Here is a 55,708-nt window from a genome sequence, read left to right as displayed (position 1 = left end):
GTGATCATCACCAGCAGGTAGTTTTCCGAGAGCGCCGCCAAGGTCTCCTGCACATGCGGCAGGGTCTCGACGGGGTGAGAAAGCAGGTCGCGGCCGGTGTCGAGGATATTGGCAATGACGCTGGCGGGCACCTTGCCCTCGGTGACCTCGATCGCCGTCTCGATCATGGACAGCGTAAATCCCTTGATGCCGAAACCGTACTGCCGGAGATTGCGCTTCTCTGCCTCCAGCAAGCGCTCGGAAATTCTTGGACCATTTGCAAAATCGGCCAGCAATTCCGTGAAATGCGCCTCGGTAAGCCGATAGTATTGCTCGTTCTGCCAGAGCGTGTCGTCGGCATCGAAACCGATGGTCGTCAGCATGCGCGTCGTCATCGCCCATCTCCGAGTAATCTGATTTGAATCTATTGAAAGATGGCCGCGAAACAAGAGCATCGCAAAGCCGTGAGGCGAGTACACGGCATGTTGAAATGCCGCCGCCTCGCCTTACATCGATAGTGCCTTCCACGCGGCCGCATTCCGGCTGCTCCTGTCATGTGCAGGCCAACAACCAAAAAATGAACTCATCTGTCCGTAGGCAAGCCTGCGGTCGTCACAAGGAAATTTTCGACCATGCGTTACAATCAACTTGGAAATACGGGACTATTCGTCTCGGAAATCTGCCTCGGTACGATGACATTCGGCGCCGCCGGCGAAAACAACCTTTGGGGCTCGATCGCCGACGTCGACCAGAAAGCCGCCGATGAAATCGTTGCGAAGTCGCTGGCATCGGGCGTCAACTTCATCGACACGGCCGACGTCTATTCCTTCGGCGAATCCGAAAAGCTGCTCGGCCAGGCCCTGAAGAACCTCAGCGTTCCCCGTAAGGACGTGGTCATCGCCACGAAAGTCTATAGCACCATGGGCGACAAGCCGAACGACCGCGGCGCCTCGCGTGGCCACATCATGGATTCGGTCGAGGCCAGTCTGAAGCGGTTGCAGACCGATCATATCGATCTTTACCAGATCCATGCCACCGATCCGGTCACGCCGATCGACGAGACGCTGCGAGCCCTGGACGATCTCGTATCCCGCGGTCTCGTGCGCTATGTGGGTGTCTCCAACTGGCAGGCGTGGCGCATCGCCAAAGCGCTCGGCATCTCGGAACGTCGCGGTCTTGCCCGGTTCGAGACGGTACAGGCGTACTATTCGATCGCCGGCCGCGATCTCGAGCGTGACATCGTGCCGATGATGCAGGAGGAAAAGCTTGGTCTAATGGTCTGGTCGCCGCTGGCGGGCGGTCTTCTCTCCGGCAAGTACGGGCCGGGAGCGCCGGGCAACGGGGAAGGACGCCGCGCCTCGTTCGACTTCCCGCCGGTCGACAAGGATCGCGCCTGGGCCTGCGTTGCCGTGATGCGCGAGATCGCCGCGAAACACGGCACAAGCGTCGCGACCGTCGCGCTTGCCTACATCCTGGCGAAACCTTTCGTGACGACTGTCATCATCGGCGCAAAACGCGTCGAGCAGCTCGACCAGAACCTGGCGGCCGTCAACCTGAAGCTCGATGCGGACGACCTGAAGAAGCTGGACGAGGTCAGCGAACTCGCGCCCGAATATCCGGGCTGGATGCTGGCCCGGCAGGGGGCAGCCCGACGGCCGGAACCTTTCGAACCGAAGGGCTGATCAAGGCCTTGTGAAGGCGGACGCCGGGGCTTCGTGCTCCGGCGTCCTTTGCGATTACTTGCCGTGAGCCTTCAGCCAGGCCTGCATATCGGCGATCTCAGCCTCCTGGGCCTTGATGACGGCTTCCGCGAGCTTGCGAATTTCCGGATCCTTGCCGTACTCCAGCTCGATTTTCGCCATGTCGATCGCACCTTGATGGTGCGGGATCATGCCGCGGACGAAGTCGACATCGGCGTCGCCGCTATACTTCATCGTCATGTCCTTGTGCATTTTAGCGTTCGCCTGCGCAAAGGCGTGGCTCGATGCGCCGTGGTCGCCCATTGGCTTGCTCATGTCCATTTTCATCTCCTCTGCGAAGACGGGTGCGGACGAGAGTGCGAGGGTGGCCGCTATGGCGAGAACTTTCAGAGACATGGGATTTCCTTCCTCGGTCTGATACTGGAATTCAATGCGCGGCCGAAGCCGCAGCGTTCATGAAGACCGTCAGACAAGCCGGGGAGGCGGCGCCAGCGGTGCTGGGCGGGCATCCTGCATGGCGTGAGCCGGTCCGGGTGCAGGATAGGAAAACATCTGCTTGCCGGTCGCGGCGATGACGCTCAATGGCGGAATGACCAGGCAGGCCGAACAGAAGGGCATGTGCACCATACCGGCGGCCGAACAAGGATCCTGCTGCGCCGGCGACGACTTGGCCTTCTCGCCCATATCCATGCCGGTCATATGCTGATGCTCGGTGCTGGGCGTCGCAGCGACCGGCTGCATGGACAGGCATGTCGGACAGCCGGCCCATGCGGACATGGTGCCGAAGGCAAACCAGCCGAAAACCATCGCTATGATTGCAAGAAACCGCATATCGTCAAAATAGGTGCAGCGCGCGAAGAAGCCAAGCCCGCTTTATACACGTTGGCGAGAGAAGCGTCGGCCGACGTGCGGAGGCTGGCGCTAGTACGCGGCAACGACCTGATGGACGATCTGATAGCCATTGCTCTCTTCGCCGAGTGGCGCCACGGGCCACTGCCAGTTGGCCCGAACCGATGACAGCGCCACGCCGTGCAGCAGATCAGTCTCGTCATGAACCTTCCCCTGTCGGTCTATCACGGCATAGGAAACATCGGTAACCAGGCATGTCTTGCAGGGCGCTGCCTCAAGCGCCGACCGGTGCGCCTCGATCAGTTGTGCGACGGTATCGGCGGGCATGGCGCCGGCCTGTTCCGCCTCGTAGCGGCGTTGTGCGCCGCGACCGATCTGGGAGAGGAGATTGGCCGAGACGACGAAGTCGAGATACGGAACGCTTCTCAGGAACGCCAGCGGCTCTGGTTGTTTGCCCGCGGCAAGCTCGTCGTAGCCGGAGAGATCGCGCTCGATCAGCCGAACATTGCTGTAGCGCTTGAGCCGCAGCCAGAGGCGCACCGAGGCAAGATGCACGAGATCGACGAGGACGACAGTGTCAAAGGTCCTGGCTAATTCCTCAATCGGCACGTCGCGGAGCAGGCCCGAGCCCAAAACGACCGCCGTCCTCCTCTGCCGCAACTCCGCAATGGCACTTCTCACAGCGTTCCGGCTTCGCTCCTCGTGCTCCGCCCATTGCCGGCTGCAACGGCCGGCGCGGGACCAGAGATTGACGGAGTATCGGATGAACCGGCGATGCGCCTTCAATGTCATCGGAACGGTGGCAGCATAGAGAAGCGCCTCGGCAATCATCGTGTAGCTCCCGCCATTCGATCCATTCTCTCTCGTTCAATCGATTCTGTGTTCCTGATCAAGGGCCTTCGCCCTTGCCGCACCCGGCCCTTTCCGCTAGGTAACCGCCACTGTCACAGCGAGCGGAATACCTTGGAAATGAACGACAAGCAGAAGAAACCACAAAAGCTCAAGGCCAGACTTCCCCGCGGCTTCGTCGATCGTTCGGCAGCCGACATTCGCGCCGTCAACGAAATGACCGCGAAGATCCGGGAAGTCTACGAGCATTATGGTTTCGATCCTGTCGAAACGCCGCTCTTCGAATACACCGACGCGCTCGGCAAGTTCCTGCCGGATGCCGACCGGCCGAACGAGGGCGTCTTCTCGCTGCAGGACGACGACGAGCAGTGGATGTCCTTGCGCTACGACCTGACGGCGCCGCTCGCCCGTCATGTTGCCGAGAATTTCAACGAGATCCAGCTGCCGTACCGCACCTATCGCGCCGGCTATGTCTTCCGCAATGAGAAGCCGGGCCCCGGTCGCTTCCGCCAGTTCATGCAGTTCGACGCCGATACGGTCGGTGCGCCGGGCGTGCAGGCCGATGCGGAAATGTGCATGATGATGGCCGATACGCTGGAAGCCCTCGGCATCAAGCGCGGCGACTACGTGATCCGCGTCAACAACCGCAAAGTTCTCGACGGTGTTCTCGAAGCAATCGGTCTCGGCGGCGATGACAAGGCCGGCCAGCGCCTCAACGTGCTACGCGCCATCGACAAGCTCGACAAGTTCGGTCTCGAGGGCGTTGCTCTCCTGCTTGGTCCCGGCCGCAAGGACGAGTCTGGCGACTTCACCAAGGGTGCTGGTCTCGACCAGGGACAGATCGACAAGGTTCTCTTCTTCGTCGGGATCAAGGACTATACCGAAAGCGCTGGGCAGCTTGCCGAGCTGGTTGCCGGAACGTCCAAGGGTGCGGAAGGCGTGGAGGAGCTGAACTTCATCGGCGCATTGGTGCGAAGCGCCGGCTATCAGTCGGATCGCGTCAAGATCGACCCCTCGGTTGTTCGCGGCCTCGAATATTACACCGGCCCGGTTTACGAAGCCGAGCTCCTCTTCGACGTGACTAACGAGAAGGGCGAGAAGGTCGTCTTCGGTTCCGTCGGTGGCGGCGGTCGCTACGACGGTCTCGTGTCCCGCTTCATGGGCCAGCCCGTGCCGGCCACTGGCTTCTCGATTGGCGTCTCTCGCCTGATGACGGCGCTGAAGAACCTCGGCAAGCTCGGCCAGGCCGAGGTCATCGAGCCGGTTCTGGTCACTGTCATGGACGGCGATGTCGAGTCGATGGGCCGCTACCAGCACATGACGCAGGAATTGCGCAAGGCTGGCATCCGCGCCGAGATGTTCCAGGGCAACTGGAAGAAGTTCGGCAATCAGCTGAAATATGCCGACCGCCGCGGCAGCCCCGTCGCCATTATCCAGGGCGGTGACGAGCGGGCGCAGGGCGTCGTGCAGATCAAGGACCTGATCGAAGGCAAGCGCCTGTCCGGCGAGATCGAGGACAACGCCAGCTGGCGCGAAGCGCGCGTCGCACAGGAGACAGTTGCCGAAGGCGACCTCGTCGCCAAGGTGAAGGAAATTCTGGCGGCGCAGGCCGAAGACCGCAACAGGGCGGGCTGAGATGGCCCTGATCAACCTGCCGGACTTCTCCGGCGAGCTCCTCTCAGAGTTTGCGGCGCGAAAGACGGAGCGGGTAGATACGCCCGTCATCCAGCCGGCCGAACCATTTCTTGACATCGCCGGCGAGGATCTTCGCCGGCGCATTTTCATGACCGAAAGCGAGACGGGCGACAGCCTTTGCCTGCGGCCGGAGTTCACGATCCCCGTCTGCCTGCGCCACATCGAGAGCGCGACCGGCACGCCGAAGCGCTATTCCTATCTCGGCGAAGTTTTCCGCCAGCGGCGTGAAGGCGGCAACGAGTTCTATCAAGCCGGGATCGAGGATCTTGGCGACATCAATATTGCCGCTGCCGACGCGCGTGCGATCGGCGATGCGATCGGCGTGCTGGAGCGCGTCGTTCCCGGCAAGCGTCTTGCGGTGACACTCGGCGATCAGGCTGTCTTCGAAGCAGTGGTGCAGGGGCTTGGCCTGCCGCTCGGCTGGCAGAAGCGCCTGATCCATGCCTTCGGCAACATGAGCCAGCTCGAAGCTCTGCTGGCAAGCCTCGTCAGCCCTCAGTTCGTAACTGGATTGAGTGACGAGATGGCACATCTGATTGCCGCCGACGATGAAGCAGCACTTGTTGCACACATAGATGCGACGATGCAGGCGACGGGCTATTCGACGAATGCCAGCCGTTCGCCGCTCGAAATCGCGCGCCGTCTGAAGGAAAAGCTGATCCTCTCCGAAACGCGCCTCGATGATGCGGCCTTCCGCGTGCTGGAAGAATTCCTGTCGCTGAACGTACCGCTGATCAATGCTTCGGCGGCCTTGGCCGGTTTTGCCGATGCCGCGGGCCTCAAGCTCGGCAACGCGCTGGCGCGTTTCGACGGCCGCGTGGCCGCTCTGGCCAATGCCGGCGTCGATTTGGCGCTGATCGATTACCGCGCAGCCTTCGGGCGTCCGCTGGATTACTACACCGGCCTGGTTTTCGAGATCGGCGCCCAGGGCACGTCGGCGGTTCTCGCCGGTGGGGGTCGTTTCGATCGCCTGATGACGTTCCTGGGCGCCAAGGAACGCATTCCCGCCGTCGGCTTCTCGCTCTGGCTGGATCGCATCGAAGCCGAGAGGACCGTATGATGACGATTACCATCGCATTGCCCTCCAAGGGCCGGATGAAGGACGATGCCTCGGCGATCTTCGAACGCGCCGGGATCAGGATCACCGCTGTCGGCAACGATCGCTCCTATCGCGGACGCGTCGAAGGTTGGGACGACGTCGAAGTTGCCTTCCTTTCCGCCTCCGAGATTTCCCGTGAACTCGGCAGCGGCACCGTCGATTTCGGTGTCACCGGCGAAGACCTTGTCCGCGAGGGCCTGGCGGAGGCGGACAAGCGCGTCGAGATCTGCGCGCGTCTCGGCTTCGGCCATGCCGATGTCGTGGTTGCCGTTCCTGAAATCTGGCTCGACGTCGACACTATGGCCGATCTCGGCGATGTTGCTTCCGACTTTCGCGCCCGTCACGGCCGGCGCCTGGCGATTGCCACGAAATACTGGCGGCTGACGCAACAATTCTTCTCCAGCCAGCACGGCATCCAGCTCTACCGGATCGTCGAAAGCCTTGGGGCAACGGAAGGGGCGCCTGCCTCGGGATCGGCCGATATCATCGTCGACATCACCTCGACTGGTTCGACTCTTCGCGCGAACAACCTGAAGATCTTGTCCGACGGCGTCATCCTTCGCTCCCAGGCCTGCTTCGTCAGGGCACGCAAGGAAAGCCACGCGAACGACGCGACCGTTCAGCGGCTGATCGACGCCGTTCGCTCGGCACTCTGACCATCGCCAAATCAACACACGAAAAAACCCGCCGTCTGGTGACGGCGGGTTTTTCCTGCTTGGGAGGATGCTTGATCGCTTAGGCGACTGCGTAGGCGCCGCGGCGTGCGTCGAGCGAGTAGAGGCCCGGGCCGACAATGGCGAGGAAGATGTAAGCGCCGGCCAGCGTGAAGTTCTTCATGACCATGATCTGGTTCAGGGCGTTGATCCAGCCGAGAGCGGCAGCCGGGAAATCCGGAACGTTGACCGTCGGCAGGTGGAAGACGACAGCGGTGAAGATACAAAAGGCGGCGAGCAGCCAGCCGACGATCTTCGTCTGGTAGCCGACGAGAACCGCGAGGCCAGTTACAAATTCAAAGGCGCCTGCGAGATAGGTCAGGGCAGTCGACGCCGGAAGGCCAGCACCGGCGATCATGCCAGCGGTTCCAGCCGGATCGGTCAGCTTGCCGAAGCCGGCAAGGATGAACATGAACGACAAGAGGACGCGAGCGACAAGAATGACAATATTGTTGGTATTCGACATGAACGTTGTCTCCGTTGAATGGCGTTTGAGGTTGTTGTGCCCCGGCACGGTTGCAACCTCGGATGCCACTTTGTCGCCTTTTTTTGCTGTTGTGGAAAGATGGACGGAAAGGGACACTTCGTTCTCTATTATTGAACGACCGATCTTGGCGAAGTCGGCTTGCCATCGATGGTGCGCCTCTTTTATGGTCGGCCGCCCAAGATGGAGACCCCGATGGCAGATCTTTCCGCATTTCCGATCACGACGCGCTGGCCAGCAGCGAACCCGGATATCATCCAGCTTTACTCGTTGCCAACCCCGAACGGCGTGAAGATATCGATTGCGCTTGAAGAGCTTGGCTTGTCCTATGAACCGCATCTGATCTCGTTCAGCACGAACGACCAGAAGTCGCCGGAATTCGTATCGCTCAATCCCAATGGCCGCATCCCGGCAATCATCGATCCCAATGGCCCCGATGGAAAGCCGATCGGCATTTTCGAATCCGGTGCCATCCTGCTCTATTTGGCAGAGAAGACAGGCAAACTCATTCCATCAGATACAGCCGGGCGCTACGAGACGATCCAGTGGGTCTTCTTCCAGATGGCCGGTATCGGACCGATGTTCGGACAGTTCGGGCACTTCTACAAATTCGCGGCCGATAAGGTTGCCAACAACTCGTATCCGATGGAGCGCTACCGCGACGAATCAAAGCGGCTTCTGAGCGTACTGGAAGCACGCCTCCAGGGTCGCCAGTGGATCATGGGCGATCTCTACACGATCGCCGATATCGCCACCTTCCCGTGGCTCCGCGGTGCCGACATCTTCTACGGCGGGCGTGAGGTGTTGGATTATAAGAGCTTCCCGGCCGTGATGGACTGGCTAGAGCGCTGCATCGCCCGGCCGGCCTCGGAAAAGGGGTTGAATATCCCGGCACGGCCTGCGTAAATCTGAGGCAAATATGCAAAAAGCCGGTCCAAAAGGCCGGCTTTTTTCATGTGCGGGAGCGTCTATTGGCGCCTGGCAAACTCGCCGCCGGTATTCGTCTTGAAACGAGGGAAGATGAAAACACCGAGCATGCTGCCGTGATTAGCATCGTCGTGGCCGTTCGACTCGCCCATGCAGAACAACGGCTGACGGAAGCCATTCGACATCATGATGGTGGTCGAGAAACAGAAGGATGAGGAGAGCGTCGCAGCCTGCTCGAAGAGTTCCAGGATGTGATCGCGATCCTTCGGATCGTAGCAGCGTATGAGGCTCAGGAGGCCGCATACCCGCGCCGGGAGTCCGTGCAGCAGGGCGCTCCATTCCTTGAGGCGGATCACGCCGCTGGACAGGTCTCCGACCCAGGTTTCCGAAATGGAAAACTGCGCCAGCATTTCAGGATCATGATTGCTGATATCCAGTGAGCCCGGCATAAGCGGTGCCGCGGCGTTGGTTCTCGCGATTTTGAACAAATTTTTCCCCAGCTTAGGTGCGGCTTCCCCCGCCGCACGTCCGGCAAAAATGAGCAGGTTCATGTTGCACCGCGCATCATGCTCGGGCGACCGGGAAATGGGGTCTGGATTGCCGGTTCTTCTCACGGAACCGCTTCCAATTTCACGGGGGCGTTACTCAACTTCTAATATATTTTTCGGGAAGGGGTTGTCCCGAATCCTACGTCGCATTCTCGTGGTCAGGATCGATGCGCATCGTGACCCATCGGCTGATGACACGCGCCGAATGCGCGGGGATTTATAGGCACTTTCATGCAAACGGCAATCCGCTTTTTGCATAATGCCGATCGCTACTGTGAGTGGAAAAACAACCGTGAAAGTATGGGGGACGCGAAAAAGAGCAAAAAAATGCGCGGCTGCCGAAGTGCAACCGGTTTCAATGCTCTCGTGAGCTCTGAAATGTGCATAAAATTGCAGCGAACGGATAACACAGCTTTTGGAAGAAATAATGCAGGCGCACAAGCTCTGCGAAAGCTTCGCCGAATGCGAGGCGCATTCAGATATCCGGTTAAACGTTTCACCTGACGATTGAAAAAGCTCACCTGGCGAATCATGCGCCGGAACGAAAAAGGGCGGTCCGAAGACCGCCCTTCCTATTCCGGGAAAACCAGGAGATAGATCGGTGAAGCTTTATGGACGCTTCAGCGATAGGCTTTCGCCTATCACATCATGTCCATGCCGCCCATGCCGCCCATGCCGCCCGGCATGCCAGCCGGAGCGTCCTTCTTCGGCAGCTCGGCGATCATGGCTTCGGTGGTGATCAGCAGCGAAGCAACCGAAGCTGCGTCTTGCAGAGCCGTGCGAACAACCTTGACCGGGTCGACGATACCCATGGCGATCATGTCGCCGTATTCGCCGGTCTGGGCGTTGTAACCGAAGTTGTCCTGACCCTTCTCGAGGATCTTGCCAACAACGATCGATGCTTCGTCACCAGCGTTCTCGGCGATCTGACGGGCCGGAGCCTGCAGAGCGCGGCGAACGATGTTGATGCCAGCTTCCTGGTCGTCGTTCTCGCCCTTGACGGAGATCTTGGCGGAGGAACGCAGCAGGGCAACGCCGCCGCCCGGTACGATACCTTCCTGAACAGCAGCGCGCGTCGCGTTGAGCGCGTCGTCGATGCGGTCCTTCTTTTCCTTCACTTCGACTTCCGTCGAACCGCCGACGCGGATGACTGCAACGCCACCAGCGAGCTTAGCAAGACGCTCCTGCAGCTTTTCGCGGTCGTAGTCGGAGGTGGTTTCTTCGATCTGGGCCTTGATCTGGGCAACGCGGCCTTCGATGTCGGACTTGGCGCCCGAACCGTCGACGATCGTCGTGTTTTCCTTGGAGATCGAAACCTTCTTGGCGCGGCCGAGCATGTCGAGGGTAACCGACTCGAGCTTGATGCCGAGGTCTTCGGAGATGACAGTGCCGCCCGTGAGGATCGCGATGTCTTCGAGCATGGCCTTGCGGCGATCGCCGAAGCCAGGAGCCTTGACAGCAGCAATCTTCAGGCCGCCACGCAGCTTGTTGACGACGAGCGTAGCAAGAGCTTCGCCTTCGACGTCTTCAGCGATGATGAGGAGCGGCTTGCCGGTCTGAACGACAGCTTCGAGAACCGGGAGCATGGCCTGGAGGTTCGAGAGCTTCTTCTCGTGCAGGAGGATGAAGGCGTCTTCGAGATCAGCGATCATCTTTTCCGGGTTGGTGACGAAGTACGGGCTGAGGTAACCGCGGTCGAACTGCATGCCTTCGACGACTTCGAGTTCGGTTTCAGCGGTCTTGGCTTCTTCGACGGTGATAACGCCTTCGTTGCCGACCTTCTGCATTGCTTCAGCAATGTCGAGACCGATCTGCTTTTCGCCGTTTGCGGAGATCGTGCCGACCTGGGCAACTTCTTCCGAGGTGTTGATCTTCTTGGCCTTGGCCTGGAGATCCTTCACGACTTCAGCAACAGCGAGGTCAATGCCGCGCTTCAGGTCCATCGGGTTCATGCCGGCTGCAACAGCCTTGGCGCCTTCGCGAACGATCGCCTGAGCGAGAACCGTTGCGGTCGTCGTGCCGTCGCCGGCGATGTCGTTGGTCTTCGAAGCAACTTCGCGGACCATCTGGGCGCCCATGTTTTCGAACTTGTCTTCCAGTTCGATTTCCTTGGCGACCGAAACGCCGTCCTTGGTGATGCGCGGAGCGCCGAAGGACTTGTCGATGATGACGTTACGACCCTTCGGGCCGAGCGTTACCTTCACTGCGTCAGCGAGAATGTCGACGCCACGCAGCATCTTTTCGCGCGCGGTGCGGCCGAACTTGATTTCTTTAGCTGCCATGATTGAAACTCCTGAATTCGAGTTGTCCGGGCTTTGGGCCCGTAGCTAAAATCGGAAAGGGGAAAAACGGCTGATTAGCCGATGATGCCCATGATGTCGGCTTCCTTCATGATCAGAAGGTCTTCGCCGTTGATCTTGACTTCAGTGCCGGACCACTTGCCGAACAGAACGCGATCGCCAGCCTTGACGTCGAGAGCGACGACCTTGCCGGACTCGTCACGAGCGCCGGAACCGACGGCGACGATTTCGCCTTCCTGCGGCTTTTCCTTGGCGGTGTCCGGAATGATGATGCCGCCCTTGGTCTTTTCTTCGGACTCAACGCGACGGACAACGACGCGATCGTGAAGGGGGCGGAAATTGGTGCTTGCCATTGTCTAATCCCTCGATCAAATGACACTAGCAGGCCGAGAGCGGCCCGCACGGATGGGTGTTAGCACTCGTGCTTGGTGAGTGCTAGCGAGGCAGCATTTAGGAGTGGCCCAACGGGGAGTCAAGAACGGCCGCAATTTTTCTTCGCCGTCCTCACAAACAGCCATAACAGCAAATCCTTGTCGGAAGTGCGACAGGCTGCGTTCTCTCCGAGATTTCCGAACGTCCTGAAGCTGGAGAGCTTTTGTAGCCCCGGAACGTTTGCGGCACCCGCGGGGCGAGTGGCGTCAGGATTGCCGCGCATACACGCCGATGGTATCGAGCAGCTTGGGGCAGGGGGCGGCAACCGTGAACAAAACGATCGCGGCGGACGAAATCATAGCGGTACCGACACTTGGGGAGGCGGCGCGTGTATGGGCGCGCATCGGCTGCTTGGGCTTCGGCGGGCCGGCCGGTCAGATCGCCCTGATGCACACGACGATTGTCGATGAGAAGCGCTGGATTTCCGAGGAGCGCTTCCTACACGGATTGAATTTCTGCATGCTGCTGCCTGGCCCGGAGGCTCAGCAACTGGCCACCTATATCGGCTGGCTGATGCACGGCGTGCGCGGCGGCCTCATTGCCGGCTTGTTGTTTGTATTGCCGGGCTTCCTCGTCATCCTGATGCTGTCGAGCCTCTACGCCGTCTTTCAGGAGGCCGCGTGGCTTCCCGCGCTTTTCTTCGGAGTAAAGGCTGCCGTTTTGGCAATCGTCATCGAGGCCTTGCTCCGGGTGGGGCGCCGAGCGCTGAGGGAGCGCTTTCATTATTATGTGGCCGGAGCGTCGTTCCTGGCTCTCTTCTTCCTGAACTTGCCGTTTCCTCTGGTTATCATCCTGGCCGGAGCAGCAGGCTTGTTATGGATGAAGTATTCCAAGCGTCGATTGGCAGCGCCGGTCTTGCCGCAAGCCTCTTCGCGCACGCATTTTCCCGAGGTTACGCATGTGATCGCAAGGCCTCTTGTGGTGCTCGTGTTCTGGATCCTTGTCTGGCAGTCGCCACTCTTTTTCATTCGCGGCCTCGATGTACCGACGGACCTGATCGCCGAAACCCTGAGCGGCGAAACCAATGTTTTCGGCGCGGTCTTCATCTTCTTCTCCAAGATGGCCGTCATCACCTTCGGAGGCGCGTACGCCGTCCTCTCCTATGTCGGCCAGGTCGCCGTCGGCCATTACGCCTGGCTTCAGCCGGCCGAGATACTCGATGGACTGGCACTTGCCGAGACGACGCCCGGGCCACTTGTTCTTGTTCTCTGTTTTGTCGGATTTCTCGCCGGCTATCGCAACCCGCTCGCCATGGCGCCGCTTGCCGGGGGCTTCCTTGGCGCCTTCCTCGCCGCCTGGGCGACCTTCGTGCCGAGCTTCATCTGGATCTTCGCCGGGGCTCCCTACATCGAGAAGCTGCGCAGCAACGAAAACCTCTCGTCGGCCCTTTCGGCGATCACCGCGGCGGTAGTCGGCGTCATCCTCAACCTTGCCCTTTGGTTCGGTCTGCACGTGCTCTTCGCCGAAGTTGGCCGTGCCGCACTCCTGTCCGGGAAAACCGGTCTGCCAATCGTCAGCGTCGCATGGCCGGAGTGGCGGACCCTCGATATCGCGGCGCTTGGGATCTTTGTAATGGCGTGCGTGATGCTCTTCCGATTCGAGAAGGGCCTCCTGACGATACTTGCTGTGTCGACTGCCGCAGGCCTGCTAATCAAAACGGGCGAGGCCCTTCTCTAATCGACGGGCACAGTTTTTTGCCGTTGCTCACTGCAAAATGCCTTGCCATCCCGGCATGCCTTTGCGATGTCACCTTGACTTAACGACAGCGGGAAATCGGAATGGCCAAGCGGATCGAGAACTTTGCAGAAATCACCAGCCACTACGACGCGGTGTTCTGCGATGTCTGGGGCGTCTTGCACAATGGAGTCGATCCCTTTCCCAAGGCGGCTGCGGCGCTGGAAGCAGCGCGCGGCGAGGGGCTAACCGTCGTTCTCATCACCAATTCGCCGCGCATCGCTCCGCAGGTCGTGACGCAGCTTCGCCAGATCGGCATCCAGGATGGCGCCTATGACCGCATCGTCACATCGGGCGACGTCACGCGGGGCCTGATCGCCGAGGGTCCGAAGAAGGTATTTCTGCTTGGACCGGATCGCGACGAGGCGATCATCGAGGGCCTTGGTGTCGAGCGCGTCGAGGCCAAGGATGCGGACTCGGTCGTCTGCACGGGCTTCTTCGACGACGAAACCGAGACCCCGGAAGACTACACCAAGTTGCTGAAGGCATTTCAGGCGCGTGGCGTGCCGATGATCTGTGCCAATCCCGATCTGGTTGTCGAGCGAGGCCACAAGATCATCCCCTGCGCCGGCGCGATGGCGGCGTATTACAATCAGCTCGGTGGCCAAACGCGCATTGCCGGCAAGCCGCACAAGCCGATCTACGAGGCCGTGCTATCTGCCGCCCGCGAAGCCCACGGGGACTTTCCGCTGAACCGTGTGCTTGCGATCGGAGACGGTATGCCGACCGATGTTCGCGGCGCTCTCGATTACGGGCTTGATCTCCTCTATATCAGCGGCGGCATCCACGCGACGGAATATACGCTGAATGGAGTGACCGACGAGGCGATCCTCACCGCCTATCTGGAGCGCGAAAGAGCGACGCCGATGTGGTGGATGCCCCGCCTCGCATAACGAGCCTCGCAAGAGAAAAGCCAGCCGATGACCGTTTTTCACCGCAACGAAACCCGCGAACCCCTGCCGGCCCATCTGCATGGCGGCGTGATTGCCATCGGCAACTTCGACGGTGTGCATCGGGGCCATCAGTCCGTGCTCAACCGGGCCTTGGAGATATCGAGGCAGCGGGGCATTCCGGCACTGGTCCTGACGTTTGAGCCACATCCCCGCACTGTCTTCCGCCCGGAGCAGCCGGTCTTTCGCTTGACGCCGGCGCCGCTCAAGGCGCGCATCCTCGAAGCGATCGGCTTCAATGCCGTCATCGAATATCCCTTCGACCGGGAGTTCTCACAGCGCTCGGCGGACGATTTCATCCATTCGATCCTCAAGGATTGGCTCAGCGCATCCGAGGTCGTGACCGGCTTCAACTTTCATTTCGGCCGCAGCCGGGAAGGCGGCCCGGCCTTCCTGATGGATGCCGGCCAGAAATACGGCTTTGGCGTGACGCTGATCGACGCGTTTCGTGACGAGAATACCGACGTCGTCTCCTCGAGCCACGTTCGCGAATTGCTGAGGGATGGCAATGTCAGCGAGGCGGCGGCGATGCTCGGCTATCACTATACGGTGGAAGCGGAAGTCATCGGCGGCGAGAAGCTTGGCCGTCAGCTCGGCTTTCCGACCGCGAATATGCGGTTGCCCGCCGAAGCAGACATTCAGGCGGGCATCTATGCCGTGCGCTTCCGCCTTGCCGATGGCACGCTCTATGATGGTGTCGCCAGCTACGGTCGCCGACCGACGGTCACCGACAATGGCGCGCCACTGCTCGAGACGTATCTCTTCGATTTCAGCGGCGACCTCTACGGGCAGCTCTGCTCCGTGTCCTTCCTCGGCTATCTGCGCCCGGAACTGAAGTTCGATGGCCTCGACCCCCTCGTGGAGCAGATGAACCGCGACAAGGAGGAGGCGAGTGCGCTGCTGACAGGCGTACAGCCGCTCGGCGAGCTCGACCGCAAGATCTGCTTCGCCTGAAGGTTCAGACGCTTTCGAAAATTGCGGCCCTTTCGGGACGACGGCCGTTGCCGTGTGGGGGCAGGGGTCTATGTCATCTGTTTGATTAGACGCGGATTCGCTGCGCCCCCAAGCACCGAAAGGCAATCATCAAATGGATAAAAGGTTTGGAACAGCAGCCTGCTGGCTGCTCATCATTCCCTATATCGGGCTCCTTTGGGTTCCCTTCTACAACTTTCACGACCCGGTTCTCTTCGGTTTCCCATTCTTCTACTGGTATCAGCTCGCCTGGGTGCCGGTTACCGCTTTCCTGACCTGGATCGCCTACCGGAGCATGCGCAATGACGACTGAACTCAACACCACCGCGCTTGCCGTCTTCGTTTTCTTCTTCGTGCTCGTCACGGTGATGGGGTTTGTCGCCACCCACTGGCGAAGGCCGAAGACGCTTGCCCATATCGACGAGTGGGGCCTTGGTGGCCGCAGCTTCGGCATCTGGATCACCTGGTTTCTGGTCGGCGGCGACTTCTACACTGCCTACACGGTCATCGCTGTTCCGGCGCTGGTCTATACGGTTGGCGCCTACGGTTTCTTCGCGCTGCCCTACACCATTATTGTCTATCCCTTCGTCTTCATGGTCATGCCGCTCCTTTGGCAGCGGGCGAAAGACTTCGGCTACGTGACCGCCGGTGACGTGGTTCACGGCCAATTTGGTTCGCGCGGGCTGGAGCTTGCCGTCGCTGTAACCGGTGTCATCGCCACGATGCCATACATCGCGCTGCAGCTCGTCGGCATGACCGCCGCGCTGAAGGCGCTGGGGCTGCATGGCGAGGTACCGCTGGCGATCGCCTTCATTGTGCTGGCGCTCTACACCTATTCGGCCGGCCTGCGGGCGCCGGCATTGATCGCCTTCGTCAAGGACATCATGATCTACATCGTGGTGATCGCCGCCGTGGCGCTCATTCCCTCGAAGCTTGGCGGCTATGCCAATGTCTTTGCTGCCGCTGATGCCGCGTTCCAGGCAAAGGGCTCCGGCAGCCTGCTTCTTCAGCCCAACCAGTATGTCGCCTATGCGACGCTGGCCCTCGGCTCGGCGCTTGCGGCCTTCATGTATCCGCATACGCTGACTGGCATCTTCGCCTCCAACAGCGGCAACACCATCCGCAAGAATGCTGCGTTGCTGCCGGCCTATACACTGCTGCTCGGCCTTCTGGCACTGCTCGGCTACATGGGACATGCCGCAGGCTTGAAGCTGGACAACGCCAACGATGTCGTGCCGGCGCTCTTCCAGACGCTGTTCCCGAGTTGGTTCGCGGGCTTCGCCTTCGCGGCGATTGCGATCGGCGCGCTGGTACCGGCGGCGGTGATGAGCATCGGCGCGTCCAACCTCTTCACCCGCAATTTCTGGAAGGCCTATGTCAATCCTCAGGTGACGGATGCCGGCGAGGCAAAGGTCGCGAAGGTGACGTCGCTCGTCGTCAAGGTCGGCGCGCTTCTTGTCATCCTTTTCCTGCCGACCCAATTCGCGCTCGACCTTCAGCTTCTCGGCGGCGTCTGGATCCTCCAGACGTTTCCGGCGCTGGTCTTCGGCCTCTACACCAATTGGTTCCGCGCGCCCGGTCTGATCGCGGGCTGGTTCGTCGGCTTCGTCGGTGGCACGCTCTTCGTTTGGATCAACGGCCTGAAACCGCTGCAGCCTGTCACGATCGGAGAGACCTCGTTCACCGTCTATATCGGCCTGCTGGCATTGGCGTTGAACGTCATCGTCGCCGTCATCGTCAACGTGCTGATCCCGGCAAAAGTGACGGCGCGCGCCTGATCGTCCCCCGAAAACAGAAGCCGCGGGCGGGCAAGTTCGCGGCTTTTCCATGCGATGACCTCATGGAATCCCTCTTCCTTTTCCCTGCAAAAGCGCCTATGAACCGGCGCGATGAACAAGTTCCGGCTGGCGATCACGATACGAATTATCGGCCCGGCCTTCCGCGCGCGCTAAGCGGCCGGAAGGTCCGGGTTTTCGGCGCTTGGACGACGAGCGCCTCCGTCACCAATTTTCAAGCCCGTTGCGCCCGCTCCCGTGGCGCCTAGAGACGATTGCTAGACATGACCGATACAGCCGAAAAAGTTGACTATTCGAAGACCCTCTATCTGCCGGAAACAGACTTCCCGATGCGCGCCGGTCTGCCGCAGAAGGAGCCGGAAACCGTTGCCCGCTGGCAGCAGATGGGCCTCTACAAGAAGTTGCGCGCTTCCGCCGCCGGCCGCGAAAAGTTCGTGCTCCACGATGGCCCTCCCTATGCCAACGGCAACATCCACATCGGCCACGCGCTGAACAAGATCCTCAAGGACGTCATCAACCGCTCGTTCCAGATGCGCGGTTTCGACGCCAACTACGTTCCCGGCTGGGACTGCCATGGCCTCCCGATCGAATGGAAGATCGAGGAAAAGTACCGCGAGAAGGGCAAGAACAAGGACGAGGTTCCGGTCAACGAATTCCGCCAGGAATGTCGTGACTTTGCCGCCAGCTGGATCAAGGTGCAGTCGGAAGAATTCAAGCGCCTAGGCATCGAGGGAGACTTCGACAACCCCTACACCACGATGAACTTCCACGCTGAATCGCGCATCGCCGGCGAACTGCTGAAGATCGCGAAGTCCGGCCAGCTCTATCGCGGCTCCAAGCCGATCATGTGGTCGGTCGTCGAGCGCACGGCGCTCGCGGAAGCCGAAGTCGAATACGCCGATGTCGAAAGCGACATGATCTGGGTGAAGTTCCCGGTGGCTGACGGCCCCAACGAACTCAAGGACGCCTTCGTGGTGATCTGGACGACGACGCCATGGACGATCCCGGGCAACCGCGCGATCGCCTATTCCTCGCGGTATAGCTACGGCCTCTACGAGGTCGAAACGGCCGAGAACGACTTCGGACCGCAGCCCGGTGAACGGCTGATCTTCGCCAAGCGTCTCGCAGAAGAGTCGGCCGCGAAGGCGAAGGTGACCCTCAAGTTCGTCCGCGATGTCGCGGCGGCGGAATTTGCCGCGATCACCTGCGCACACCCTCTGCATGGCCTTGGCGGTGGCTATCACTTTGAAGTGCCGCTCCTCGACGGCGACCATGTCACCGACGAGACGGGCACCGGCTTCGTCCACACCGCGCCGAGCCATGGTCGCGAAGACTTTGACGCCTGGATGGACAACGCCCGGGCACTCGAAGCGCGCGGCATTTCGTCCGCGATCCCGTTCCCGGTCGACGATGCCGGCTTCTTCACGGCCGACGCGCCCGGCTTCGGTCCGGACGCCGAGGGCGGTGCTGCTCGCGTCATCGACGACAAGGGCAAGAAGGGCGATGCCAACGAGCGTGTCATCAAGGGGCTGATCGGTCGCCATGCGCTGTTTGCGCGCGGCCGCCTCAAGCACTCCTATCCGCATTCCTGGCGTTCGAAGAAGCCGGTCATCTTTCGCAACACGCCGCAGTGGTTTGTCTACATGGACAAGGAACTCGGCGACGGCTCGACGCTGCGTTCGCGCGCATTGAACGCGATCGACGCAACCCGCTTTGTGCCGGGAGCCGGCCAGAACCGCCTGCGCGCCATGATCGAACAGCGGCCCGATTGGGTCCTGTCGCGTCAGCGCGCCTGGGGCGTGCCGATCTGCCTGTTCGTCGATGATGACGGCGGCATCCTGCAGGATGATGCCGTCAACGCCCGCATCCTGAAAGCCTTCGAGAACGAGGGCGCCGATGCCTGGTTCGCCAATGGTGCTCGCGAGCGCTTCCTGGGCGAGAAGGCGAATCAGCCCTGGACGCAGGTGATGGACATCCTCGACGTCTGGTTTGACTCGGGCTCGACCCACACCTTCACGCTGGAAGATCGTCCCGACCTGAAATGGCCGGCCGATGTCTATCTCGAGGGATCGGACCAGCACCGTGGCTGGTTCCACTCGTCACTGCTGGAAAGCTGCGCGACGCGCGGCCGTGCGCCTTACAATGCCGTCGTCACCCATGGCTTCACCATGGATGAGAAGGGCGAAAAGATGTCGAAGTCCAAGGGCAACACCGTCACCCCGCAGGAGGTGATGAAGGATGCCGGCGCAGACATCCTGCGTCTTTGGGTCATGACGACGGACTATTGGGAAGACCAGCGCCTCGGCAAGGCGATCATTCAGACGAATATCGACGCCTATCGCAAGCTGCGCAACACGATCCGCTGGATGCTCGGCACGCTGGCACACGACAAGGGCGAGGTTATTGCGCTTGCCGATCTGCCGGAACTCGAGCAGCTGATGCTGCATCGTCTGGCGGAACTCGATCAGCTCGTCCGCGAAAGCTACGACGCCTTCGAGTTCAAGAAGATTGCCCGCGCGCTCATCGACTTCGCCAACGTCGAGCTGTCGGCCTTCTACTTCGACGTCCGCAAGGATGCGCTCTACTGTGATGCGCCGTCGAGCCTGCGCCGTCGATCAGCCCTGCATGTCATTCGCACCATCTTCGAATGCATGGTGACCTGGCTGGCGCCGATGCTGCCGTTTACGACGGAAGAGGCCTGGCTGTCGCGCAATTCTTCGGCTGTATCGGTTCACCTCGAGCTGTTCCCGACCATTCCGGCCGAATGGAAGAACGAGGCACTCGCCGAGAAGTGGAAGAAGATCCGCGCCGTTCGTACGGTCGTTACCGGCGCGTTGGAAATCGAGCGCAAGGACAAGCGCATCGGCTCTTCGCTGGAGGCTGCCCCGGTTGTCCACGTCGCCGATGCGGAGCTCCTGAAGGCACTTGAGGGTCAGGACTTCGAGGAAATCTGCATCACTTCGGGCATCGTCGTAGACAGCGCCGAAGGACCGGCAGATGCCTTCCGTCTACTCGAGGTTTCAGGTGTCAGCGTCGAGCCGAAACTGGCCGAAGGCACCAAGTGCGCTCGCTCCTGGCGGATCACCACGGATGTCGGCTCCGACCCCGCCTATCCGGACGTCTCGGCCCGTGATGCGGCTGCATTGCGCGAACTATCGGTGCAAAACTGAAGAATATTGCCGGGTGAATTGCCTAACGGTGGTTCATCCGGTAAAAGCTGCCTGAAAATGGCCGGATTTTTGCGTCAGGGGGACGATTGTCCGGTAGGGCGAAGATTGCACCGGCATGGCTGGAAGGGTTTTCATGTTATCAACGCGTTGGTTCCGTTTGGGCGTCTGCCTGACCGTCGCCGTGGCAGGCGGCTCGCTGATTTCCGGCTGCGTGGGGAGCCCGCGCTACGGAACAGACAAGACCGCCATGGAACAGCTGACCGACGACATTGGTCAGTCCGTTTCTCTCACCGGCGACGGTCCGAAGAACAAGGGCGTCAAGTACAGCGCTCGTCCGGGCCTCGTTCTGCCGTCCGCAGCAGCCAAGCAAACCCTCGCCGAGCCGCAGCAGACCATCGCCAGCAAGGACAATCCGCAGTGGATCGAATCCCCGGAAGAAACGCGCGCCCGTCTGGTCAAGGAAGCTGACGAAAACAGCGACAACCCGAACTATCGCTCGCCGCTCGCAAGCGACAAGGTTGAAGGTGGTCGGCAAACGACTGAGGCCCAGACCAAGGCTTATCGCGAGGCTCGCGCCGCCCAGAAGGGTACCTATACAGATCGCCGCTACATCTCGGATCCGCCAACCGAATATCGCGCGGTCGACGATCCGGCAAAGCTGGACGATCTCGGCGAACCGGAGCTGAAGAAGGCGAAGAAGAAGAAAAAGGAAGCTGCGATCGCCGGTACCGGCAAGCAGTGGTGGAATTTCCTCCAGTAAGGTTTCAAGCGGGGCAGTCAGCCCCGCTTTGCTTTTGCCCACCTGTCAATCAGCAAGGCGTCCAGATACTGGCAGGCTAGGAAGATCCTGCGGGCGGCCCGATCTTCGTGCTCCTGTTACGGCATATCCCGCTTCTGCGCGAAGAATGTCCGAAGGATTTCGGCGGATGTCGTTTCCTGCAAGCCGGAATACACGTCCGGGGCGTGATGGCAGGTAGGTTGCTGGTAGAAGCGCACGCCGTTGTCGACGGCGCCACCCTTAGGGTCTTCCGCGCCATAATAGAGCCTGCGAATGCGCGCGAAGGATATGGCCGCCGCGCACATCGTACAGGGTTCCAGCGTGACGTAGAGGTCGGCGCCGGTCAGCCGTTCCTGACCAAGCTCTTCGCAAGCCATTCGAATGACGGCGACTTCGGCATGGGCGGTCACGTCGTTAAGCTCGCGCGTACGGTTGCCTGACGCGGCGACCACGGCCCCGTCAATCACCAGAACCGCTCCGATCGGCACCTCGCCGCGCTCTCGGGCGGCGCGGGCCTGGTCCAGCGCCAGCTCCATAAATTGATTTGTCTTCACGATCCGACAATTTCCACTTAACCGCAGGGGCGCGACCTGATAGGAAGGCCCGAAAAGGCAGGCAAACAACAAATGACATTCAAAGACAAGCCAAAACGGCCAGGCGGCAAGCCATCCCCGCGCAATGCCGGCCCAAAATCCGGTGCCAAGCCGGCAAAGGCGCTCGTCGAGACCGAGGCGGACGACGTCGCCGAGGGCGATGCCAAGGCCGAGCGCATCTCGAAAGTGATGGCGCGCGCCGGCGTCGCATCACGCCGCGATATCGAGCGCATGATCATGGACGGCCGCGTCAAGCTGAACGGCAAGCTCCTCGACACGCCCGTCGTCAACGTCACCTTGGCCGACAAGATCGAGGTGGACGGCGTTCCGATCCGCGGGATCGAGCGCACACGACTCTGGCTTTATCACAAGCCCGCTGGCCTCGTGACCACCAACATGGACCCGGAGGGACGGCCGACGGTTTTCGATAACCTGCCGGAAGACCTGCCGCGCGTCATGTCGATTGGCCGCCTCGACATCAACACCGAGGGTCTGCTGCTTCTGACCAACGATGGTGGTCTCGCCCGCGCGCTGGAACTGCCGACGACGGGCTGGCTACGCCGCTACCGCGTGCGCGCCCACGGCGAGATCGACCAGGACGCGCTGGACAAGCTCAAGGACGGCATTGCCGTCGATGGTGTCCTCTACGGCGCAATCGAAGCGACCCTCGATCGCACGCAGGGCTCGAACGTCTGGCTCACCATGGGCCTGCGCGAAGGCAAAAACCGCGAAATCAAGAACGTGCTCGGCGCGCTCGGTCTCGACGTCAACCGTCTGATCCGCATTTCTTACGGCCCCTTCCAGCTCGGTGACCTGCCGGAGCGCGACGTCGTCGAAGTGCGTGGCCGCACCTTGCGCGACCAGCTCGGCCCTCGCCTGATCGAGGACGCGAAGGCCAATTTCGACGCGCCGATCTACAACACGCCTGCTGTTGTTGCCGAGGAAGAGCCGGAAGCGAAGCCGGAGCGCCGCGAACGCCCGCGCAAGCCTGAGGACAAGCGCGAGCGTGCGCTGAGCCGCCTCGACACCAAGCGGGACGACCGCCGTGATGACCGTCGCGATGGTGGCCGCATGGACGATGATCGCCCGAAGCGCCCCGCGCTCGGCAGCCGCCGCAATGCCAATGTCTGGATGGCGCCGGGCGCCCGACCGCTCGGCGAAAAGGCGGCCGCCAAGGCCGAGAAGAATGCGAAGACCGCGCGCAAACGCGGCGAGGCTCCGGGTTCCGCAAAGCCCGAGCGCTCGAGCCACGGCGACGACCGGCCGCGCGTTCAGATCAACCGCGCCCGCGATGACGAGGGCGAGTGGATCCGTTCCAGCGAGATCGTTCGCAAGCCGAAGGATGAAGGCGACGAGGGCTTCGGCCGGAAGCGCTCTTTCGGGGATCGTCCGGCTCGCGGTGAGCGGTCCTTTGGTGACCGCCCGGCGCGCGGCGAACGTTCGTTTGGCGACCGTCCCGCCCGCAGCGACAGACCGCACGGCGATCGCCCTTCGCGTGGCGACCGTCCCTTCGGTGACCGCCCTCGCGGGGATCGCAAGCCGCGCGAAGAGGGTGACGAGCGTCCGCGCTCGTTCGGAGACCGTCCTCGCGGCGACCGACCGTTCGGGGACCGTCCTCCACGTGGTGACCGTCCCTTCGGTGACCGCCCTCGCGGGGATCGCAAGCCGCGCGAAGAGGGCGACGAGCGTCCGCGTTCATTTGGGGATCGTCCCCGTGGCGACCGCCCGTTTGGCGACAAGCCACGCGGCGATCGGCGCCCCCGCGCCGAGGGCGACGAGCGTCCTCGCGCCAAGAACTTCTCGGGCGAGGCCCGTTCGGAGCGTCCGGCCGGCAAGTCCTTTGGTGACAAGCCGCGCGGCAAGAGCTTCGGCGGCAAACCCGGCGGCGGCAAGAATTTCTCCGGCAAGCCGAAGGGCGACAGGCCGGGCGGCGGTGGCAAGCCTTCGGGCGGGCCGTCGCGGGGTGGACCGAAAGGAAAGGGAATGACGCGCGGTGCGGATCGTCGGCGGTGAATTTCGCGGACGGCCGCTTGCCGTACCGAAGTCAAACGACATCCGGCCGACAGCCGACCGGACGCGTGAGAGCCTGTTCAATATTCTGAGCCATGCCTATCCGGAATGCGTCGACGGCACCCGGATACTGGATCTCTTTGCCGGCACCGGCGCCGTCGGCCTCGAAGCCGTCTCCCGCGGCTGCCGCCATGCGCTATTCGTCGAAAACAGTGTCGAGGGCAGGGGCCTGCTTTGGGAAAACATCGATGCGCTCGGCCTGCATGGCAGGACGCGCATCCTGAGGCGCGACGCGACCGATCTCGGCAGCGTCGGCAATCTCGAGCCGTTCCAGATGCTGTTTGCCGACCCGCCCTATGGCAAGGGTCTCGGCGAAAAGGCGATGGCCGCCGCCGCCAAGGGCGGTTGGCTGCAACCTGGCGCGATTGCGGTTCTTGAGGAACGCGCAGACGTTGCCGTTTCGGTCGATCCTTCCTATCTGTTTTTGGAAAACCGAACGTTCGGCGATACCAAGGTTCATTTCTTCCGCTATCAGCCCGAATAAGGGCTGAGGAAATCGGGGGCAGCGGTGCAGCAGGCAGGGACGATGGAAACCGAGTTGCCTGCCCCACGCAGCACATCACGAGCTATGCCCACTGTTGCTGTTGCCTTCGGCGGAGGCGGCGCGCGCGGCCTCTCCCACATCCACATCATCGAAACGCTGGATGAGCTCGGCATTCGCCCCGTGGCGATTGCCGGATCCTCGATCGGCTCGATCATGGGCGCGGGGATGGCGGCCGGAATGACCGGCGAAGCCATCCGCGAACATGTGATGATGACGGTAGGCAACAAGGCTGCCGTTGTCAGCCGCCTGTGGGGCCTGCGACCGCAGACGGTGCGCGATGCCGTTGCCAACGGCGTGCGCATCGGCCAGTTCAATCTCGAGCGTATCCTGAAAGCCTTCCTGCCCGCCGATCTGCCGGATCGTTTCGAGGACCTCTCAATCCCGATGACAGTGACGGCGACCGATTACTACGGCCAGTGCGAGGTGCTGACGAGCGGGGGAGCGCTGCTCCCGGCGCTGGCGGCTTCCTCCGCGATTCCCGCCGTCTTCATGCCGGTGCGGCTGCACGGTCGGGTGATGATCGATGGCGGCATCAGCAATCCCGTGCCTTACGAATGCCTGATGGATCGCGCCGACATCGTCATCGGCATCGACGTCGTAGGCGCGCCGGAAGGAGATGGCGCCCACATTCCAAACCGGATGGAAAGTATCTTCGGCTCCGGCCAGCTGATGATGCAGACCGCGATTTCCCTGAAGCTGCGGCTGCAGGCGCCGCACATCTTCCTTCGCCCCGCAGTCGGGCGCATCGGCGTGATGGATTTCCTCAAGGCGCGCCAAGTCCTGTCCAAGTCGGTCGGCGTCAAGGACGAACTGAAATACGCACTCGATCGGGAGATCGAGGCGCGGATCGCCTCCTAGAAGCTTCGCCCAGGCTTAGTAGCCGTTAATGCCGGCCCCACGAACCGGGCCAATCCCCGCGGGAGTTGCGTAGGTGGTATTCCCTGCGCCCGAGCCGGTGGTTGCACACCCGGAAAGGGCAAGGATCGCGATGGCCGCGACGGCCAGAAGACAGCGTAGAGGCATGGCATTGTCCTATCATCGAAGACTGCGCGGGCCTCAGGGGCCGGAGCGGATACTCCCGCAAATCAATGGCGATGGCAACGGGTAGCTAAGAGCGTAGGTTCGATGCGCTGCCCGGATTGATCTCCGGATGCATCCTCACTCGTCCGGGCCATGGCTCGGACATCAACACAGCCCGCCCGGTTCGCCGTGGCGGGCTTTGTCGCAGCCAGCATTCGTGGGTGCCCGGCAGGAAAAGGTTACCACCGTCGGCTAGTGCGGCGCACGTCGACGATGCGCCCATCCCTTTGACGGACCCCTATCTCGTAGCGGTTCCCATTGCGGATTGCGCGATAGGTAAAGTACCTCCCGCGGCAATTATCCCGAATGACGTCGCGAAATCCCCGGGTACGAAGCAGCCTCGCACCCTGAGGGCAGGTTATCGGTCGCCCGTGGTTCAGGCTGCTGCCGGAGCCGATGATGATCTGAGCGCTCGCTTCCTGGGGAAGCGCGACCGGTGAGACGAATACGACCAGAGCAAGTGCACATGAGAGAAGCGAAGATCCGAGTATAGCCTTGAGACTCATAACATCCTCCGGGTTAGCCCGCCTGAGAAAGGCAGGGCATGAGAAAATCGCCTAAGTTGTGGCTCAATACAAGTGATGGCTCGACAACCCAGCCGGGGGAGCACGCTCATCACCTCTAACGAACCTGCCACGCCTCTCAACGCGCTTTACAAGGTGGCAAAACGCCCCCGCGATTTCTAACTAGAACGGATAACTTAACACGGCCCGATTGCAAGAGCATGCTTGCTTCGATGGTGAACGGGACAAACACTAGTAGTTTCTGGCAGGGGGGCGTCTGCGGCGCCGCCGGCAGCCTGTTGTTCAATGCCTGGATCGTGCCTTTCCTCACACGAGCCTTCGACAAAGTCGGTGCCGGGCCCGAAGAGGTGGCTGATGCGGTTTTCCGATGGATCGAGCAATACATAGACCTCGGTATCTCGAGTGGGGGCAACTTGTGGAGTGCTCCCGACCCGGATTTCCTTCGACTTGTCTACTACGCGTTGCAGATTGCGTTCCCGGCTACAGCAATCCTCATCGGTCTGCAGATAAGGCGTCTAGTTGTACGCTTCTGGCCCCAAGGGCCATAAATATGATCGCGCCAGAGAGCCCGTCGCCTGTCCTCTTTCCAACGGGCGAGTACAGGTTCATCATGCCATGGGATGCTTGCCGCCGCTTAGCTGTTGCAGTAGACCCCCGAGCCCGGAACTTGGCATCGGAACTTTGGCGGTCAGGCTTTGTAGGATGCTCAATTGGAGAGTTCCCATGACCCGCTTGCACAAGCCAATCGCGGCACTCGCTTTTCTCTTGCTCACTGCAATCAGTTCGTCATGTACCACCGGTGGGCCGGGAGCCCGCTCGCTAAATGAACCCGCGAACCCCGCCTGCGCAGATGGCTTCACGCCCAAAGGCGGCGGTTCATGTGACTTTTGAGATCTGGGAAAGATGGAGATTGCCCACTACATCGTCGCTCACGCGGGCATCCTTTGAGCAAGCAGAACGTTTCAATCTAACGTGAAGGGTTCTAAGCGTCGGCCGTCACTTCTGCCGTGCCCGCCAGCGGGTCCTCGTCGAAGCTAGCGGCGCGCTTTGGCTTCATGAGCGGCTCCGGTTTGACCGGCTGCGAGAAAAGCATGTCGCGGCCGGCCTGCAGTCCTTCGGTGACCTGGAGCACGAGGCGCGCCTCGTCGCGCTTGCGGATATCCTCGCCGATTTCATAGGCCTCCGCTTCGCCGACGCCCAAGGCCTCGAGCGTTCGCCGGCCGAAGAGCAGGCCTGACTCCAGCGTTTCGCGCAGTTCGTAGTCGACGTTGAGGTTGCGCAGCGCTATCGAGTGGATGCGGTCGTAGGAGCGCACGAAGAGCTTTGCGTGTGGATAATCCGCCTGCACCAGTTCGACGATCTTGTCGGTGATCTCGCGCTTCTGCGTGCAAACAACAACGATCTTCGCCCGGTCGATGCCGGCGGCCCTGAGCACGTCCTTTCGGGTGCCGTCGCCGAAGTAAATCCGGAAACCGAAAGAGGAAGCCTGCCGGATGCGATCGGCTGAAAAGTCGATGACGGTCACGGCGCGCCCGCCGGCGAGCAGAATCTGGGCGGCGATCTGTCCGAAACGCGAAAATCCGACCATCAGAACATCCGCGCCGGCACCTTCGAAATCCTCGTCCAGTTGTTCTTCCTGATTTCCCGACAGCAGCCGCTTGGCGAGCATCGTTCCGATCGGCGTGAGGGCCATCGACAGGGTGACGATCGCAATCAGCAGCGAGGCGGTACTCGTCGGCATCAGGCCGGAAACGGCAGCGGCCGAAAACAGGACGAAGCCGAATTCGCCGCCCTGCGGCAGCAGAAAAGCGATCCTGATCGCGTCGTCATGCGGCGAGCCGGTTGCGCGGCAGAGTACGTAGATCACCAAGGCCTTCGCTGCCATGACAACAGGCACGGCGACGATGATGAAGAGTGCGTTGTCTCTGAGTACCTCGAGCTGGATCGAAAGCCCGACGGCGATGAAGAAGATAGCGAGCAACACGCCGCGGAAGGGCTCGATGTCCGCTTCCAGCTCGTGGCGATAGGAGGATTCGGCCAGCATCACGCCAGAAAGGAAGGCGCCCATGGCCATCGACAGTCCGGCAAGCTGCATCAGGCTCGCCGATCCCATCACCACGAAGAGGGCGGCGGCGATCATCGCCTCGCGGGCCCCGGTGCGGGCGATGATCTGAAAGAGCGGTGTCAGCAAGTAGCGTCCCATGACGATCATCGCGCCGACAGCACCAATGGCGATCGCGAAGTCCAGCAGGGGCGTTCCGCTGCCCTTGCCACCGTTGAGAATACTGATCAGGGCCAACAGCGGCACGATCGCAAGGTCCTGAAACAGCAGCATTGAGAACGAGCGCTGCCCGTAGCGCGTATTCACCTCGCCTTCATCCTCGAGGATCTGCATCGCGAAGGCGGTGGAGGAGAGAGCAAGCCCGAAACCCGCAACGATGCTGCCACGCCAGTCGAGAACGCCGGAAAGGCCGCTCAACAGCGTCAGCAGTAGACCGGTCGCCACCACCTGCGCGGTTCCGAGCCCGAAGATGTCACGCCGCATTTGCCAGAGGCGCGAAGGCTTCAGCTCAAGCCCGATGATGAACAGGAGGAAGACGACGCCGAGTTCGGCAACATCCAGGATCTCTTCGCCATCCGTCAATCCATGGAAGATCGGGCCGATGACGACGCCGGCAGCCAGGTAACCGAGCACCGTTCCGAGACCAAGGCGCTTGAAGATGGGCGCCGAAACCACGGCGCCGCCGAGGAGCAGGATCGTCTCGGCGAAGAGAGTGTTGGGCTCTGACATCAGGCGAGTTTCTTTCAATGCTGGGAGGCATACAAGCGGCGGGCAAAAGAATCGGCTCACGCGACCTTGATGCTTTTCGTAGTGCACAATAAATGGAACGCGAAGGAAAGGCCAAATCATGTCTTCAGAAATCGACTCCTCGACGCTTCTTTCCCGCGCAAGCCAATTGATCGACCTGGCAAAAAAGGCTGGCGCCGATGCCGCGGATGCGGTGGTCGTGCGCTCGCGATCGCAATCGGTCAGCGTACGCCTCGGCAAGGTCGAGAGCACGGAATCATCAGAAAGCGATGATTTCTCGCTGCGCGTCTTCATCGGTAAGCGCGTTGCCAGTGTCTCGGCAAATCCGGGCTTCGATCTTTCTGCTTTGGCCGAGCGGGCCGTGGCGATGGCCAAGGTGTCGCCGGAAGACCCGTTCGCCTGCCTGGCAGACGAGGACAGGCTTGCGAATTCCTATCCGGATCTCGAGCTCCTCGATACGACCGAGGTGTCGTCCGACCAACTCCGCGAAGCCGCCCTCGAGGCGGAAGCCGCGGCCCTTGCCGTCAATGGCGTGACCAATTCGTCCGGCGCCGGAGCCTCAGCCGGCATGGGTGGCCTTGTCCTTGTCACCTCCCACGGTTTCCAGGGCAGCTACATGGCCTCGCGTTTCGGCCGATCCGTCAGCGTCATCGCCGGCGAAGGCACGGCGATGGAACGCGACTATGATTTCGACAGCCGCATCTATTTCGGCGAGCTGGATAATGCCGCCGAGATCGGCCGCCGGGCCGGCGAGCGCACGGTCAAGCGCATCAACCCGCGCCAGGTGGATACTGGCAAGGATATCACCGTCGTTTTTGATCCCCGTGTTGCTCGTGGCTTCGTCGGACATATTGCCGGGGCCATCAATGGCGCCTCGGTTGCACGCAAGACCAGTTTCCTGCGCGACAAGATGGGGCAACAGGTCTTGAAGGCGGGGCTTTCGATCTCCGACGATCCGCTGATTGTCCGTGGCCCGTCGTCGCGCCCCTTCGATGGCGAGGGCGTATCCGGCGAACGACTGCTGATGATCGAGGATGGTGTTCTCAAGCACTGGTTCCTCTCCACCTCGACGGCCCGCGAGATTGGAATGGAGACCAACGGCCGCGGGGTGCGCGGCGGCAATTCGGTGACGCCATCCGCGACGAACCTCGCTCTCGAGCCGGGCGACATTTCACCCGAGGACCTGATCCGCGGTGTCGGTAACGGCTTCTATGTGACCGAGCTGATCGGCCAGGGCGTCAACATGATCACCGGCGAATACAGCCGCGGCGCGACTGGCTTCTGGATCGAGAATGGCGAACTGACCTTTGCCGTGTCTGAAGTGACGATCGCTTCGAACCTCAAGGACATGTTCATGCGGGTTACGCCGGCAAACGACATCGACCGCAAGTTTGGTGTCGCCGCTCCGACGCTTGCGATCGAGGGAATGACGCTCGCCGGGCGCTGATGGATTGGATTGCCGAAATGACTGACGTGGACACAGCCCTCTGGCGGAGCGATCTGGAATTGATCGCAGATGCTGCCAGGCAGGCCGGCAAAGTCGCACTCGGCTATTTCAATCAAGCGCCTGAGGTCTGGTGGAAGAACGAGGGGCGATCGCCCGTCAGCGCCGCCGATTTCGCGGCCAACCGGACGCTTGAATCCATTCTCCGCGCAGCCCGGCCGGATTATGGCTGGCTTTCGGAAGAAACTGAGGACAGCGGTGATCGGCTCTCACGGGACACGCTGTTCATCATCGACCCGATCGACGGCACGCGGGCATTCCTGGCGGGAATGGACCTGTGGTGCGTGAGCGTCGCGGTCGTGCGCCACGGGCGACCTGTCGCCGGCGTTCTCTACGCTCCTGCTCTGGATGAACTCTTCGAGGCGGTCAAAGGTGGCGTGGCCCTGAAGAACGGGCGGCCGATTACTGTATCGACAAAACCGCTCGATGCACCAGGGCGCTTTGCCATCGCGGAGGATGTGCTCAAGGCATTCCCGGAACCGTTCAAGCATCGCATCGAGCGCGTGAAGCACGTGCCGTCCCTTGCCTATCGCATTGCCATGGTTGCCGACGGTCAAATTGATGGCACTTTCATCAAGCACAATTCACATGATTGGGATCTCGCGGCCGCGGATCTCATACTCGAGCGCGCCGGAGGCCGGCTGGTTGATCTCCGCGGTGACGTGCCGCTCTATAACCGCATGCAGGTCAGCCATGGCGAACTCTGCGCCGCCGCTGGGCCGCGACTCGCCGATCTTATAACCCGGATCGGTGAGCGACGAGGCAGTTGACGTTTCCGTCAAAATCCCTCAGATGAAGCGGCGGAGGAGAATAGAGCAGAAAGAGAAGAAAATGACGGAATCCGGCGGCAAAAAGCAGCTCTTGCATCTCGTATTCGGCGGCGAACTGGAAAGCTTGGACGATGTTCAGTTCAGGGACCTGAAGGATCTCGATATCGTCGGCATTTATCCGGACTATGCCACGGCATTGACGGCCTGGAAGTCAAAGGCGCAATCGACTGTGGATAATGCGCATATGCGCTACTTCATCGTCCACATGCACCGTTTGCTGGACCCGGAAAGCAAGTCTGCGCAGTAACCCTCCCCCGGGCGCGGCTCGCTAAGAGCCGTGAGCCGACTGACTGCCTGACGCATTCTGAACAAACTGATCGGCCATTGCGGCCGCAACAATAATTAGGAATGGGTTGATGTCGATCATTTGTGATCGGAGATTTGGCAGATGAGCGGTCGCATGGCGCGGTTTGCGCTGGGCGCCTATCAGGCAACGGGAACGTTGCTGACGCCGTTCGTCGGAGGGTATCTCGCCTATCGGGCCGCGAAGGGCAAGGAAGACCGTGCGCGCCGTTTGGAGCGCTCGGGCTATGCCAGCGCCGACCGTCCGGCCGGACCGCTGGTCTGGTTCCATGCCGCAAGCGTCGGTGAAACCAATGCAGTCATTCCGCTGATCCGCGAAATTCGCCGCCGCGACATCCACGTCATTCTGACCACCGGAACCATCACGTCCGCCAAGCTGGCCGCTGAGCGCATCGGCAATGAAGCGATCCATCAGTACGTGCCGCTCGACCTCAAGCCCGCCGTCAGCCGTTTCCTTGAATATTGGCAGCCGGACTGCGTACTGATCGCTGAGTCCGAAATCTGGCCGGCGACCCTGATGGAACTTGGCCGCCGCCGCATCCCGCAGATCCTCGTCAACGCGCGCATGTCGGACCGCTCCTTCGCGCGATGGAGTCGGCGTCCGGCACTTGCGGAAGCCCTGTTCGAGAACCTGGCGCTTGTTATTGCGCAATCGGATGTCGATGCCGAGCGCTTCCGCGATCTCGGCGCGCGCCACGTCATGATGTCGGGCAATCTCAAGGTCGATACCGACGCCCCGCCTTACGATGCTGCGGTATTCGCCGACTACAAGAAGCAGCTCGGCGGCCGCAAGACCTGGGCAGCGATCTCCACCTTCGACGGTGAGGAAAAGGCCGCAGGCATCGTCCATCGGGCGCTGAAGGAGCGGGACGAGCAGTTGACGATCATCGTGCCGCGGCATCCGGAACGCGCCGACGACATCGAAGCCGAGCTCGTCAAGCTGGGTCTCAAGGTCGCCCGCCGCACGCGCGGTGATGCGCTGACCCCTGATGTCGATATCTTCCTAGGCGATACGATCGGCGAAATGGGCCTCTACCTGCGCCTGACGGAGGTTGCTTTTGTCGGGCGCTCGCTGTTTGCCGAAGGTGGGCAAAATCCGCTGGAGCCGGCGATGCTCGGTTGCGCGGTGCTGTCGGGCAGCAACGTGCAGAACTTCCGCGAAGCCTATCAGAAGCTGGCGCGGCGCGGCAGCGCGCGCATGGTCCGCGATACGGAGATGCTTGCCAAGGGCGTCCACTATTTGCTCACCAACGACGGAGCGCGTCGCACCATGATCGAAGCCGGGATCGGCGCCGTGCAAGAAATGCGGGGCGCGTTGACGGCGACGGTGAAGGGCTTGGAGCCCTATATCAATCCGCTCACCGTCAAGGCGAGGCTGCTGCCGAAGGCGGCTTTGCAGCGCTGAGGGCAGGGCGGCTATGAAGGCAATCAAGGGAATACTTTTCGACAAGGACGGCACGCTTCTCGACTACGACGAGAGCTGGCTGCCGGTGAACCGCGAGCTAGCGCGCATCGCATCGGAAGGCGATCCCGAACTTGCGGACCGGCTGCTTCTGGCTTGCGGCATGGATCCCGTCAGCGGCCACATCGTTCCCGACAGTCTGCTGGCGGCCGGCAACACGCGCCAGATTTCGGAGGGGCTCGTCGCGGCCGGCTCGATGCTCGACGTGATCGAGCTGACGATCAAGCTGGACGAGCTCTTTTCTCATGCCGCCGAGTTTTCCGTAGCGGTCACTGATCTGGCCGCCTTTTTCGGTCGGCTGCATGCACGCGGCTTTCGCCTCGGTGTCGCCTCGAGCGACAACGAGCGCTCGATCAGGCAAACCGCCCAGCGCTTTGGCTTTGCGCCCTTCATCGACTATGTGGCCGGATACGATAGCGGCTTCGGCACCAAGCCGGAACCGGGCATGGTGTTTGGTTTCTGCGCGGCGACGGGCCTTGATCCCTCCGAGGTCGCCATTGTCGGCGATAACAACCACGATCTGCACATGGGCCGCAACGCCAAGGTCGGCGTGACCGTGGCCGTACTGACTGGCACCGGATCGCGTGAAACGCTCGCTGCCGCATCCGATTACTGCCTGAACGACATCACCGAGCTTGAAGGCCTGCTGCCCGACCGCCAGCTTGCTTGATTGACCAAGGGCTTGCTTTTTCTTGAAATTTACCTTCTCTTTCCGCCCGGTCGAGGACACAGCCCGTCAGCATGACGCTCGGGGTCCGAAAGGCAGGGCGGGGAAAATGGTATCCGAAGCGCCACCCTTCTGGTGGTCGAAAGCCGATTGGCGTGCCTGGGCGCTCTATCCGATTTCCTTCCTGTATGGGCGTGCGGCCGGCTATCGGATGGCCAACGCCAAGCGTGCTTCGGTTCCCGTGCCCGTTATCTGCGTCGGCAATTTCACCGTCGGCGGCGCCGGCAAGACGCCGACGGCGCTGACGATCGCCCGCGCGGCAAAGGCAAAGGGGCTGAAGCCTGGTTTTCTGAGCCGTGGCTATGGCGGTTCCCTCGATGTCACGACTGTTGTCGATCCGGTTCATCACCGCGCCCTGGCTGTCGGGGACGAACCTCTGCTTCTCGCTCGAGAGGCGCTCACCGTGATTTCCCGCCGCCGTGTCGAAGGGGCCCAGCGCCTCGTCAAGGAAGGCGTGGACCTGATCATCATGGATGACGGTTTTCAGAGCGCTCGCCTGGCGATCGACTATGCGTTGCTGGTCATCGACGCCACGCGTGGCCTCGGCAATGGCCACATCGTTCCCGGTGGTCCTGTACGCGCGCCCATCCGTCAGCAGTTGCGCTACGCGACAGCCCTTTTGAAGGTTGGCGGGGGCGAAGCGGCCGACAATATCGTTCGGATCGCGGCGCGCGCCGCCAAACCCTATTTCACGGCTTCCCTGAAGGTGTGCGACAGCGCCGATCTTTCCGGCCGCAACGTGCTGGCCTTTGCCGGTATTGCCGATCCGTCGAAATTCTTCCGCACCGTCGAATCCGTCGGCGCGCATATCGCCGCTCGCCGCTCGTTCGGTGATCACGAGCATCTGACCGATGACGAGATCGACGACATTCTGACAACGGCAGAGAGCGACGGCCTTCAGATTGTCACGACGTCGAAGGATTTCGTCCGGCTCGCCGGCCATCATGGCAAAGCCGAGGAACTCGCGGCAAAATGCCGGGTGATTGAGGTGGAGATGGCCTTCGAGGATGCTCTGGCGCCAAGTCTCATCATCGACCGGGCCATCAATGCCTGCCGCGATCGGCGCTTGAAGGAAGGGCGGAAGGCCTAATCGGAAAATCTCGGGGTGCCGGTGTTCAGCGTCAGCGCTTCTGGTTCGGCAAAACGCCAGCGCGCTTGTCAGCCTCCAGCGAGGCTACGGCATCGGCGTAGGGCTCCTGGCGCGCGACGCTCCAATAGCGCAGCTCGTCGAGCGGGATCTGCTTGCCGGTAATTGCACATACGACGTAGGAGCCCGGCGACAGGATCTGAAAATCCGCATCGAGATAGCGTATCTGCGCTTCGCGGTTTCCATTTCCTTCGAACAAGTTCATGCGCTCCATTCCTTGCAGGCTGTCATCCCCCTGCCATAACGCGCCGCAGCGGCCTTTTCCAGCTTTTTCAGCTACGGCCGAACAACCGCTCAATATCCGAGAGCTTGAGCTCGATATAGGTCGGTCGTCCGTGGTTGCACTGCCCTGAGCCGGGAGTAACTTCCATTTGACGGAGAAGGGCGTTCATTTCTTCGGGTCGCAGCCGTCGGCCCGAACGCACGGATCCGTGGCAGGCCATGGTCGCTGCAACATATTCCAGCTTGGCCGACAGGCCGGAGGCGGTATCCCATTCGGCGATCTCGTCCGCCAGCTGACGGATAAGTCCCGTGGCGTCCACCTCTCCCAGCATGGCAGGTGTCTCACGCACGGCGATCGCGCCGGGGCCGAAGCGCTCGATGGCCAGCCCCAGCTCGCCAAGCTCGGTGGCAAACTGCATAAGCCGATCGCAATCCTCTTCCGGCAGATCGACGATTTCGGGGATGAGGAGCACCTGCGAGGCGAGCCGTTTCGAATGCAGCGCCTTGCGCATCGCCTCGAATACCAGGCGCTCATGCGCGGCGTGCTGATCGACGATTACGAGGCCATCATCCGTCTGCGCCACGATATAATTTTCGTGAATCTGCGCCCGGGCGGCACCCAGCGGATAGCGCTGTGGCGGCTCTTCCGGCGCAATCGGCATTCTTGGGGTAGGGGCGATGTCGCTGCGGGCCGTCGGCGTCGCAAGGCCGTCGAAGGAGGCCTGCGGCCGTTCGCTGAAGCTGCCGTTTGCAGCCTTGTGGAATGGAAGCGATGGCGAGGTCGCCGCCGACCAAGGCTGTTGGGGCCGTTGGGCGCCAGGCTGGAAACCGGGCCGGAAGGAGCGCAGCATGCCGTCTGCACCCGTTGTGGCCGTCCGGCTGCCGTCACGCGCCAGCGCCTCGCGCACGGCGCCGACGATCAGGCCGCGCACCAGTTGCGGGTCGCGGAAGCGCACATCCGATTTGGCCGGGTGTACGTTGACGTCGACAAGAGCCGGATCGAGCCTGATCGACAGTACTGCGACCGGATAACGCCCGGCTGGGATGGTCTCGGCATAGGCGCCGCGGATCGCCGACAGGATCAGCTTGTCCTGCACCGGACGTCCGTTGACGAAGGCATATTGGTGGGCCGAGTTTCCGCGATTGAAGGTCGGCACGCCGGTAAAGCCTGTCAGCGATATGCCCTCCCGCTCCGCATCGATCTCGATCGCATTGTCGCGAAAATCCTTGCCAAGGATCTGCGCCATCCGCGCCAGATGATCGTCACCCGTCGCCGGCAACTCCAGCGTCGTTCGATCAGTCCCCGAGAGCACGAAGCGCACCCCGGGGAAGGCAATCGCCATGCGCTTGACGACCTCGGTGATCGCCGCGGCCTCGGCCTTTTCCGTCTTGAGGAATTTCAGGCGGGCCGGCGTCGCGAAGAAGAGATCGCGAACTTCGACGATCGTGCCCGGATTGCCGGGTGAGGGGCGAAGATGTGTAATTCTTCCGCCCTCGACGGCGATTTCGTTGCCGCCTGCGCTGTCCCGGCGGCGGCTCGAAATGCTGAGCCTGGCTACCGAGCCAATCGATGGCAGCGCTTCGCCGCGAAAACCCAGCGTGCGGATATCGTCCAGCGTATCTGAGATCTTCGAGGTGCAGTGGCGTCGTACGGCAAGCTCCAGATCCGCAACATCCATGCCAGAGCCGTTGTCCGAAACCCGCAGCAGGCTCTTGCCGCCGCCCGACGTCGCAACCTCAATGCGCGTCGCGCCTGCGTCGAGGGCGTTTTCGATCAACTCCTTAGCGGCGCTCGCGGGCCGCTCGATGACTTCACCGGCGGCGATTTGATTGATGAGGGTCTCTGAAAGCTGTCTGATGGCCATGCGCCTATTCTCTTGGATTCGCGGGTCCGAGGGAAGGGCGAAAGCGCCACCGCCTTTCCGTTCTGCGCGCCCTAATTCCGGCTGCTTAATATTAAGCGCGCCTTAAGACAAAGGTGCCATTTTGCGACTTATTCCGAGGACTGGGTTTAAATCGGACAGATGTGGGACGCGTAGGAATGAGTGCCGGCTTCGAACAAGCGGACACATCATCTGTAAGCAGCGAAATGCCGGCTGAATCAAGCCTGCAGACGGTGCTGTTTGACGCGGTATGCGAGAGCTTGGGCGCCGCATTCATCGTCTATGACAAGACCGACCACATGGTCTTTGCGAGCCGCCAGGTTCTCGATTTCTTTCCGATATCGGCGGCGATGCTGAAGCCGGGGAGGCGGTTGCGTGACTTCCTGGGCGCCATCTACGACACCGGCATCCGCACGCAGTCGGCCAGCAACCAAGGTGCGATGAGCCGTGAGGATTGGCTGTCCCAGAAGATCGCCTCGCACTGGCGCGAGCGCTTCGAGGCCGTCGAGCGGCATGGTGCGGATCGGTGGATCAGGTTTGGCAAGCGGCGCCTTGCGAGCGGCTACGGCGTCTGCGTCATCCAGGACATTTCCGAGAACAAGAAGCGCGAGGAACAGTGGCGCTCCGATCTCGAGCGTGTGCAGCTCACGGAGGATATCCTCGACAACCTGCCGTTCCCACTCTTCGTCAAGGACCGAAATCTGAATTACGTCGCCGTCAACATCGCCTTCTGCGACAAGTATCAGACGACGGTCGATGAAGTGCTTGGCCGCAAGAGCAGCGACCTGTTCTCCGAGGATGTCGCCCAGCGTTTCGAGGAAAGCGACCGTCATGTTCTGGAGACGGGCGAAATGTCGATTTCCCGCCAGCGGCAGGTCTCCCGCGACGGCGTCGAACGCGACATCGTCACGCGCAAGCACCGGATCGGCAAGCCGGGGCGCTATTTTCTTGTCTCGACCATGCAGGATCTGCCGCGCGACGGCGACGATCTAGAAGAGTTCCGGTTCGCATCGACGGTCACGACGTCAAGCAAGAATTCCTATCGGCGCGCCTATGTTCCGATGAGCGGAAACGGCGAACGGCGCGAGCCGGCGGCAATGGAGGCGATCGTCCCGGAGAACTTCTCCGGTCGCAAGATCCTCGTCGTGACATCGGATGTCGTGGCAGAAGGCGCGGCCCTGCGGACCCTCGCCAAATACGGTTTCGAGGCCTGTTCGGTTCGCGGCGAGGACGAGGAGGAACATTTCCTGGAAATCGCGAGCTCTTCCGGCATCGCGCTCGACCTGCTCGTGATCGACAACCAGCTCGGCATGCGCTGCCTCGAGCTCGCCGAGCAATACGGCATCCCGGCACTGGCGATGGACGGCTTCCAGCTCGCCAATGAGCTCACCTTCCAGATCGCCCGTCATTTCAACCGCAGCAACCGCGGCCAGATGGCCGAAGGCATTGACACCGACTGGGAAATCACTGCCGTGGAGGAGGCGAACACGCTCGACGTGCTCGTTGCCGAAGATAACGACATCAACCAAATCGTTTTCTCGCAGATTCTCGAAGGCCTCGGCTACCGTTACATGATCGCCCCAAGCGGCGATGAAGCCGTTCGCCTCTGGACAGAGCACCAGCCGAAAATCATCCTGATGGATATCTCTCTGCCAGGCTTCAACGGTTTCGAAGCGGCGCGGCTGATCCGCCAGACAGAGGAAGGCGGCAGTACAAGAACGCCGATCATCGGTGTTCTGACGCAAGCCTTCGAGCGCGATCGAGCTGAGTGCGCAAAGGCTGGAATGGACGACGTAATTATGAAGCCGGTAAGCCCAGATATTCTTCAAGGGATCTTTCAACAGTACCTTGCCCAGGACATCAGACAGGCCAGCATGTGACGAACAAAGCTCGTCAACTCCCTAAATCTTGGGACAAAACACGGTTCCAACGTGACCGATCCACTATCGAATTCTTAAGACTTGCCCGCCATCCTTCCTGCCGTTGGTGCAGTCTGGGTCTGAATGATGATGTCGGCTGAAATGCCTCTGGTGCCCGTAAGTCAGAATGAACTTCAGACAATGGCCTATACCGACCCACTGACCGGGCTCGGCAACCGCTACCGCATGCGCGACCGGATTGCCCAGATCTCAGCCGAACGCGCGAGCGATCCAGCACCATTTACGATCGGCATCGCCAATCTCGATTCCTTCAAGCCGATCAACGATCTTTTCGGCTCATCGGCGGGAGACGAAATTCTCTGCCAGGTCGCCCATCGATTGAAGGCCTGCATTCCCGACGGTGCTCTCGTGACGCGTCATGACGGCGATGAATTTGCCTTTGTCCTGCCGCTGGTGTTCGAGCGGGCCAGCGCCGAGAAGTTCGGCCAGATGATACGCGAAGTCCTGTCGGCGCCGTACGATCTCGGCGACCGCAATGTGCGGCTGTCGGCATCCTTCGGCTTTTCGATCTATCCCTTCGCGGGCGAGGAATTCGACGAACTGCTGAAAAGCGCCGAAACCGCGCTCTACCGTTCAAAACGCCGCGGCCGTGGCCAGATCACCGTCTATTCCCGCGAGATCGCCCAGGAAATGAAGCGCGCGACGCAATTGGAACAGGCGCTGCGCAATGCCATCATTTCCGATGTGATCGACGTGCATTTCCAGCCGATCGTCGCACTTTCCAATAACCAGGTCGTGGGCTTTGAAGCTCTGGCGCGATGGAACGATCCTGATCTGGGCTTTGTGTCACCGGGCGTTTTCGTCCCGCTGGCGGAGGAGCGCGGCTTCATTGATGCGCTGTCCGAGGCGCTCCTGCGCAAGGCGGCCGAGGCTGCCCTTTCCTGGCCGCGCGAACTTTTCCTCTCCTTCAATCTCTCCTCGGCGCAGTTGATGGATCCGGGGACGAGCAGCAGCATCCTGTCGATCCTCGGTCGTGTCGGCTTCGATCCGCACCGGCTCGAACTCGAAATCACCGAGACTGCGGTGATGGGCTCGGCCGACACGGCAAACCGGATCATTGCCGATCTCCGTCAGGCCGGCGTGCGCATCTCGCTGGATGACTTCGGGACGGGTCAATCGAGCCTCGGCCGCCTCCGCGACTTTATGTTCGACAAGATCAAGATCGATCGCGCCTTCGTGTCGCGCATCAATTCCGATCGCGCCTCGGAGCACATCATCAAGGCGATCCTAACCATGTGCGAGGGGCTCGACCTGGAAGTGGTCGCCGAAGGGATCGAGGACTATCTGGAAGCCGTCAAGCTGCGTTCGCTCGGCTGCGGTATGGGGCAGGGCTACCATTTCGGCAAGCCCGCTGACAGCATTGCCACGCTCCGGTTCTTGCACGAGAACTACTACGACACGTCTGATCGCGTCAGCGCCTGAAACTCCGATGGCGCCCTTTCGGACGCCACCGGTTACGCGGTACTCACTGCGCAGTATCTTACTTGTTCGTCGTTGAACCCGTGGCGGTGGTATCCGTTGTACCGCCAGGCGCAGGGGCCCTCTCGGCTGCAATCATCTGAAGCGTCTTGAACTGCGGAGCCGCCTTCAGCGTTTCTGCGGTCTCGGACGTGGTCAGCTTCACTGTGCCGTCCTGCGTGTTCTGAGCGACGGTGATCTTATCCATCGGAACGGCAACATCCTTTTCGCCGATTCCAAGGAAGCCGCCGACGCCGATGATCGCTGCGACCAGGCCGCCGTCCTTCTTCATGATCAGGTCGTTGACCTCACCGATGCTCTCGTTCTGGCCGGTGTAGACCGACCGGCCAATATAGGTGTTGGCACTGATCTGATCGGCGGCCTGCTCCGTTAGATATCCACCACTCGCCTGCGCGGTGTCAGCCGTTGCGGCCGGCGCCGGAGCCTGAGCGGCGTTGTCCATCGGTGCTGTGGCGTCCGGGACCTTCGGCGGAGCTGCCGGGTCGGCCGGCGCGGCCTGTGTTGCCGGAGCGCCTGGTGTTGCCGGCTGAGTCTGTGAGAATGTCGCCGGTGCAAAAGCCGTGGCAAACAGCGCGCTAGCGGCAACAGTCTTCAGGAGTTTGCTTGTCATTTTGAACCTACCTTTGCGTTCCTGAGGGATCTTTAGCCCGCTCCCGCCATGCTCGGCGTTTGCGGCCGGTTCCCTATTGAAATGAACGGGATTTCAATTGGTTCCCGAAAAAAATCGCGCAAAAATTGCTAATTCCACGGACCTTTTAGCTCACGATGTATGGCCACGCGGGGTTCGGTCGACAAAAAAAGGGCGCCAAATGGCGCCCCGGGAAGCCTGATTATGGTTCTTCACATCACGTAAACCGGGTCGAAAACGCCCTTCACCGTAACATCCAGTTCGAGCAGGGAACCCGCCTGCGGTTGCATCGAGCGGGCATGCTCATCGAGCCCCTCCCACGCCGTGGTGACGGCAAGGCGGTCACCGTTTGTCCCGATGAAGGCAGGGCATGACGGCTGTGACGCCGGCACCTTGTAGCGTGCAATGCGCAGTCCATCAGGGCTGTAGCGATCGACGGTACCGGCACCCCAACGGGCATTCCAGATGTATCCGTCGGCATCCACCACCGAGCCGTCGATGCCACCCGGCTCATCCATCGTGTCCACAAGCACGATCGGCTCGCCTGTCGGGAGACCGGTCTGCGGATCGACCATCACACGCATCAGCCGGCTGATGCGTGTATCGGTGAAGTAGCCCATCGTTCCATCCGGCGAGAAGCAGATCGAATTCGGGATGCTGATGCCATCGAATATCTTGGTTACGCGACCGCCGGCGACATGGTAGATGGCGCCTGCACGGCTTTCCGCCCGCTTGCTCATCGTGCCGATCCAGAGCGAGCCGGAGGGGTGGGTGCGGCCGTCGTTCGAGCGGTTTTCCGGTTTGTCGCTTTCAAGAGCTGCATAGAAGGTCAGATTGCCGCTCTTGATATCGCGAATGAAAAGGCCTTGTTCGGTCGCAAGCAGCTGCCGGTCAGGATCGACCCGGGCGAGCACGCTCGCCATCATCGGCAGCGCATGCACCTTCTTCTCTTCCGTCGAAAGGTTCAGCTCGTGCAACTCCTTGCCAAGAATATTGAACCACCAGACCGTGTTGGTGTCCGGATCGTAGGTCGGCCCCTCACCAAGCACGGAGTTGGTGCTGCAGAGTGTCCTGCCCGCGAACTCATGAATTTCCGTCATATGCCTTAAGCTCCTACGGCTGCGTCATAGGCGTAAATGGTCGCCTTGGCACGCTCGGCAACCTCTGCGGCGGTCATTCCCGGCTTGTAGAGGCTGGTGCCGAGGCCGAAGGCATTTATGCCAGCCTTGGTGTAATCGGAGAAATTCTTGTCCGAAACACCACCAACGGCCGCAATCACGAGCTCCGGCGGCAGAATTGCGCGGATAGCGGTGATGCCCGACGGTCCGAGAACGCTGGCGGGGAAAAACTTCAACCCCGTTGCGCCGGCGCGGGCAGCCGCCAATGCCTCCGTCGGCGTGAAGACGCCCGGCATCGTCACCATACCGTAGTTGCGGGCGAGAATAATGACCTCGGGCTCGACGTTCGGCGTGACCAGCAGCTTGCCGCCTGCCGAATGGAGGCTGTCGACGGCCTCGGTCGTCAGCACGGTCCCGGCCCCGATGAGGCAATCGGCCGGCGCCATCTTTGCGGCAATCTCGATCGACTTGAACGGCTCGGGCGAGTTCAGCGGGATTTCGATGGCGGTCAGACCGTTTTCGATCAGTGCGCCGACCACGCCTTCGGTTTCTTCAGGCTTGATGCCACGTAGAATGGCAATCAGTGGACGCTTCATCGTAGGAAAGGGGATGCGGTTCATCGCTTTGGTACTTTCTCAGTTCGGCCAAATAGTTTTGGCGGCGGCAGCAAGGCCGCCACGGACGGCCGTGTCAGCATCAATGGTGTTGTAGGATAAAGATAATGCCTTGAAGGCCGCTTCATAAAGGCCCTGCAGCCGGCCGGCGGCGACGAGAGTGACGTCGACGCCCGTCCCCGCATCTGACATCGCGCCCGCGATTTCCAGGCCGATCAGGGTCCCGGATATCTTCGCCTGCGCAGCCGCAGCGGTCAGACCATGCAGCAACTGGCCCGAGCGCGCGGTAAAGAAGAGGTTGGTCGCCATCGCGGGTCGGTCATAGGCCGTTTTTACGGCGCTCTCGAAGGCTGCCTCGTCCGCCGGGCTCTGATCGGCACCGGCGATTGCATGCGACAGGATCGTGTGCTTGGAGATCGCGTCGAAAAGTTCGCCGGTCATGAAGCTGGAGAAACCGGTGACACGACCATTCTTGACATGCACCCATTTCGAATGCGTTCCGGGCATGCAGACCGCCTGCGACCCAGTGCTTTGCGGACCAAGCGCACCGAGGAGCTGTGTTTCCTCGCCGCGCATGACATCTGGCCGCGCCGGATCCCTCTGTGCAAGTCCGGGCAGGATGCGGACGTCCCGGGTCTGGCCGGGGACGGATACGGCGCCGGTCAGGATCGAGGATAGCGATGCCGGGACATCGACATAGCCCGCTTCGACCCATCCCTGTTTCGCACCTGCCATGCCGCAGATGATGACCGGAAGATTTTCCGGCGGATTTACCTTGCCCAAGTGCGAGGCGAGAACCTCGGCAAATCCGGTCTTCGCTGCCGTCGTCATACCTTCATTGCCACGGCTTTCGGCCAGGACGCTGTCATCCTTGCCGATCAGCCAGAGCCGAAAACTGCTCGTTCCCCAATCCACCGCGACATAAGCGGGATCCGCCATCAGAAAATGCCTCCATCGACAATAAGAGATTGTGCGCTCATCGCCGCCGCGCAGCTAGACGCCAGAAACAGGCACGGACCGACGATCGCATCGGCGTGCAGAACCTTCTTGATGCATTGGCGCTGCACCGTTTGCGCAATGCCGTCCTCGGTCAGCCAAAGCTTCATCTGGCGATCCGTGACGATCATGCCGGGCAGAATGCAATTGACGCGGATGTTATCCGGTCCGAGCTTGCCGGCCAGGCTTTTCGTCAGCCCGATCACGCCGGCCTTCGCGGTCGTGTAGGCCGGGAATTCGGGCATGTTGAGGAGAAAGGCGATCGACGACATGTTGATCACCGCGCCGCCGCCAGCGGCACGCATCGAGGGCGCGACGGCTTGCGTGGTGAAGAAGACGTGCCGCAGGTTGGTCGCCTGGTTGTTGTCCCAATATTCCTCGGTCACCGTTTCGAAATCGTGTCGGTCGTCGCGGGCGGCATTGTTGACGAGCACGCTGATCGGACCGGAGTGAGCGACAACCTCGTCGACTGTCCTGCGGATGGCGGCGACATCGCGAAGGTCGGCCTTATGAAAGCGAACGGGATGCAAGGTGTCGCGCGACAGCCTCGCGACGAGGTCATGGCTTTCTGTTTCCGCGATGTCGATGAAGGAAACCTTGGCGCCTTGTCGGGCGAAGCCTTCGACAATCGCTGCCCCGATGCCTGATCCGCCTCCCGTGATCAGGACCGTGCGGTCCCTGAATTCCGGAAACTGCGCAACAATACCCGTCACTATTTCCTCCCGGCTTTCGGTTGTTCTATTATTTAGAACTTAATTTGACTATGTGGAATTATCCGACTACCCTGGCATTTCTGTCAAGGCGTTTGGGGCAACAATGAGTGCGGCAAAAGGGAGTGCGCCCGAGAGGCGCGACACGGGCACCCTCGGCAAGCTGATGGTCCTTCTCGACCTGGTGACCCACGCCGACGGTCCCATGCGCTTCACGGATATACTGGCAGTTGCCGATCAGCCGCGTGGTACGGTCCACCGCCAACTCAGCCATCTCGTGGAGGAGGGCCTACTCGAGATCGATGCGGAGGGCAGATACTCGCCGGGCTTACGGCTTTTGGACTTCGCGTCTCGCAGTTGGGCGCGCAACGAGTTTCGTCTGGTTGCGGAGCCGCATCTTAAGGCTCTCCAGAATTTGACTGGTGAAACGGTCCATCTCGGCGTGCTGCGCGACACCTCGATCATCTACCTCGACAAGTTCGAAGGGCAGCAGCCCGTCAGAATGTATTCGCAGATTGGTAACGCCTCACCGGTCTATTGCACCGGCGTCGGCAAGGCGGCCCTTTCCATCCTGCCCAGAGAGCGGGTCAAGGCCTTGGTGGCGGACCTCTCCTTCCATCGGTTCACGGCAAACACCCATACGGCCGAGTCACTTCTTGCTGAGATCGAGCAGATACGGAAACAGGGCCATGCCTTCGACCGTGAGGAGCACGAGGTCGGGATTCGCTGTATTGCTGCGCCGATCTGGTCGGAAACTCAGTCGCTTGTTGGCGGCGTTTCCGTGACTGGTCCGGCTTACAGGCTCACGATGGAAAAGCTTTCGGAATGGGCGGCTCCGATCCAGCAGTCGGCTGAACGGATCATGGAGGCGATGCGCATCGGGCTTGGTCCGCGTCGCTGAACTGCTGACGGCCGGCTTGGCCTAAAGCACAATATTGAGATTTTCTGACGAATCGTCACAATTGATGCTCGTCAATCCCCCGTCTTGGGGTGTATGTGCTGGTAGATCGTCACCGGCGATACAAACTAGGGACGGCGCGGAGGCGTCGCCGCCCATCAGGCTTCCATCTTTTTTTGAGTTGAACAAGTAAATGACTTCATCGCAGCCAGGATCTTCCGTGGACGTACACGTTAGCGAGATCGCCGGACTGAAAACGCAGTTCGATATTTTCCGCTTCATGAAGAAGGTAACGGAAGCCTATCGGGCGCGGGCCTTTATGGTTTTCAATCTTCCTTCCGTGACAGCACGGGACCTGCAGAGCAGCACGGTCATCTCGAGCTGGCCGGTGGAACTTCTGGCTGCCTACGACCACGAGGGGCTTGTGGCCAATAGCCCGGTCATGAAGCGGCTTCGGACTTCGACAACGCCCTTCTTCAATGACGTGTCGCAAGCGAAACTGGATCGCCCCGACGGGAAGGCGGGCATCGTCAAGGCACTTTTCGAACGCTTTCGCATGATGCGTTGCGCCTATTTTCCAACCCACGAGCCCTCAGGCGGTCGTGGCGCCATTTCATTCTCAGGCGATCGCGAGGCATTCACCGCAGAAGAAATGCGCGAACTCCACTATATCTCCATCCACGTCTTCGACCGGTTGGCGGAGATCCGCAACCATGACAACTGCGTCACCGATACCTTGACCGATCGGGAGATCGATTGTCTGAACTGGACCGCGGCTGGCAAGACCAGTGTGGAGATTGCCGAAATCCTCACCCTGTCCGAGCATACGGTGAACCACTACCTGAACCGCGCGACAAGAAAGCTGGATACGGCAAACCGGACGCAGGCAGTCGCCAAGGCGCTGCGGATCGGTCTCATAAAGTAAGGGTTGCGCAAATTGTGGGCTTGCCAATCATTCGCGCCCAATTTCTCGCCAATTCCGACGACCCCGGCGCCATGCCGCGCCGGCATTGCTGGCGGTTTGCCAATTGGCATGTTTTCTGCTTGCTTACATTCAGCGGTCCAGAGGGGACCTGGCACGACGCCGGACAAACGGCGCGGCCTGCATACCGCCAGCCGATGCCACAGGCCCGACCTCGGGCGTAGGGCGTCGGCGGCGGTTGTTGCCTTTAGAACACGCCGCCGACGGCATCCCTCACGCTTGCTCTTCCCATGGACATTTTTCGCTGGCCTTTTGTGACGCTTGCTCTAGTTCGCAAGGCTTAGCTCGCTATCCTGGAAGGCTGTTGTGACCATCAGGGCGAAAGCCCGGCGGACTTGGTGGACATAGTGGCCTTCCGGTGAGCCTCGCCTCCTCAAATGCGGTCCCGATCGCCGATTTTGTTTGGCGAAGAGGCGGCGCTCCTCTATCTAGAATGCCAAACATAGGCAGTGAGGATGGAATGACGGGCGTCACCAAGGAACAGGTTCTCGAAACGCTGAAGACCGTACGCGGCCCCGATCTCGAGCATGATATCGTCGAGCTCGGTATGGTGTCTGATGTCTTCATTTCCGACGGCAAAGTCTATTTTTCCATCACCGTTCCGGCCGATCAGGCTAAGGAGCTCGAGCCGCTTCGTCTGGCTGCCGAACGGGTCATCAAGGAAATGCCGGGCGTCAAGGGAGCGCTGGTTGCGCTGACGGCAGACAAGAAGGCCGGTTCCGGCTCGGCGCCGGTCTCGCGCCCGCAGCCGCGGGCCGGGCATGACCATCATGGCCCTGCGCACGCCCCGCAACAGCAGCCGCGCGCCGGCAAGCTCGGCGTTCCCGGTATTGGCGCGATCATCGCCGTCGCCTCCGGCAAGGGGGGCGTTGGAAAGTCCACGACGGCCGTCAATCTTGCGCTCGGCCTCCAGGCAAATGGCTTGCGTGTCGGCATTCTCGACGCCGATATCTACGGCCCCTCGATGCCGCGGCTGCTGAAGATTTCCGGCCGCCCCACCCAAATCGATGGGCGCATCATCAACCCGATGGAGAATTACGGGCTCAAGGTCATGTCGATGGGCTTCCTCGTCGATGAGGAGACCGCCATGATCTGGCGTGGCCCCATGGTGCAATCGGCATTGATGCAAATGCTGCGTGAGGTGGCCTGGGGCGAACTGGACGTGCTTGTCGTTGATATGCCGCCCGGCACCGGCGATGCGCAGTTGACGATGGCGCAGCAGGTACCGCTGGCGGGCGCCGTCATCGTTTCGACGCCGCAGGATCTCGCCCTCGTCGATGCCCGCAAGGGCTTGAACATGTTCAAGAAGGTCGAGGTCCCCGTGCTCGGCATCGTCGAGAACATGAGCTATTTCATCGCGCCCGATACCGGTACCCGCTACGATATCTTTGGTCATGGCGGGGCTCGCAAGGAAGCCGAGCGCATCGGCGTTCCTTTCCTCGGTGAAGTACCGCTGACGATGAACATTCGTGAGACGTCCGACGCCGGCACGCCGCTTGTCGCGACGGAGCCGAACGGCATTGTTGCCGGCATCTATCGCGACATCGCGACCAAGGTCTGGCAGCAGCTCGGCGGGCAGCCGCAGCGGGCCGCACCGGAGATTGTTTTCGAGTGAAATGCTTCGCTGCCGCTAGACTCCCAATTGCGGAGGAAATGTGGTGAAACGGCGCAGTAAGCGTAAGATGTCTTGATTCTTTCGCAGCTTTCCGTCATATGGCGCGCCGTCGCCATGAGGCGGTTTTTTGCGAATGCTCGATGATGGCCACCCCGCCGGGGCGGTCAGCTGCATGGTCGGAGTTATCTTGGTCGAAGGATTGGTGACTGCGATGCGGTTGAGCACGTTGCATATCCTGGCGGTTGCCGGATGTGCCAGGAGTCGTATGAACTTTCTTCAATCGCTTTCATTAAGATCGGGAACTTGCATCCCGCGCGCTCTCGCAGGCGGCGTGCCGTGGAAGGGCTTTCGATGAAAACAGCGATGCGCGCAACAAGCCCTGATTGCCAGAGGCCCAACCGGTGATCACGGCCTACTGTTCCAATTGCAAGTCGGTTGACGTTGGCGACCTGTCGCGAGGTACGTTACGCGACGATGTGATGTGGATCGACCTGATCGAGCCTTCGCGCGAAGAGGAGCTTTTTGTTGAGAAAGCTCTCGGCATCGAGGTTCCGACGCGAGACGATCTCAAGGACATCGAGCCGTCAGCCCGTCTCTACGTCGAAAACGATGCCGTCTTCATGACCGCTTCCCTCGTCTGGAAAGCCGAGACAGATGCACCGACGCTGACCGACGTGGCATTCATCCTCGCGGGCAAGCGGTTGGTCACGATCCGCTACGCGCAGCCCAAATCCTTTGCGCTCTTCATTGCCGCGCTCCACCGCGTGCCGCAGCAATGGCGCAGCGGTGCCGCATTGCTGGCAAAGCTTTTCGAAACGATCATCGATCGCACTGCCGAGATACTGGAGCAGTCCGTTGCCCGCATCGACATCCTGTCGACGCATGTCTTCGGCGATCGCGCCAGGAAGGTGCGCAAGCCGTCGAACTATCTGGAAGAGAAGCTCCGGGACATTGCGGGCCATCATCGCATCGTGAGCAAGGTCAGGGACAGCCTCGCCTCGTTGTCCCGCCTCATGACCTTTTTCTTCACCATCCCAGCAGTTCAGCAGGATCGCGACACCAAGGAATTGTGCAAAACGGTCTCGCGCGACATCCAGTCGCTCAACGAGCATGCCTCCTTCATCGCCGGCAACATCACGTTCCTGCTCGACGCCTCGCTCGGCCTGATCAACATCGAGCAGAACTCGATCATCAAGATATTTTCGATCGCGTCCGTGGTGTTCTTGCCGCCGACGCTGGTCGCCTCCATCTACGGTATGAATTTCGAGTTTATGCCGGAACTGCACTATGCCCACGGATATCCGTTTTCGATTGGGCTAATGGTGCTGTCCGCCGTCATTCCCTTCTTCTTTTTCCGATGGAAAGGCTGGCTCTGAAGAGCCTGTTTTCATTTCATGCACGAAGGTAGCCATACACACGAACGACACATGAAGCCGCGCAAGCTGGCCTACCTTGCGCTCGGCTCCATCGGCGTCGTCTACGGCGATATCGGTACCAGCCCGCTGTACGCGTTCCGCGAAGCCCTGAAGCCCGTCATGGTCGACGGCCTCACCCGCTTCGAGGTGATCAGCCTCATCTCGCTGATGATCTGGACCCTGACCATTATCGTCACCATCAAGTACGTGCTCTTCCTGCTGCGTGCGGACAACGAAGGCGAAGGCGGCACGCTTTCCCTGCTGGCGTTGCTGATGAAGACGGCAAATGGACATACCGCGCTGCTGATGTTGCTTGGCCTGGTGGGCGCGGCGCTGTTCCTCGGCGACGCGATGATCACGCCGGCTCTCTCGGTGCTATCGGCTGTCGAAGGTCTGAAGCTCGTGGCTCCAACTCTGACGAGCTACATCGTACCGATCTCGGTCTTCATCCTGGCTCTGCTATTTGTCGTCCAGTCTCGAGGGACCGGGGCCGTCGCCCGCTTTTTCGGGCCGATCATGGCGCTCTGGTTCATCGTGATGGCGGCCGCCGGCATTTCTCACATCTCGGATGACTTTGGCATCCTTGCCGCTTTCAACCCTTACTATGCCGTTAGCTTCCTGCTGCATGAGGGGTTCTACGGCGTGGTCGTGCTTGGCGCGGTCTTCCTAAGCGTGACCGGTGCCGAAGCGCTTTATGCCGATCTCGGGCACTTTGGTCGCCGGCCGATCCAGTGGGCGTGGTTTGTGCTGGTTTTCCCGGCATTGACACTGAACTATCTGGGGCAGGGCGCTCTGGTGCTCGGCAATCCCGCGGCCGTGTCCGATCCGTTCTTCCTGGCCTTTCCGCAATGGGCGCTGCTGCCGGCCGTCATTCTCGCGACCGCGGCCACCATCATTGCCAGCCAGGCGGTCATCACCGGTGCCTTCTCGCTCGTCCGCCAGGGCATCAACCTCGGCTTCCTGCCACGCATGGAAATCCTCTTCACCTCGGAGACGAATACCGGGCAGATCTTCTTGCCCTCCGTTAATGCGTTGCTGTTCGTCGGCGTCATCTTCCTCGTCATCAGCTTCAAGACGTCGGACGCGCTGGCCATTGCCTACGGCATCTCGGTTACGGGCGCGATGGTCGTCACTTCGATCATGGCCTTCGAGTTTGTGCGCGCGCGATGGAACTGGTCGATTCCGGTCGCCACGTTGGCGCTTGCCCCGCTGCTCTGCCTGGAAATGATCTTCTTGGGTGCAAACCTGCTGAAGATCCACGACGGCGGTTACATTCCGATCCTGATGGCGACCGCCTTTACGATCCTCATGTGGACCTGGCGTCGCGGCACGGCCCTCCTGATGGAGAAGACGCGCCACACCGATATCCCGCTCGCCTCTTTTGTCAGCTCGATCGAGCGCAAGAGCGATCATTCGCCCGCCCAGGTACCCGGTACCGCGATCTTCCTGACGAGCGATCCGGAATCGGCGCCCGCGGCCTTGCTGCACAATCTGAAGCACAATCACGTTCTGCACGACAAGAACGTGATCCTCACGATCCGCACCATCAACAAGCCGCGCGTTGCGAGCGCCGATCGCTACAAGGTCGAGCAGATCTCGGAGCGGTTTTCGCGCGTCGAGCTCATGTTCGGCTTCATGGAGTCGCAGAACGTCTCGCAGGCCTTGGCGACGTTGCGCAAGACCGGCCTGAAGTTCGACATCATGTCGACCTCATTCTACCTCGGCCGCCGCAAGCTCGTTCCCGATGCGAAGTCCGGCATGCCTTATTGGCAGGACCGTCTTTACATCGCGCTTGCCAATGCCGCGGCCAATCCGTCGGACTATTTCCGCCTGCCGGCAAACCGCGTGGTGGAACTCGGCTCGCACGTCATTATCTAGAAGAGCAAATGCGCTTCTGAAAAGCCCGGCGATCCGCCGGGCCGGCGATCCGCCGGACTTTTTTATTTTCCCTCGCGCTAATCTTTCGTCTCCGGAGGGCCTCGGCATTAACCAAGCATCAAGGTTAATGAGACATTTTCAACGGCATGTTCATGCGTCTCATGCCGGAGTCTCGCGTTGCGTCGAAATAGCCCTTCCCGTGGCAAGCTGCGCCTCTTGCTTCAAAATTGGAGTTCACCCGCGCTCTTCGGCGTTTGCGGGTGGCTGATGTCACCGACGATGGCGTCGCATGCCGACCTCGCGGCTCTGCTTGCCGGCCTCGACCAGGGTAGGGAAAACTGGCGCATGGTTCTAACCAATTCGCCGGCAGGTTCGATCCATCAGGCTGAGCTGACCTTTGCCGATCCCGTAGTCACGGGCACGATTGCTGCCGGGGCCGGCATGGTTTTGCCCGACGGCCGCAAGGTCGCATTCATGGTGAAGGACAAGGGACACGAGGCGACGTCGGACGAGGACCGCGTCAATCGCCCGGCCAAGAAAGGCCGCGTCGTTGCTGTCGAAACGGTGCAGCCGCCGAAGGACTTTTCCGCCGGGTCCATTCTCCAGCGAACGCGCCTGCTCTTTCAGCCCACCTTCGACCTGAAGGACAAATCCGCCTTCGTGAAGCCGAAGATCAAGGGCAAGGAAATCCAGATCGCGACCAATTTCTATACGAAGGAACCGCCCAAGCCGGACCGCGGCGTCTCGCCCATGCTGGCTGGTCTCGTGACCAACGCAAAGGCTGACGTGCTGGCGACGGCCTATGCGCCGAGCGCTCCCGACTACTCCCGTCAGTCGCCGTTCGATTCGATTCTCACCGACAAGGCCGACGACGGCCGCTTCGTGCCGCAGATCGGCCCGCGGGATCACGCCTGGGCCGCAAGCATCTTGGCGCCCTCGGTGTTTTCGGCGGCCGAGCAGCAGTGCCTGGCATCCGGAATCTATTTCGAAGCGCGTGGCGAAACGGTGAAGGGGCAGGCCGCCGTCGCGCAGGTCATTCTCAATCGCGTCCGCAATCCGGCCTACCCGAAGACGATCTGCGGCGTCGTCTACCAGAACGAGGATTGGCGCAACCGATGCCAGTTCTCCTTTGCCTGCGACAACATCAGGGACCGGGTGAACTCGCAGTATCACTGGAGAATCGCCCGCGAAGTCGCGATGGCGGTCACCGCCGGCAAGATCTGGCTCCCGCAGGTTGGCTCCGCCACGCACTACCATGCCGTCTACGTTCGTCCGAAATGGGCAAAGACCATGGAAAAGGTCGGCCGCATCGGCCTGCACGTCTTCTATCGCACCTATGGCGGCGGTTGGAGCTGAGGAAAAAGCCAATCCTGACGCGATTTTGCGTCTCTTGGCAGCACAGGAAAGCGGATTCTTTCGGTCGATTTTGGATAAGTGCGCCAAGATCGGCCTAAGCCCATGTTTTTTATCGCTTATTTTATGGCTGGACATCCACCGCTCACGCCTTGACTATGCTTTTTGCTAAAACTATGTTGCGCGCGACTTCAAAACGGGCCGAAAGGTTCTCAAACCTTGGGGTCGTTGTCCGGAAAACCGGGGTAGCGGGATCGCGGACAGCGGCTGGCGGAGGAGAGCACCATGGCGGAAGACCGCGAGGAAAGTCTTGAGAAGCGCCGTGCGCAATTGGAAGCGAAACTCGCAACCAAGCGCGTAGAAGCGGGGAAGGAAGAGGCTATCGAAGCCAGCGCCGAGGCAAGCCGCAAAGGTTATGCCCAGGCGATGAAGCTTTCGAGCGAGTTCATCTCCGCTATCGTCGTAGGCGCCGTTCTTGGCTATCTCCTCGACCGTTTTGTCGGCACGGCGCCTTGGGGATTGATCGTTCTTCTTCTTCTTGGGTTTTGTGCCGGCGTATTGAACGTTCTGCGCGCTGCGGGGAAGGTTGCAAAACCGGATCCTACCGAGCGCCAGAATGGTGGAAAATAGGGCAGGGCGCTCCGGCGTTCGATCCAGTGCAATAATCCCGTCTCGCGCGGGCTAAAGATAGAGAGAACAAGCGGTGTCTAACGATCCGACCCATCAGTTCCTGATCCAGAAGATTGTGCCGATCGAAGTCGGCGGAATTGATTTCTCGTTTACGAATGCATCGCTCTTCATGGTGGCGTCCGCTGCCGTTGCCGCCGGCTTCCTGTATTTCTCGACGTCCAACCGGGCGATCGTGCCGGGCCGCTCACAGTCGGTTGCGGAGATGTCCTACGAATTCATCGCCAACATGCTGAAGGAAGGCGCCGGATCCAAGGGGATGAAGTTTTTCCCATTGGTCTTCTCGCTCTTCATGTTCGTGTTGACGGCAAACCTGCTCGGCATGTTCCCGTACTTCTTTACGGTCACCAGCCAGATCATCGTCACCTTCGCGCTAGCGCTGCTCGTTATCGGCACGGTTCTCGTCTACGGCTTTTATAAGCACGGCTTCCACTTCCTGAATGTTTTTGTCCCGCAAGGCGTTCCTGGCATTCTTCTGCCCCTTGTTGTGTCGATCGAAATCATTTCCTTCCTGTCCCGCCCGATTTCGCTCTCTGTTCGTCTTTTCGCCAATATGCTGGCTGGTCACATCACCCTGAAGGTGTTCGCAGGCTTCGTTGCCTCGCTTGGAGCGCTGGGTGCGGTCGGTGTTGGTGGAGCCGTTCTTCCCCTGATTATGACGGTCGCCCTGACCGGTCTCGAGTTCCTCGTCGCCTTCCTCCAGGCTTACGTCTTTGCGGTGCTGACATGCATGTACCTCAATGACGCGATCCATCCGGGTGGCCACTAAGGGATACCGACATTGACGTCCCTCGGGCGTCAGTCAATTTCGCCGCAACACAACCATTTCAAAGGAGTTCAACATGGAAGCGGAAGCAGCAAAGTTCATCGGTGCAGGTCTGGCTTGCTTTGGTATGGCCGGTACGGCTCTCGGCCTCGGCAACATCTTCGGCAGCTACCTGTCCGGCGCTCTGCGCAACCCGTCTGCTGCTGACAGCCAGTTCGGCCGTCTGGTTTTCGGCTTCGCCGTTACGGAAGCTCTGGGCATCTTCTCGCTGCTCGTCGCTCTCCTCCTGCTCTTCGCCGTTTAATACAGGCGCATTGAAGGATCACGGCCTGCAGTCCGCATGCCGTGATCCTTTGCATTTGCAGTACACCTGGAGGTGAGCATGTTTTTTGTGACCCCGGCTTACGCCGAAGAGGCCCCGGCGGGAACCGCAGAAACTGGTGCAGCAACCGGTAGAGACACGCATGCCGCCCCGGCAGCAGGCGATGTCCACACCGAGACCGGCGTACCAGCCGAGCATCATGGTGGCGGCGTGTTTCCGCCTTTCGATTCGACGACCTACGCTTCGCAGCTGCTTTGGCTGGCAATTACGTTTGTCGTCTTCTTCGTGCTCATGCAAAAGGTCATCGCGCCGCGCATCGGCAATATCCTCGAGCAGCGTCACAACCGCATCTCGCAGGACCTCGATGAGGCAGGCCGCCTGAAGGCGGAAGCGGACGCCGATGTTGCCGCTTACGAAGCCGAATTGGCCGCCGCGCGCGCCAAGTCGAACGCGATCGGCACAGCCGCCCGCGACGCTGCCAAGCTGAAGGCGGAAGCCGACCGCAAGGCCGTGGAAGCAGGTCTGGCCGAAAAGCTCAAGGCTGCCGAAGGTCGCATCGCAGACATTAAGGCGAAGGCATTCGCTGACGTCGGCACCATCGCCGAAGAAACAGCAACGGCTGTCGTAGAGCAGCTGATTGGCACCTCGGCAAAGGCAGATGTTGCCGCCGCAGTCGCTGATATCAAGAAGGGGGCTTGATCGATGGAATTTGCATTCGACGCGACATTCTTCGCATTTGTCGGCCTTGTCCTGTTCCTGGCGCTGGTTGTTTACCTCAAGGTTCCGGGCATGATGGCCAAGTCGCTGGACGACCGCGCCGATCAGATCCGCAACGAGCTCTCGGAAGCCAAGCGCCTGCGCGAAGAAGCCCAGCACCTGCTGGCCGAATATCAGCGCAAGCGTAAGGAAGCCGAAGCTGAAGCTGCACACATCGTTGCTGCAGCCGAGCGCGAGGCCGAAATGCTGACCGCCGAAGCCAAGAAGAAGACGGAAGAATTCGTCGCAAACCGCACGGCGGTTTCCGAGCAGAAGATCAAGCAGGCGGAAGTCGATGCGATGAAGGCGGTGCGTTCCGCTGCCGTCGATCTGGCAATCGCTGCTGCCGAAAATGTTCTGGCAAAGAAGGCCGACACGAAGGTTCGGTCCGAACTCTTCAGCGACGCGGTCGGTCAGGTCAAGAGCCGCCTCAACTAAGCTGAGCGCCAAGTTCTTAAGAGCCCGGCTGATGCCGGGCTTTTTTGTTGTGCGCGCAGCATGGGCGCATTCTTGTGGGTGGAAGTCCCACCGTAAGCTGGTCACAGCGAGCGAAGTGAAGCGCAACTGCGGAAGGGTGACCAACCGTGGGGAGGAAGCGTGGATCGAACCTGCGGGCCGATGGACAAGAACCGGATATGTGATGATCCCGAAGCCAGGGGGCGGCGAGCGCGAGCTTGGCATCCCCAGGGTGCTGGACGGTCTGATCCAACAGGCGCTCCTGCAAGTCCTCCAGCCTATTCTTGATCCGACTTTTAGTCAGCACAGCTACGGCTTCCGTCCTGGAAGGAGTGCACACGATGCCGTCCTGGCGGCGCAATCGTTCGTGCAGTCCGGACGGCGGGTTGTCGTGGACGTTGACCTGGAGAAATTCTTCGACC

The 55,708-nt window shown here is 60.9% G+C and carries 53 protein-coding genes (1 of these 53 cut by a window edge); 35 read left to right on the top strand and 18 right to left on the bottom strand.

Features of this window, described 5'->3' with window-relative positions; genetic code table 11:
- Positions 1-374: the 5' portion of an HAD family hydrolase gene (locus tag RHIBUN_RS0109930; RefSeq protein ID WP_018116678.1), read on the bottom strand. It extends 331 nt beyond the left edge of the window; only the first 374 of its 705 coding nucleotides appear in the window; its start codon is at positions 372-374; its stop codon lies beyond the left edge, outside the window.
- A 237-nt stretch (positions 375-611) separates the two neighbouring features.
- Between RHIBUN_RS0109930 and RHIBUN_RS0109925 the strand changes: the two genes are divergently transcribed.
- Positions 612-1,661 (top strand): aldo/keto reductase, encoded by a 1,050-nt coding sequence (locus RHIBUN_RS0109925; protein ID WP_025659459.1) that lies wholly within the window; start codon positions 612-614, stop codon positions 1,659-1,661.
- A 54-nt stretch (positions 1,662-1,715) separates the two neighbouring features.
- On the opposite strand, the gene RHIBUN_RS0109920 is transcribed toward RHIBUN_RS0109925, so the two are convergent.
- The 3 genes from RHIBUN_RS0109920 to RHIBUN_RS0109910 all read right to left on the bottom strand — a co-directional run bounded on the left by RHIBUN_RS0109920 (position 1,716) and on the right by RHIBUN_RS0109910 (position 3,359).
- Positions 1,716-2,075, bottom strand: coding sequence for a DUF305 domain-containing protein (locus RHIBUN_RS0109920; protein ID WP_025659458.1), 360 nt, complete (start codon positions 2,073-2,075; stop codon positions 1,716-1,718).
- Positions 2,076-2,144: 69 nt separating this feature from the next.
- Positions 2,145-2,486 (bottom strand): hypothetical protein, encoded by a 342-nt coding sequence (locus tag RHIBUN_RS0109915; RefSeq protein ID WP_084659677.1) that lies wholly within the window; start codon positions 2,484-2,486, stop codon positions 2,145-2,147.
- Positions 2,487-2,600: 114 nt separating this feature from the next.
- Positions 2,601-3,359, bottom strand: coding sequence for a hypothetical protein (locus RHIBUN_RS0109910; protein ID WP_025659456.1), 759 nt, complete (start codon positions 3,357-3,359; stop codon positions 2,601-2,603).
- A 138-nt stretch (positions 3,360-3,497) separates the two neighbouring features.
- Here RHIBUN_RS0109910 and hisS point away from each other — a divergent pair, with 138 nt between their 5' ends.
- From hisS to hisG, 3 genes are read left to right on the top strand one after another with little or no spacing between them, the layout of a single operon-like run.
- Positions 3,498-5,012, top strand: a complete 1,515-nt coding sequence (hisS, locus tag RHIBUN_RS0109905; protein WP_025659455.1) for a histidine--tRNA ligase — start codon at positions 3,498-3,500, stop codon at positions 5,010-5,012.
- Position 5,013: 1 nt separating this feature from the next.
- Positions 5,014-6,132: an ATP phosphoribosyltransferase regulatory subunit gene (locus tag RHIBUN_RS0109900; protein WP_025659454.1), complete on the top strand. Its 1,119-nt coding sequence runs from the start codon at positions 5,014-5,016 to the stop codon at positions 6,130-6,132.
- Positions 6,132-6,827, top strand: coding sequence for an ATP phosphoribosyltransferase (gene hisG, locus RHIBUN_RS0109895; RefSeq protein ID WP_025659453.1), 696 nt, complete (start codon positions 6,132-6,134; stop codon positions 6,825-6,827). The genes RHIBUN_RS0109900 and hisG overlap by 1 nt, the downstream gene beginning before the upstream one ends.
- A 79-nt stretch (positions 6,828-6,906) precedes the next feature.
- Here the strand turns inward: hisG and RHIBUN_RS0109890 are convergent, their stop codons facing one another.
- Positions 6,907-7,350, bottom strand: a complete 444-nt coding sequence (locus RHIBUN_RS0109890) for a DoxX family protein (protein WP_025659452.1) — start codon at positions 7,348-7,350, stop codon at positions 6,907-6,909.
- A gap of 213 nt (positions 7,351-7,563) precedes the next feature.
- Here RHIBUN_RS0109890 and RHIBUN_RS0109885 point away from each other — a divergent pair, with 213 nt between their 5' ends.
- Entirely contained in the window at positions 7,564-8,274 is a 711-nt protein-coding gene (locus RHIBUN_RS0109885; protein ID WP_018856915.1) for a glutathione binding-like protein, read from the top strand.
- Between the two features lie 62 nt (positions 8,275-8,336).
- Here RHIBUN_RS0109885 and RHIBUN_RS0109880 read toward each other — a convergent pair whose 3' ends face one another.
- From RHIBUN_RS0109880 to groES, 3 genes are all read right to left on the bottom strand, one after another.
- Positions 8,337-8,783 (bottom strand): hypothetical protein, encoded by a 447-nt coding sequence (locus tag RHIBUN_RS0109880; protein WP_025659451.1) that lies wholly within the window; start codon positions 8,781-8,783, stop codon positions 8,337-8,339.
- 701 nt (positions 8,784-9,484) lie between these two features.
- The gene (groL, locus tag RHIBUN_RS0109870) at positions 9,485-11,125 is read right to left on the bottom strand and encodes a chaperonin GroEL (RefSeq protein WP_018116667.1); all 1,641 of its coding nucleotides are present in this window, start codon (positions 11,123-11,125) and stop codon (positions 9,485-9,487) included.
- Between the two features lie 74 nt (positions 11,126-11,199).
- Positions 11,200-11,496 carry a co-chaperone GroES gene (gene groES, locus RHIBUN_RS0109865; protein ID WP_004675403.1) on the bottom strand — a complete coding sequence of 99 codons (297 nt, stop codon included), beginning with the start codon at positions 11,494-11,496 and terminating at the stop codon, positions 11,200-11,202.
- 310 nt (positions 11,497-11,806) lie between these two features.
- Between groES and chrA the strand changes: the two genes are divergently transcribed.
- The 7 genes from chrA to RHIBUN_RS33245 all read left to right on the top strand — a co-directional run bounded on the left by chrA (position 11,807) and on the right by RHIBUN_RS33245 (position 20,957).
- The gene (gene chrA, locus RHIBUN_RS0109860; protein ID WP_037215514.1) at positions 11,807-13,252 is read left to right on the top strand and encodes a chromate efflux transporter; all 1,446 of its coding nucleotides are present in this window, start codon (positions 11,807-11,809) and stop codon (positions 13,250-13,252) included.
- A gap of 101 nt (positions 13,253-13,353) precedes the next feature.
- Positions 13,354-14,202: a TIGR01459 family HAD-type hydrolase gene (locus RHIBUN_RS0109855; RefSeq protein WP_025659449.1), complete on the top strand. Its 849-nt coding sequence runs from the start codon at positions 13,354-13,356 to the stop codon at positions 14,200-14,202.
- A gap of 27 nt (positions 14,203-14,229) precedes the next feature.
- Positions 14,230-15,213 carry a bifunctional riboflavin kinase/FAD synthetase gene (locus tag RHIBUN_RS0109850; RefSeq protein ID WP_025659448.1) on the top strand — a complete coding sequence of 328 codons (984 nt, stop codon included), beginning with the start codon at positions 14,230-14,232 and terminating at the stop codon, positions 15,211-15,213.
- A gap of 133 nt (positions 15,214-15,346) precedes the next feature.
- The gene (locus RHIBUN_RS0109845; RefSeq protein ID WP_018856919.1) at positions 15,347-15,544 is read left to right on the top strand and encodes a DUF3311 domain-containing protein; all 198 of its coding nucleotides are present in this window, start codon (positions 15,347-15,349) and stop codon (positions 15,542-15,544) included.
- Positions 15,534-17,009: a sodium:solute symporter family protein gene (locus RHIBUN_RS0109840; protein ID WP_025659447.1), complete on the top strand. Its 1,476-nt coding sequence runs from the start codon at positions 15,534-15,536 to the stop codon at positions 17,007-17,009. Before RHIBUN_RS0109845 ends, RHIBUN_RS0109840 begins: the two co-directional genes overlap by 11 nt.
- A 281-nt stretch (positions 17,010-17,290) precedes the next feature.
- Positions 17,291-20,197 carry an isoleucine--tRNA ligase gene (gene ileS / locus RHIBUN_RS0109830; RefSeq protein WP_025659446.1) on the top strand — a complete coding sequence of 969 codons (2,907 nt, stop codon included), beginning with the start codon at positions 17,291-17,293 and terminating at the stop codon, positions 20,195-20,197.
- A 133-nt stretch (positions 20,198-20,330) separates the two neighbouring features.
- Entirely contained in the window at positions 20,331-20,957 is a 627-nt protein-coding gene (locus tag RHIBUN_RS33245; RefSeq protein ID WP_018856922.1) for a hypothetical protein, read from the top strand.
- A gap of 116 nt (positions 20,958-21,073) precedes the next feature.
- Here RHIBUN_RS33245 and RHIBUN_RS0109820 read toward each other — a convergent pair whose 3' ends face one another.
- Entirely contained in the window at positions 21,074-21,511 is a 438-nt protein-coding gene (locus RHIBUN_RS0109820) for a nucleoside deaminase (protein ID WP_025659444.1), read from the bottom strand.
- Between the two features lie 90 nt (positions 21,512-21,601).
- Between RHIBUN_RS0109820 and RHIBUN_RS0109815 the strand changes: the two genes are divergently transcribed.
- The 3 genes from RHIBUN_RS0109815 to RHIBUN_RS0109805 are packed head-to-tail and all read left to right on the top strand — an operon-like array spanning position 21,602 to position 25,040.
- Positions 21,602-23,581, top strand: coding sequence for a pseudouridine synthase (locus tag RHIBUN_RS0109815; RefSeq protein WP_025659443.1), 1,980 nt, complete (start codon positions 21,602-21,604; stop codon positions 23,579-23,581).
- Complete coding sequence (rsmD, locus tag RHIBUN_RS0109810; RefSeq protein ID WP_018116136.1) at positions 23,562-24,122, top strand: 16S rRNA (guanine(966)-N(2))-methyltransferase RsmD; 561 nt, start codon at positions 23,562-23,564, stop codon at positions 24,120-24,122. The genes RHIBUN_RS0109815 and rsmD overlap by 20 nt, the downstream gene beginning before the upstream one ends.
- Positions 24,123-24,164: 42 nt before the next feature.
- Positions 24,165-25,040 carry a patatin-like phospholipase family protein gene (locus RHIBUN_RS0109805; protein WP_100248240.1) on the top strand — a complete coding sequence of 292 codons (876 nt, stop codon included), beginning with the start codon at positions 24,165-24,167 and terminating at the stop codon, positions 25,038-25,040.
- 15 nt (positions 25,041-25,055) lie between these two features.
- On the opposite strand, the gene RHIBUN_RS36790 is transcribed toward RHIBUN_RS0109805, so the two are convergent.
- Together RHIBUN_RS36790 and RHIBUN_RS0109790 are read right to left on the bottom strand one after the other, a co-directional pair.
- The gene (locus tag RHIBUN_RS36790; protein ID WP_167354932.1) at positions 25,056-25,205 is read right to left on the bottom strand and encodes a hypothetical protein; all 150 of its coding nucleotides are present in this window, start codon (positions 25,203-25,205) and stop codon (positions 25,056-25,058) included.
- A 1,563-nt stretch (positions 25,206-26,768) separates the two neighbouring features.
- Positions 26,769-28,577, bottom strand: a complete 1,809-nt coding sequence (locus tag RHIBUN_RS0109790) for a monovalent cation:proton antiporter-2 (CPA2) family protein (RefSeq protein ID WP_025659439.1) — start codon at positions 28,575-28,577, stop codon at positions 26,769-26,771.
- 118 nt (positions 28,578-28,695) lie between these two features.
- On the opposite strand from RHIBUN_RS0109790, the gene RHIBUN_RS0109785 reads away from it, so the two are divergent.
- From RHIBUN_RS0109785 to lpxK, 6 genes are all read left to right on the top strand, one after another.
- On the top strand, positions 28,696-30,042 hold the full coding sequence (locus tag RHIBUN_RS0109785; protein ID WP_025659438.1) for a TldD/PmbA family protein: 1,347 nt from the start codon (positions 28,696-28,698) through the stop codon (positions 30,040-30,042).
- Between the two features lie 17 nt (positions 30,043-30,059).
- Positions 30,060-30,869, top strand: a complete 810-nt coding sequence (locus RHIBUN_RS0109780; RefSeq protein WP_025659437.1) for a 3'(2'),5'-bisphosphate nucleotidase CysQ — start codon at positions 30,060-30,062, stop codon at positions 30,867-30,869.
- 61 nt (positions 30,870-30,930) lie between these two features.
- On the top strand, positions 30,931-31,176 hold the full coding sequence (locus tag RHIBUN_RS0109775; RefSeq protein ID WP_018856931.1) for a DUF4170 domain-containing protein: 246 nt from the start codon (positions 30,931-30,933) through the stop codon (positions 31,174-31,176).
- 141 nt (positions 31,177-31,317) lie between these two features.
- Positions 31,318-32,637 carry a lipid IV(A) 3-deoxy-D-manno-octulosonic acid transferase gene (gene waaA / locus RHIBUN_RS0109770; protein WP_025659436.1) on the top strand — a complete coding sequence of 440 codons (1,320 nt, stop codon included), beginning with the start codon at positions 31,318-31,320 and terminating at the stop codon, positions 32,635-32,637.
- 13 nt (positions 32,638-32,650) lie between these two features.
- Positions 32,651-33,364, top strand: a complete 714-nt coding sequence (locus tag RHIBUN_RS0109765) for an HAD family hydrolase (RefSeq protein ID WP_025659435.1) — start codon at positions 32,651-32,653, stop codon at positions 33,362-33,364.
- Positions 33,365-33,470: 106 nt separating this feature from the next.
- Complete coding sequence (gene lpxK / locus RHIBUN_RS0109760) at positions 33,471-34,511, top strand: tetraacyldisaccharide 4'-kinase (RefSeq protein ID WP_025659434.1); 1,041 nt, start codon at positions 33,471-33,473, stop codon at positions 34,509-34,511.
- Positions 34,512-34,542: 31 nt separating this feature from the next.
- Here the strand turns inward: lpxK and RHIBUN_RS0109755 are convergent, their stop codons facing one another.
- On the bottom strand, positions 34,543-34,773 hold the full coding sequence (locus tag RHIBUN_RS0109755) for a DUF2093 domain-containing protein (RefSeq protein WP_007530431.1): 231 nt from the start codon (positions 34,771-34,773) through the stop codon (positions 34,543-34,545).
- Positions 34,774-34,840: 67 nt separating this feature from the next.
- Complete coding sequence (gene mutL, locus RHIBUN_RS0109750; protein ID WP_025659433.1) at positions 34,841-36,655, bottom strand: DNA mismatch repair endonuclease MutL; 1,815 nt, start codon at positions 36,653-36,655, stop codon at positions 34,841-34,843.
- A gap of 176 nt (positions 36,656-36,831) precedes the next feature.
- On the opposite strand from mutL, the gene RHIBUN_RS0109745 reads away from it, so the two are divergent.
- Positions 36,832-38,553: a response regulator gene (locus RHIBUN_RS0109745; RefSeq protein ID WP_025659432.1), complete on the top strand. Its 1,722-nt coding sequence runs from the start codon at positions 36,832-36,834 to the stop codon at positions 38,551-38,553.
- A gap of 123 nt (positions 38,554-38,676) precedes the next feature.
- A complete protein-coding gene (locus tag RHIBUN_RS0109740; RefSeq protein WP_025659431.1) occupies positions 38,677-40,035 on the top strand; it encodes an EAL domain-containing protein in 1,359 nt (452 codons plus the stop codon).
- A 58-nt stretch (positions 40,036-40,093) separates the two neighbouring features.
- On the opposite strand, the gene RHIBUN_RS0109735 is transcribed toward RHIBUN_RS0109740, so the two are convergent.
- The 5 genes from RHIBUN_RS0109735 to RHIBUN_RS0109715 form a co-directional block, all read right to left on the bottom strand.
- Complete coding sequence (locus RHIBUN_RS0109735) at positions 40,094-40,702, bottom strand: PRC-barrel domain-containing protein (protein ID WP_025659430.1); 609 nt, start codon at positions 40,700-40,702, stop codon at positions 40,094-40,096.
- Between the two features lie 230 nt (positions 40,703-40,932).
- Positions 40,933-41,820, bottom strand: a complete 888-nt coding sequence (locus RHIBUN_RS0109730) for an SMP-30/gluconolactonase/LRE family protein (protein ID WP_025659429.1) — start codon at positions 41,818-41,820, stop codon at positions 40,933-40,935.
- A 5-nt stretch (positions 41,821-41,825) separates the two neighbouring features.
- Positions 41,826-42,458 (bottom strand): 2-dehydro-3-deoxy-6-phosphogalactonate aldolase, encoded by a 633-nt coding sequence (locus RHIBUN_RS0109725; protein WP_018856940.1) that lies wholly within the window; start codon positions 42,456-42,458, stop codon positions 41,826-41,828.
- Between the two features lie 15 nt (positions 42,459-42,473).
- Positions 42,474-43,391 carry a 2-dehydro-3-deoxygalactonokinase gene (locus RHIBUN_RS0109720; protein WP_025659428.1) on the bottom strand — a complete coding sequence of 306 codons (918 nt, stop codon included), beginning with the start codon at positions 43,389-43,391 and terminating at the stop codon, positions 42,474-42,476.
- Positions 43,391-44,161 carry an SDR family oxidoreductase gene (locus RHIBUN_RS0109715; protein WP_018856942.1) on the bottom strand — a complete coding sequence of 257 codons (771 nt, stop codon included), beginning with the start codon at positions 44,159-44,161 and terminating at the stop codon, positions 43,391-43,393. The genes RHIBUN_RS0109720 and RHIBUN_RS0109715 overlap by 1 nt, the downstream gene beginning before the upstream one ends.
- 103 nt (positions 44,162-44,264) lie before the next feature.
- On the opposite strand from RHIBUN_RS0109715, the gene RHIBUN_RS0109710 reads away from it, so the two are divergent.
- The 12 genes from RHIBUN_RS0109710 to RHIBUN_RS33240 all read left to right on the top strand — a co-directional run.
- The gene (locus RHIBUN_RS0109710) at positions 44,265-45,059 is read left to right on the top strand and encodes an IclR family transcriptional regulator (protein ID WP_025659427.1); all 795 of its coding nucleotides are present in this window, start codon (positions 44,265-44,267) and stop codon (positions 45,057-45,059) included.
- 190 nt (positions 45,060-45,249) lie between these two features.
- Positions 45,250-45,981 carry a LuxR family transcriptional regulator gene (locus RHIBUN_RS0109705; RefSeq protein ID WP_025659426.1) on the top strand — a complete coding sequence of 244 codons (732 nt, stop codon included), beginning with the start codon at positions 45,250-45,252 and terminating at the stop codon, positions 45,979-45,981.
- A gap of 517 nt (positions 45,982-46,498) precedes the next feature.
- Entirely contained in the window at positions 46,499-47,653 is a 1,155-nt protein-coding gene (apbC, locus tag RHIBUN_RS0109700; RefSeq protein WP_025659425.1) for an iron-sulfur cluster carrier protein ApbC, read from the top strand.
- A gap of 401 nt (positions 47,654-48,054) precedes the next feature.
- Positions 48,055-49,029 (top strand): magnesium transporter CorA family protein, encoded by a 975-nt coding sequence (locus tag RHIBUN_RS0109695; RefSeq protein ID WP_025659424.1) that lies wholly within the window; start codon positions 48,055-48,057, stop codon positions 49,027-49,029.
- Positions 49,030-49,047: 18 nt separating this feature from the next.
- Entirely contained in the window at positions 49,048-50,946 is a 1,899-nt protein-coding gene (locus RHIBUN_RS0109690; protein ID WP_025659423.1) for a potassium transporter Kup, read from the top strand.
- Between the two features lie 177 nt (positions 50,947-51,123).
- Positions 51,124-52,302: a cell wall hydrolase gene (locus tag RHIBUN_RS0109685; protein ID WP_025659422.1), complete on the top strand. Its 1,179-nt coding sequence runs from the start codon at positions 51,124-51,126 to the stop codon at positions 52,300-52,302.
- Between the two features lie 282 nt (positions 52,303-52,584).
- Positions 52,585-52,929, top strand: coding sequence for an AtpZ/AtpI family protein (locus tag RHIBUN_RS0109680; RefSeq protein WP_025659421.1), 345 nt, complete (start codon positions 52,585-52,587; stop codon positions 52,927-52,929).
- Between the two features lie 73 nt (positions 52,930-53,002).
- On the top strand, positions 53,003-53,755 hold the full coding sequence (locus tag RHIBUN_RS0109675; RefSeq protein ID WP_018859316.1) for a F0F1 ATP synthase subunit A: 753 nt from the start codon (positions 53,003-53,005) through the stop codon (positions 53,753-53,755).
- A 73-nt stretch (positions 53,756-53,828) separates the two neighbouring features.
- A complete protein-coding gene (locus tag RHIBUN_RS0109670) occupies positions 53,829-54,056 on the top strand; it encodes a F0F1 ATP synthase subunit C (protein WP_003588243.1) in 228 nt (75 codons plus the stop codon).
- Between the two features lie 78 nt (positions 54,057-54,134).
- Positions 54,135-54,773 (top strand): F0F1 ATP synthase subunit B, encoded by a 639-nt coding sequence (locus tag RHIBUN_RS0109665; RefSeq protein ID WP_025659420.1) that lies wholly within the window; start codon positions 54,135-54,137, stop codon positions 54,771-54,773.
- Between the two features lie 3 nt (positions 54,774-54,776).
- Positions 54,777-55,268 carry a F0F1 ATP synthase subunit B gene (locus tag RHIBUN_RS0109660; protein ID WP_025659419.1) on the top strand — a complete coding sequence of 164 codons (492 nt, stop codon included), beginning with the start codon at positions 54,777-54,779 and terminating at the stop codon, positions 55,266-55,268.
- Positions 55,269-55,470: 202 nt separating this feature from the next.
- The coding region (locus RHIBUN_RS33240; protein ID WP_037215489.1) for a reverse transcriptase domain-containing protein at positions 55,471-55,708 on the top strand (238 nt) is incomplete at its 3' end.

Source organism: Rhizobium sp. IBUN (assembly GCF_000510625.1).
Lineage (GTDB): Bacteria > Pseudomonadota > Alphaproteobacteria > Rhizobiales > Rhizobiaceae > Rhizobium > Rhizobium altiplani.
This window is presented reverse-complemented; position numbering and strand designations above follow the sequence as displayed.

Excerpts from the sequence above, each read along its gene's own strand:
- RHIBUN_RS0109925 (WP_025659459.1), top strand. The coding sequence starts at position 612 with ATGCGTTACAATCAACTTGGAAATACGGGACTATTCGTCTCGGAAATC.
- RHIBUN_RS0109920 (WP_025659458.1), bottom strand. The coding sequence starts at position 2,075 with ATGTCTCTGAAAGTTCTCGCCATAGCGGCCACCCTCGCACTCTCGTCC.
- RHIBUN_RS0109915 (WP_084659677.1), bottom strand. The coding sequence starts at position 2,486 with ATGGTTTTCGGCTGGTTTGCCTTCGGCACCATGTCCGCATGGGCCGGC.
- RHIBUN_RS0109910 (WP_025659456.1), bottom strand. The coding sequence starts at position 3,359 with ATGATTGCCGAGGCGCTTCTCTATGCTGCCACCGTTCCGATGACATTG.
- hisS (WP_025659455.1), top strand. The coding sequence starts at position 3,498 with ATGAACGACAAGCAGAAGAAACCACAAAAGCTCAAGGCCAGACTTCCC.
- RHIBUN_RS0109900 (WP_025659454.1), top strand. The coding sequence starts at position 5,014 with ATGGCCCTGATCAACCTGCCGGACTTCTCCGGCGAGCTCCTCTCAGAG.
- hisG (WP_025659453.1), top strand. The coding sequence starts at position 6,132 with ATGACGATTACCATCGCATTGCCCTCCAAGGGCCGGATGAAGGACGAT.
- RHIBUN_RS0109890 (WP_025659452.1), bottom strand. The coding sequence starts at position 7,350 with ATGTCGAATACCAACAATATTGTCATTCTTGTCGCTCGCGTCCTCTTG.
- RHIBUN_RS0109885 (WP_018856915.1), top strand. The coding sequence starts at position 7,564 with ATGGCAGATCTTTCCGCATTTCCGATCACGACGCGCTGGCCAGCAGCG.
- groL (WP_018116667.1), bottom strand. The coding sequence starts at position 11,125 with ATGGCAGCTAAAGAAATCAAGTTCGGCCGCACCGCGCGCGAAAAGATG.
- groES (WP_004675403.1), bottom strand. The coding sequence starts at position 11,496 with ATGGCAAGCACCAATTTCCGCCCCCTTCACGATCGCGTCGTTGTCCGT.
- chrA (WP_037215514.1), top strand. The coding sequence starts at position 11,807 with ATGGTATCGAGCAGCTTGGGGCAGGGGGCGGCAACCGTGAACAAAACG.
- RHIBUN_RS0109855 (WP_025659449.1), top strand. The coding sequence starts at position 13,354 with ATGGCCAAGCGGATCGAGAACTTTGCAGAAATCACCAGCCACTACGAC.
- RHIBUN_RS0109850 (WP_025659448.1), top strand. The coding sequence starts at position 14,230 with ATGACCGTTTTTCACCGCAACGAAACCCGCGAACCCCTGCCGGCCCAT.
- RHIBUN_RS0109845 (WP_018856919.1), top strand. The coding sequence starts at position 15,347 with ATGGATAAAAGGTTTGGAACAGCAGCCTGCTGGCTGCTCATCATTCCC.
- RHIBUN_RS0109840 (WP_025659447.1), top strand. The coding sequence starts at position 15,534 with ATGACGACTGAACTCAACACCACCGCGCTTGCCGTCTTCGTTTTCTTC.
- ileS (WP_025659446.1), top strand. The coding sequence starts at position 17,291 with ATGACCGATACAGCCGAAAAAGTTGACTATTCGAAGACCCTCTATCTG.
- RHIBUN_RS33245 (WP_018856922.1), top strand. The coding sequence starts at position 20,331 with ATGTTATCAACGCGTTGGTTCCGTTTGGGCGTCTGCCTGACCGTCGCC.
- RHIBUN_RS0109820 (WP_025659444.1), bottom strand. The coding sequence starts at position 21,511 with ATGGAGCTGGCGCTGGACCAGGCCCGCGCCGCCCGAGAGCGCGGCGAG.
- RHIBUN_RS0109815 (WP_025659443.1), top strand. The coding sequence starts at position 21,602 with ATGACATTCAAAGACAAGCCAAAACGGCCAGGCGGCAAGCCATCCCCG.
- RHIBUN_RS0109805 (WP_100248240.1), top strand. The coding sequence starts at position 24,165 with ATGGAAACCGAGTTGCCTGCCCCACGCAGCACATCACGAGCTATGCCC.
- RHIBUN_RS36790 (WP_167354932.1), bottom strand. The coding sequence starts at position 25,205 with ATGCCTCTACGCTGTCTTCTGGCCGTCGCGGCCATCGCGATCCTTGCC.
- RHIBUN_RS0109790 (WP_025659439.1), bottom strand. The coding sequence starts at position 28,577 with ATGTCAGAGCCCAACACTCTCTTCGCCGAGACGATCCTGCTCCTCGGC.
- RHIBUN_RS0109785 (WP_025659438.1), top strand. The coding sequence starts at position 28,696 with ATGTCTTCAGAAATCGACTCCTCGACGCTTCTTTCCCGCGCAAGCCAA.
- RHIBUN_RS0109780 (WP_025659437.1), top strand. The coding sequence starts at position 30,060 with ATGACTGACGTGGACACAGCCCTCTGGCGGAGCGATCTGGAATTGATC.
- RHIBUN_RS0109775 (WP_018856931.1), top strand. The coding sequence starts at position 30,931 with ATGACGGAATCCGGCGGCAAAAAGCAGCTCTTGCATCTCGTATTCGGC.
- waaA (WP_025659436.1), top strand. The coding sequence starts at position 31,318 with ATGAGCGGTCGCATGGCGCGGTTTGCGCTGGGCGCCTATCAGGCAACG.
- RHIBUN_RS0109765 (WP_025659435.1), top strand. The coding sequence starts at position 32,651 with ATGAAGGCAATCAAGGGAATACTTTTCGACAAGGACGGCACGCTTCTC.
- lpxK (WP_025659434.1), top strand. The coding sequence starts at position 33,471 with ATGGTATCCGAAGCGCCACCCTTCTGGTGGTCGAAAGCCGATTGGCGT.
- RHIBUN_RS0109755 (WP_007530431.1), bottom strand. The coding sequence starts at position 34,773 with ATGAACTTGTTCGAAGGAAATGGAAACCGCGAAGCGCAGATACGCTAT.
- mutL (WP_025659433.1), bottom strand. The coding sequence starts at position 36,655 with ATGGCCATCAGACAGCTTTCAGAGACCCTCATCAATCAAATCGCCGCC.
- RHIBUN_RS0109745 (WP_025659432.1), top strand. The coding sequence starts at position 36,832 with ATGAGTGCCGGCTTCGAACAAGCGGACACATCATCTGTAAGCAGCGAA.
- RHIBUN_RS0109740 (WP_025659431.1), top strand. The coding sequence starts at position 38,677 with ATGATGATGTCGGCTGAAATGCCTCTGGTGCCCGTAAGTCAGAATGAA.
- RHIBUN_RS0109735 (WP_025659430.1), bottom strand. The coding sequence starts at position 40,702 with ATGACAAGCAAACTCCTGAAGACTGTTGCCGCTAGCGCGCTGTTTGCC.
- RHIBUN_RS0109730 (WP_025659429.1), bottom strand. The coding sequence starts at position 41,820 with ATGACGGAAATTCATGAGTTCGCGGGCAGGACACTCTGCAGCACCAAC.
- RHIBUN_RS0109725 (WP_018856940.1), bottom strand. The coding sequence starts at position 42,458 with ATGAACCGCATCCCCTTTCCTACGATGAAGCGTCCACTGATTGCCATT.
- RHIBUN_RS0109720 (WP_025659428.1), bottom strand. The coding sequence starts at position 43,391 with ATGGCGGATCCCGCTTATGTCGCGGTGGATTGGGGAACGAGCAGTTTT.
- RHIBUN_RS0109710 (WP_025659427.1), top strand. The coding sequence starts at position 44,265 with ATGAGTGCGGCAAAAGGGAGTGCGCCCGAGAGGCGCGACACGGGCACC.
- RHIBUN_RS0109705 (WP_025659426.1), top strand. The coding sequence starts at position 45,250 with ATGACTTCATCGCAGCCAGGATCTTCCGTGGACGTACACGTTAGCGAG.
- apbC (WP_025659425.1), top strand. The coding sequence starts at position 46,499 with ATGACGGGCGTCACCAAGGAACAGGTTCTCGAAACGCTGAAGACCGTA.
- RHIBUN_RS0109690 (WP_025659423.1), top strand. The coding sequence starts at position 49,048 with ATGCACGAAGGTAGCCATACACACGAACGACACATGAAGCCGCGCAAG.
- RHIBUN_RS0109680 (WP_025659421.1), top strand. The coding sequence starts at position 52,585 with ATGGCGGAAGACCGCGAGGAAAGTCTTGAGAAGCGCCGTGCGCAATTG.
- RHIBUN_RS0109670 (WP_003588243.1), top strand. The coding sequence starts at position 53,829 with ATGGAAGCGGAAGCAGCAAAGTTCATCGGTGCAGGTCTGGCTTGCTTT.
- RHIBUN_RS0109665 (WP_025659420.1), top strand. The coding sequence starts at position 54,135 with ATGTTTTTTGTGACCCCGGCTTACGCCGAAGAGGCCCCGGCGGGAACC.
- RHIBUN_RS0109660 (WP_025659419.1), top strand. The coding sequence starts at position 54,777 with ATGGAATTTGCATTCGACGCGACATTCTTCGCATTTGTCGGCCTTGTC.